Annotated in this window: 54 protein-coding genes (1 of these 54 running past the window's edge); 31 read left to right on the forward strand and 23 right to left on the reverse strand. The window is 74.3% G+C overall.

Annotation, left to right across the window (positions count from 1 at the left end; translation table 11 throughout):
- Positions 1-63: 63 nt before the first annotated feature.
- From ACIRQY_RS07295 to ACIRQY_RS07305, 3 genes are read left to right on the forward strand one after another with little or no spacing between them, the layout of a single operon-like run.
- A complete protein-coding gene (locus ACIRQY_RS07295) occupies positions 64-543 on the forward strand; it encodes a DUF2771 domain-containing protein (RefSeq protein ID WP_351780792.1) in 480 nt (159 codons plus the stop codon).
- Between the two features lie 7 nt (positions 544-550).
- Positions 551-1,309, forward strand: coding sequence for a futalosine hydrolase (locus tag ACIRQY_RS07300; protein WP_403922780.1), 759 nt, complete (start codon positions 551-553; stop codon positions 1,307-1,309).
- A complete protein-coding gene (locus tag ACIRQY_RS07305) occupies positions 1,306-2,160 on the forward strand; it encodes a 1,4-dihydroxy-6-naphthoate synthase (RefSeq protein ID WP_351780788.1) in 855 nt (284 codons plus the stop codon). Before ACIRQY_RS07300 ends, ACIRQY_RS07305 begins: the two co-directional genes overlap by 4 nt.
- A 90-nt stretch (positions 2,161-2,250) precedes the next feature.
- Here ACIRQY_RS07305 and ACIRQY_RS07310 read toward each other — a convergent pair whose 3' ends face one another.
- A complete protein-coding gene (locus ACIRQY_RS07310; RefSeq protein WP_351780786.1) occupies positions 2,251-2,634 on the reverse strand; it encodes a cold-shock protein in 384 nt (127 codons plus the stop codon).
- A 140-nt stretch (positions 2,635-2,774) separates the two neighbouring features.
- Here ACIRQY_RS07310 and ACIRQY_RS07315 point away from each other — a divergent pair, with 140 nt between their 5' ends.
- A complete protein-coding gene (locus tag ACIRQY_RS07315) occupies positions 2,775-3,053 on the forward strand; it encodes a hypothetical protein (RefSeq protein ID WP_351780785.1) in 279 nt (92 codons plus the stop codon).
- On the opposite strand, the gene ACIRQY_RS07320 is transcribed toward ACIRQY_RS07315, so the two are convergent.
- The gene (locus ACIRQY_RS07320) at positions 3,041-3,742 is read right to left on the reverse strand and encodes an HAD family hydrolase (protein WP_403922781.1); all 702 of its coding nucleotides are present in this window, start codon (positions 3,740-3,742) and stop codon (positions 3,041-3,043) included. The two genes, ACIRQY_RS07315 and ACIRQY_RS07320, sit on opposite strands and share 13 nt — an antisense overlap.
- Before the next feature lie 372 nt (positions 3,743-4,114).
- On the opposite strand from ACIRQY_RS07320, the gene ACIRQY_RS07325 reads away from it, so the two are divergent.
- Genes ACIRQY_RS07325 through ACIRQY_RS07335 form a run of 3 tightly spaced genes read left to right on the forward strand, consistent with a single transcriptional unit; the run spans position 4,115 to position 7,184 of the window.
- A complete protein-coding gene (locus tag ACIRQY_RS07325) occupies positions 4,115-5,119 on the forward strand; it encodes a FecCD family ABC transporter permease (protein ID WP_403922782.1) in 1,005 nt (334 codons plus the stop codon).
- Positions 5,116-6,204, forward strand: coding sequence for a FecCD family ABC transporter permease (locus ACIRQY_RS07330; RefSeq protein WP_403922783.1), 1,089 nt, complete (start codon positions 5,116-5,118; stop codon positions 6,202-6,204). The genes ACIRQY_RS07325 and ACIRQY_RS07330 overlap by 4 nt, the downstream gene beginning before the upstream one ends.
- Complete coding sequence (locus tag ACIRQY_RS07335; protein ID WP_403922784.1) at positions 6,201-7,184, forward strand: ABC transporter ATP-binding protein; 984 nt, start codon at positions 6,201-6,203, stop codon at positions 7,182-7,184. Before ACIRQY_RS07330 ends, ACIRQY_RS07335 begins: the two co-directional genes overlap by 4 nt.
- A gap of 319 nt (positions 7,185-7,503) precedes the next feature.
- Here the strand turns inward: ACIRQY_RS07335 and ACIRQY_RS07340 are convergent, their stop codons facing one another.
- Positions 7,504-8,787: a hypothetical protein gene (locus ACIRQY_RS07340; RefSeq protein ID WP_403922785.1), complete on the reverse strand. Its 1,284-nt coding sequence runs from the start codon at positions 8,785-8,787 to the stop codon at positions 7,504-7,506.
- 72 nt (positions 8,788-8,859) lie between these two features.
- Here ACIRQY_RS07340 and ACIRQY_RS07345 point away from each other — a divergent pair, with 72 nt between their 5' ends.
- Positions 8,860-11,409, forward strand: a complete 2,550-nt coding sequence (locus ACIRQY_RS07345) for a helicase-associated domain-containing protein (protein ID WP_403922786.1) — start codon at positions 8,860-8,862, stop codon at positions 11,407-11,409.
- 313 nt (positions 11,410-11,722) lie between these two features.
- Complete coding sequence (locus tag ACIRQY_RS07350) at positions 11,723-13,363, forward strand: DNA repair helicase XPB (RefSeq protein WP_366439867.1); 1,641 nt, start codon at positions 11,723-11,725, stop codon at positions 13,361-13,363.
- Positions 13,364-13,560: 197 nt separating this feature from the next.
- Here ACIRQY_RS07350 and ACIRQY_RS07355 read toward each other — a convergent pair whose 3' ends face one another.
- Positions 13,561-13,767, reverse strand: coding sequence for a hypothetical protein (locus tag ACIRQY_RS07355; RefSeq protein ID WP_351780763.1), 207 nt, complete (start codon positions 13,765-13,767; stop codon positions 13,561-13,563).
- Positions 13,768-14,133: 366 nt separating this feature from the next.
- Between ACIRQY_RS07355 and ACIRQY_RS07360 the strand changes: the two genes are divergently transcribed.
- The 3 genes from ACIRQY_RS07360 (at position 14,134) to ACIRQY_RS07370 (ending at position 17,232) form a co-directional block, all read left to right on the forward strand.
- A complete protein-coding gene (locus ACIRQY_RS07360) occupies positions 14,134-16,158 on the forward strand; it encodes a HelD family protein (protein WP_403922787.1) in 2,025 nt (674 codons plus the stop codon).
- Positions 16,155-16,571 carry a VOC family protein gene (locus ACIRQY_RS07365; protein WP_403922788.1) on the forward strand — a complete coding sequence of 139 codons (417 nt, stop codon included), beginning with the start codon at positions 16,155-16,157 and terminating at the stop codon, positions 16,569-16,571. Before ACIRQY_RS07360 ends, ACIRQY_RS07365 begins: the two co-directional genes overlap by 4 nt.
- An 88-nt stretch (positions 16,572-16,659) precedes the next feature.
- Positions 16,660-17,232: a dihydrofolate reductase family protein gene (locus tag ACIRQY_RS07370; RefSeq protein WP_403922789.1), complete on the forward strand. Its 573-nt coding sequence runs from the start codon at positions 16,660-16,662 to the stop codon at positions 17,230-17,232.
- A gap of 145 nt (positions 17,233-17,377) precedes the next feature.
- Here ACIRQY_RS07370 and ACIRQY_RS07375 read toward each other — a convergent pair whose 3' ends face one another.
- From ACIRQY_RS07375 to ACIRQY_RS07385, 3 genes are all read right to left on the reverse strand, one after another.
- Positions 17,378-18,292, reverse strand: coding sequence for an aminoglycoside phosphotransferase family protein (locus tag ACIRQY_RS07375; protein WP_403922790.1), 915 nt, complete (start codon positions 18,290-18,292; stop codon positions 17,378-17,380).
- Positions 18,293-18,751: 459 nt separating this feature from the next.
- A complete protein-coding gene (locus ACIRQY_RS07380; protein WP_351780754.1) occupies positions 18,752-19,450 on the reverse strand; it encodes a copper homeostasis protein CutC in 699 nt (232 codons plus the stop codon).
- A 51-nt stretch (positions 19,451-19,501) separates the two neighbouring features.
- The gene (locus ACIRQY_RS07385) at positions 19,502-20,509 is read right to left on the reverse strand and encodes a hypothetical protein (RefSeq protein ID WP_403922791.1); all 1,008 of its coding nucleotides are present in this window, start codon (positions 20,507-20,509) and stop codon (positions 19,502-19,504) included.
- Positions 20,510-20,694: 185 nt separating this feature from the next.
- Between ACIRQY_RS07385 and ACIRQY_RS07390 the strand changes: the two genes are divergently transcribed.
- The 3 genes from ACIRQY_RS07390 (at position 20,695) to ACIRQY_RS07400 (ending at position 23,680) form a co-directional block, all read left to right on the forward strand.
- Positions 20,695-20,976 carry a cation transporter gene (locus ACIRQY_RS07390; protein WP_351780750.1) on the forward strand — a complete coding sequence of 94 codons (282 nt, stop codon included), beginning with the start codon at positions 20,695-20,697 and terminating at the stop codon, positions 20,974-20,976.
- 82 nt (positions 20,977-21,058) lie between these two features.
- Entirely contained in the window at positions 21,059-23,323 is a 2,265-nt protein-coding gene (locus tag ACIRQY_RS07395; protein WP_351780748.1) for a heavy metal translocating P-type ATPase, read from the forward strand.
- 75 nt (positions 23,324-23,398) lie between these two features.
- Complete coding sequence (locus ACIRQY_RS07400; protein WP_351780746.1) at positions 23,399-23,680, forward strand: metal-sensitive transcriptional regulator; 282 nt, start codon at positions 23,399-23,401, stop codon at positions 23,678-23,680.
- A gap of 19 nt (positions 23,681-23,699) precedes the next feature.
- Here ACIRQY_RS07400 and ACIRQY_RS07405 read toward each other — a convergent pair whose 3' ends face one another.
- Positions 23,700-23,879, reverse strand: a complete 180-nt coding sequence (locus tag ACIRQY_RS07405) for a hypothetical protein (RefSeq protein ID WP_403922792.1) — start codon at positions 23,877-23,879, stop codon at positions 23,700-23,702.
- Between the two features lie 82 nt (positions 23,880-23,961).
- Here ACIRQY_RS07405 and ACIRQY_RS07410 point away from each other — a divergent pair, with 82 nt between their 5' ends.
- From ACIRQY_RS07410 to ACIRQY_RS07440, 7 genes are all read left to right on the forward strand, one after another.
- Positions 23,962-24,354 carry a BlaI/MecI/CopY family transcriptional regulator gene (locus ACIRQY_RS07410; protein ID WP_366439878.1) on the forward strand — a complete coding sequence of 131 codons (393 nt, stop codon included), beginning with the start codon at positions 23,962-23,964 and terminating at the stop codon, positions 24,352-24,354.
- Positions 24,351-25,259, forward strand: a complete 909-nt coding sequence (locus ACIRQY_RS07415; RefSeq protein ID WP_403922793.1) for a M56 family metallopeptidase — start codon at positions 24,351-24,353, stop codon at positions 25,257-25,259. Before ACIRQY_RS07410 ends, ACIRQY_RS07415 begins: the two co-directional genes overlap by 4 nt.
- 323 nt (positions 25,260-25,582) lie before the next feature.
- Positions 25,583-25,864, forward strand: coding sequence for a GNAT family N-acetyltransferase (locus ACIRQY_RS07420; RefSeq protein WP_351780739.1), 282 nt, complete (start codon positions 25,583-25,585; stop codon positions 25,862-25,864).
- Between the two features lie 209 nt (positions 25,865-26,073).
- Positions 26,074-26,967 carry a class I SAM-dependent methyltransferase gene (locus tag ACIRQY_RS07425; RefSeq protein ID WP_351780737.1) on the forward strand — a complete coding sequence of 298 codons (894 nt, stop codon included), beginning with the start codon at positions 26,074-26,076 and terminating at the stop codon, positions 26,965-26,967.
- A 155-nt stretch (positions 26,968-27,122) separates the two neighbouring features.
- The gene (locus ACIRQY_RS07430; RefSeq protein ID WP_351780735.1) at positions 27,123-27,563 is read left to right on the forward strand and encodes a transcriptional repressor; all 441 of its coding nucleotides are present in this window, start codon (positions 27,123-27,125) and stop codon (positions 27,561-27,563) included.
- Positions 27,564-27,661: 98 nt separating this feature from the next.
- Positions 27,662-28,807, forward strand: coding sequence for a LuxR C-terminal-related transcriptional regulator (locus tag ACIRQY_RS07435; protein WP_403922794.1), 1,146 nt, complete (start codon positions 27,662-27,664; stop codon positions 28,805-28,807).
- Positions 28,808-28,924: 117 nt separating this feature from the next.
- Positions 28,925-29,977 (forward strand): LuxR C-terminal-related transcriptional regulator, encoded by a 1,053-nt coding sequence (locus ACIRQY_RS07440; protein ID WP_403922795.1) that lies wholly within the window; start codon positions 28,925-28,927, stop codon positions 29,975-29,977.
- Positions 29,978-30,231: 254 nt separating this feature from the next.
- On the opposite strand, the gene ACIRQY_RS07445 is transcribed toward ACIRQY_RS07440, so the two are convergent.
- From ACIRQY_RS07445 to asnB, 6 genes are all read right to left on the reverse strand, one after another.
- The gene (locus ACIRQY_RS07445) at positions 30,232-30,432 is read right to left on the reverse strand and encodes a hypothetical protein (protein WP_351780729.1); all 201 of its coding nucleotides are present in this window, start codon (positions 30,430-30,432) and stop codon (positions 30,232-30,234) included.
- A 216-nt stretch (positions 30,433-30,648) separates the two neighbouring features.
- Positions 30,649-31,953, reverse strand: a complete 1,305-nt coding sequence (gene mshA, locus ACIRQY_RS07450; RefSeq protein WP_403922849.1) for a D-inositol-3-phosphate glycosyltransferase — start codon at positions 31,951-31,953, stop codon at positions 30,649-30,651.
- Between the two features lie 314 nt (positions 31,954-32,267).
- Positions 32,268-33,833: a class I tRNA ligase family protein gene (locus ACIRQY_RS07455; RefSeq protein ID WP_351780727.1), complete on the reverse strand. Its 1,566-nt coding sequence runs from the start codon at positions 33,831-33,833 to the stop codon at positions 32,268-32,270.
- A gap of 100 nt (positions 33,834-33,933) precedes the next feature.
- A complete protein-coding gene (locus ACIRQY_RS07460) occupies positions 33,934-34,680 on the reverse strand; it encodes an SDR family oxidoreductase (RefSeq protein WP_351780725.1) in 747 nt (248 codons plus the stop codon).
- Between the two features lie 91 nt (positions 34,681-34,771).
- Entirely contained in the window at positions 34,772-36,088 is a 1,317-nt protein-coding gene (locus ACIRQY_RS07465) for a hypothetical protein (protein WP_403922796.1), read from the reverse strand.
- Between the two features lie 130 nt (positions 36,089-36,218).
- Positions 36,219-38,027, reverse strand: a complete 1,809-nt coding sequence (gene asnB, locus ACIRQY_RS07470; RefSeq protein ID WP_351780721.1) for an asparagine synthase (glutamine-hydrolyzing) — start codon at positions 38,025-38,027, stop codon at positions 36,219-36,221.
- Between the two features lie 156 nt (positions 38,028-38,183).
- Here asnB and ACIRQY_RS07475 point away from each other — a divergent pair, with 156 nt between their 5' ends.
- Positions 38,184-38,948, forward strand: a complete 765-nt coding sequence (locus tag ACIRQY_RS07475; protein ID WP_351780720.1) for a PIG-L deacetylase family protein — start codon at positions 38,184-38,186, stop codon at positions 38,946-38,948.
- A 254-nt stretch (positions 38,949-39,202) separates the two neighbouring features.
- Positions 39,203-40,312 carry a WXG100 family type VII secretion target gene (locus ACIRQY_RS07480; RefSeq protein WP_403922797.1) on the forward strand — a complete coding sequence of 370 codons (1,110 nt, stop codon included), beginning with the start codon at positions 39,203-39,205 and terminating at the stop codon, positions 40,310-40,312.
- 238 nt (positions 40,313-40,550) lie between these two features.
- Here ACIRQY_RS07480 and ACIRQY_RS07485 read toward each other — a convergent pair whose 3' ends face one another.
- Positions 40,551-42,071, reverse strand: a complete 1,521-nt coding sequence (locus tag ACIRQY_RS07485; RefSeq protein WP_351781145.1) for a glycosyl hydrolase family 18 protein — start codon at positions 42,069-42,071, stop codon at positions 40,551-40,553.
- 406 nt (positions 42,072-42,477) lie between these two features.
- Here ACIRQY_RS07485 and ACIRQY_RS07490 point away from each other — a divergent pair, with 406 nt between their 5' ends.
- Complete coding sequence (locus tag ACIRQY_RS07490) at positions 42,478-44,802, forward strand: VCBS repeat-containing protein (RefSeq protein ID WP_403922798.1); 2,325 nt, start codon at positions 42,478-42,480, stop codon at positions 44,800-44,802.
- 452 nt (positions 44,803-45,254) lie between these two features.
- Entirely contained in the window at positions 45,255-45,749 is a 495-nt protein-coding gene (locus ACIRQY_RS07495) for an RICIN domain-containing protein (RefSeq protein WP_403922799.1), read from the forward strand.
- Between the two features lie 129 nt (positions 45,750-45,878).
- Here ACIRQY_RS07495 and ACIRQY_RS07500 read toward each other — a convergent pair whose 3' ends face one another.
- From ACIRQY_RS07500 to ACIRQY_RS07520, 5 genes are all read right to left on the reverse strand, one after another.
- A complete protein-coding gene (locus ACIRQY_RS07500; protein ID WP_403922800.1) occupies positions 45,879-46,802 on the reverse strand; it encodes a hypothetical protein in 924 nt (307 codons plus the stop codon).
- Between the two features lie 43 nt (positions 46,803-46,845).
- Entirely contained in the window at positions 46,846-47,478 is a 633-nt protein-coding gene (locus tag ACIRQY_RS07505; protein WP_403922801.1) for a LysE family transporter, read from the reverse strand.
- Positions 47,475-47,789 carry a DUF2087 domain-containing protein gene (locus ACIRQY_RS07510; protein ID WP_351780708.1) on the reverse strand — a complete coding sequence of 105 codons (315 nt, stop codon included), beginning with the start codon at positions 47,787-47,789 and terminating at the stop codon, positions 47,475-47,477. The genes ACIRQY_RS07505 and ACIRQY_RS07510 overlap by 4 nt, the downstream gene beginning before the upstream one ends.
- Positions 47,790-47,927: 138 nt before the next feature.
- Positions 47,928-48,218: a hypothetical protein gene (locus ACIRQY_RS07515; protein ID WP_403922802.1), complete on the reverse strand. Its 291-nt coding sequence runs from the start codon at positions 48,216-48,218 to the stop codon at positions 47,928-47,930.
- A 228-nt stretch (positions 48,219-48,446) separates the two neighbouring features.
- Positions 48,447-49,094, reverse strand: a complete 648-nt coding sequence (locus ACIRQY_RS07520; RefSeq protein ID WP_403922803.1) for a TetR/AcrR family transcriptional regulator — start codon at positions 49,092-49,094, stop codon at positions 48,447-48,449.
- Between the two features lie 143 nt (positions 49,095-49,237).
- Between ACIRQY_RS07520 and ACIRQY_RS07525 the strand changes: the two genes are divergently transcribed.
- Both ACIRQY_RS07525 and ACIRQY_RS07530 read left to right on the forward strand, forming a co-directional pair.
- On the forward strand, positions 49,238-50,416 hold the full coding sequence (locus ACIRQY_RS07525) for an ABC transporter permease (protein ID WP_403922804.1): 1,179 nt from the start codon (positions 49,238-49,240) through the stop codon (positions 50,414-50,416).
- A complete protein-coding gene (locus tag ACIRQY_RS07530) occupies positions 50,413-51,087 on the forward strand; it encodes an ABC transporter ATP-binding protein (protein ID WP_403922805.1) in 675 nt (224 codons plus the stop codon). Before ACIRQY_RS07525 ends, ACIRQY_RS07530 begins: the two co-directional genes overlap by 4 nt.
- A 164-nt stretch (positions 51,088-51,251) precedes the next feature.
- Here ACIRQY_RS07530 and ACIRQY_RS07535 read toward each other — a convergent pair whose 3' ends face one another.
- Positions 51,252-51,701 carry a winged helix-turn-helix transcriptional regulator gene (locus ACIRQY_RS07535; protein ID WP_403922806.1) on the reverse strand — a complete coding sequence of 150 codons (450 nt, stop codon included), beginning with the start codon at positions 51,699-51,701 and terminating at the stop codon, positions 51,252-51,254.
- A gap of 94 nt (positions 51,702-51,795) precedes the next feature.
- On the opposite strand from ACIRQY_RS07535, the gene ACIRQY_RS07540 reads away from it, so the two are divergent.
- Entirely contained in the window at positions 51,796-52,482 is a 687-nt protein-coding gene (locus tag ACIRQY_RS07540) for an NADPH-dependent F420 reductase (protein WP_403922807.1), read from the forward strand.
- A 96-nt stretch (positions 52,483-52,578) separates the two neighbouring features.
- On the opposite strand, the gene ACIRQY_RS07545 is transcribed toward ACIRQY_RS07540, so the two are convergent.
- A complete protein-coding gene (locus ACIRQY_RS07545; protein WP_403922852.1) occupies positions 52,579-52,917 on the reverse strand; it encodes a hypothetical protein in 339 nt (112 codons plus the stop codon).
- A 272-nt stretch (positions 52,918-53,189) separates the two neighbouring features.
- On the opposite strand from ACIRQY_RS07545, the gene sigJ reads away from it, so the two are divergent.
- Both sigJ and ACIRQY_RS07555 read left to right on the forward strand, forming a co-directional pair.
- Positions 53,190-54,125, forward strand: coding sequence for an RNA polymerase sigma factor SigJ (gene sigJ / locus ACIRQY_RS07550; RefSeq protein WP_403922808.1), 936 nt, complete (start codon positions 53,190-53,192; stop codon positions 54,123-54,125).
- A gap of 697 nt (positions 54,126-54,822) precedes the next feature.
- Positions 54,823-55,293: an NUDIX hydrolase gene (locus ACIRQY_RS07555; protein WP_403922809.1), complete on the forward strand. Its 471-nt coding sequence runs from the start codon at positions 54,823-54,825 to the stop codon at positions 55,291-55,293.
- Between the two features lie 142 nt (positions 55,294-55,435).
- Here the strand turns inward: ACIRQY_RS07555 and tgmC are convergent, their stop codons facing one another.
- Positions 55,436-56,099, reverse strand: partial view of an ATP-grasp peptide maturase system methyltransferase gene (tgmC, locus tag ACIRQY_RS07560; protein ID WP_403922810.1) — the 3' portion only. Its footprint extends 500 nt past the window's final position; 664 of the gene's 1,164 nt are visible here — the last part of the coding sequence; its start codon lies off the right edge, out of view — the gene reads right to left on this strand; it ends in the stop codon at positions 55,436-55,438.

A 56,099-nucleotide genomic window follows, 5' to 3' on the forward strand; every position in this document is an offset into this window, starting at 1 on the left:
CCCCGGGGCGGCACGCCGTACCCCCTCGTGGCGTGGACGCGACGGCCCGATAGCCTTCGGCTCATGACCGTTGCGTTCTTCTCCGGCTCGGGCCGCCGGGCCGCCGTCGCCCTCGGGGCCGTCTCCGCCGGGCTCCTCGTCCTCTCCGCCTGCGACAAGCCGACGCCCGTCGCGACCCTGACGGTCGGGACCGACTCGATCCACTCCGAGGCCGCCTGCTACAACGACGGCGAAGCCATCAAGGAGTCGCAGATCCAGCAGTGCCTCAACAAGAAGGCCGAGAAGTCCATCTCCGTGGCGATGGACGACAAGATCCGCTTCGGGGTCGACCCCGACATCGCGGAGAACGGCTGGACCATCTTCCTCGGCGGCCAGCAGGCCGAGCCCGAGCCGTACAAGAAGACGTACCGGACCATTCCGGCCAGCGCCTTCTTCTCGACCCAGTCCGGCGAGGCCACCAACTCCACCCAGGTGACCATCGTCGAGAACACCGGCAAGAAGCTGACCGGCATCTGGCACTTCCAGCTGAAGAAGGAATCCTGATCCTCCGGTGGCCCACCGGAGCCTGATCGTGACGGCCGTGGCGGCTGAGGCGGACTCCGTCTCCGCCGGCCTCGGCCCCCACCTCGGCGGCCCCGCGCTCCTCCCGCTGCCGGGGGGCCTCGTGCTGCGCCGTCACACGGCCGGCACCGACGCCGGCCCCGTACGGGTCGACGTCCTCGTCGGCGGGGTGGGACCCGCCTCGGTCGCCGCCGCCACCGGTACGGCCCTGACCTCCGCCGCGCTCACCGACCCCGACGCCCCCTACGGGCTCGTCGTGTCCGCCGGGATCGCGGGCGGCTTCCTCCCCCTCGCCCCGCTCGGCTCGGTCGTCGTCTCGGCGTCCGTCGTCGCCGCCGACCTCGGCGCGCGGACCCCCGACGGCTATCTGACCGTCGAGGAACTGGGCTTCGGCCGGTCCGTCCACCCGGTGCCGGACGCGCTGACCGGCCGGATCTCCGCCGTGCTGACGGCGGGCGGCCTCCCGCACGCCGTCGCCCCCGTCCTCACCGTCTCCACCGTCACCGGCACCGCCGGGCGCGCCGCCGAACTCGCCGGGCGCCACCCCGGGGCCGGGGCCGAGGCCATGGAGGGCTTCGGGGTCGCCGAGGCCGCCGCCGCGCACGGCCTGCCCGTCGTCGAGATCCGGGCCGTGTCGAACGCCGTCGGCCCCCGCGACCGTGCCGCCTGGCGCATCGGCGACGCCCTGGAATCCCTGCGGCACACCTTCGAGCTGCTCAGCAGCACCGTCCTCGTGGAGCCGTCGTGACCGAGCTGAAGATCGCCTACTCGCCCTGCCCGAACGACACCTTCGTCTTCGACGCCTGGGCCCACGGGCGCGTCCCGGGCGCGCCCCGGCTCGACGTGACGTTCGCGGACATCGACGTCACCAACGGCTGGGCGGAGGGCGGCACCGACGACCACGACGTGCTGAAGGTGTCGTACGCCGTGCTGCCCTGGATCCTCGACGAGTACGCGCTGCTGCCCTGCGGCGGGGCCCTCGGCCGGGGCTGCGGGCCGCTCGTCCTGACCAGGGAGGCGGCCACCGGCGCGGACCTGGCCGGGAGGACGGTCGCCGTGCCGAGCGAGCGCTCGACCGCGTACCTGCTGTTCCGGCTCTGGGCCGCCGACCAGGTGCCCGGCGGGGTCGGGAACGTCGTCGTGATGCCGTTCCACGAGATCATGCCCGCCGTCCGCGACGGGAAGGTCGACGCCGGGCTCGTCATCCACGAGGCCCGTTTCACCTACCAGGAGTACGGGCTGCACAGCCTCGCCGACATGGGCGAGCACTGGGAGGCCACCACCGGGCTCCCGATCCCCCTCGGCGCGATCGTGGCCCGCCGCTCGCTGGGCGCGGAGACCCTGCGGCGGCTCGCCGACGCGGCCCGCGCATCGGTGCGGATGGCCTGGGACGACCCGGCGGCCTCCCGCCCGTACGTCCTGGAACACGCCCAGGAGATGGACCCGGGCGTGGCCGACCAGCACATCGGTCTGTACGTCAACGAGTTCACCGCCGACCTCGGCGAGGACGGCTACGCGGCGGTCCGCGGGCTGCTCACCCGCGCCGCGGCCGAGGGACTCGTACCGCCCCTCGGCCCGGACGCGCTCGCCTTCCCCTGACGGGGACGGCCGCTCGCCTTCCGCCGGGCCGGGCGGCCCGGCGCGTGCCCCCGAGGGGGACGGCCGGGCGCGCCGCACGAGGGACGGCCGTCACACGTCCAGCTGGTCGGCGACCGCGCGCAGCAGACCCGCGATGTTCTTGCCCTGGGTCTTCTCCGGGTACCGGCCGCGCTCCAGCATCGGCGTGATGTTCTCCAGGAGCGTCGTCAGGTCCTGGACGATGGACGCCAGTTCGTCGGGCTTGCGGCGCTGGGCCGCCGCGACGGACGGGGTCGGGTCGAGGATCGTGACGGACAGGGCCTGATCGCCGCGCTGCCCGGCGACGACGCCGAACTCGACCCGCTGTCCGGGCTTCAGTGCGTCGACTCCGGCAGGGAGCACCGACGAGTGGACGAAGACGTCGCCGCCGTCGTCACGGGAGAGAAAGCCGAAGCCCTTCTCACTGTTGAACCATTTGACCTTGCCGGTAGGCACGTCTTTCCTCGTCCTCGTCCTTGTCGATGGGGATGGCTGGCAGCGGGCCGACCGGCCCGCCGGGATCAGGCTAGTGCTCCCGGGACCGGTGACAAGACGTCGCCGGTGTGTTCCTGTGGCCTGGGAACTACCCTGGCCGGATGCGTAGTGAAACCCCCGCCGCCCCGGCGGACGACAGCGCCCCCGGCGACGGCCTCGTCAAGGCCGGTGTGATCATCTTCGCGGTCGGCGCGGTGGCGACGCTGGTCACCGTGGCCCCGCTGTTCCTGGGCACCGACCCGTTCCCCACCGTGGCGTACACCGTGTCCATGCTGATGGGCGTCGGATTCATGGTCGCGGGCGCGGGCGTGCTGCGGGCCATCGCCGCCCAGCGGCGGCAGGCGCGCGACGGCGGGGCCGTACCGGTTCAGGCCAGGTAGCCCGCCCACCACTCCCGGAAATCCGTCAGGTCCGTCAGGACCACGTCCGCCCCGGCCGCCGTCAGCTCCCCGGCGGCGCAGGGGCCGGTGGCGACCGCCACCGAGAGGGCACCGGCCGCCGCCGCGCCCCGGACGTCGCCGACGTGGTCCCCGACGTACACCTGGGCGCCGTGCGCGCGCAGGGCCTCCGCCTTGCCCTCCGCCCACAGACCGCCGACGACCGCGTCCGGCTCGATGCCCAGGTGCGCCAGGTGCAGCTCGGCGTGCGGGCCGTTCTTCGCGGTGACGACGATCGTCCGGCCGCCCGCCTCGCGGACCGCCCGGATCGCGTCCCGGGCGCCCGGCATGGGGTGCGAGGGCTCGATCGCGTACGCCGGGTAGAGCGCGCGGTAGCGGGCGGTCATCCCCGTCACCTCCTCCTCGGGCACCCAGTGCGCCATCTCGTGCTCCAGCGGCGGGCCGAGCCGGTTGACGACCAGGTCGATGTCGGCCGTGACGCCGGTCTCGGCGCAGAAGGCCTCCCAGGTCGCCCTGATGCCGGGCCGGGTGTCGATCAGCGTCAGGTCGAGATCGAAGCCGACGGTGAGCGGCCCGCCGCCGGGCCCCGCCGCCGCTGCGGCTGCCGCCGCCGGGTTCGTGGCGGGGTGCGGGAGTGTGGCCGGGGACGGGGTGGCTGAGGTCGTCGTCATGCGCCCATTCTCCGGGGTCGCCCCTGGGACGGACCGGGGTGACCCCGGACCTCCCGTCCCGGCCCGGCCGGGAGCGCCGGACGGGGAGCGGCCGGTCCCGGGGCTCCCCCCGGCCTCCCTGGGCTCCCCCCGGCCTCCCGGGGCGAGCGGCTCCCGACCCGGGCCGGGGCCCTGTCCACCGCGCGCGGCCCCAGGGGCGGCCCCGGCCCGTAGGGGCCCGGCCACACGGGGCCCGCGCACCCGCACCTCCCCGATCCCCAGCAGCTCCCGCAGGGGCTCCCGTAAGGGTCCTCCGGCCCGGGTCCACGGCGGTGAGTGCTGCTTACACTGAGCCAAGCCTTACCAAACCCGTACTCCCCCCGATGGGTCCCGATGCCAGCCGCTCTCCGTACCAGACGGGTCCTCGCGACCTCGGCGGCTGTCGTCGCCCTCCTGCTCGCCGTCCTCCTCAGCCTCACCGTCGGCGCCCGCGCCATCGCCCCCTCGACGGTGTTCGACGCCCTGCTGCACGGCGGCACGAGCGCCGACGCCGAGGTCGTACGGGGCCTCCGCGTCCCCCGTACCCTCATCGGCCTCATGGTCGGCGCCGCGCTCGCCCTCGCGGGCACCGCGCTCCAGGGCATCACCCGCAACCCGATCGCCGACCCCGGCATCCTCGGCATCAGCCAGGGCTCCGCCGTCGCCGTCGTCGTCGCCATCGCCTTCTTCGGCGTGCACGGACTCAGCGGCTACGTGTGGTTCGCCTTCGCCGGTGCCGCCGTCGCCGCCGTCGCCGTGCACGCGGTCGCCTCCGGCGGACGCGGTGGCGCGACCCCCGTGAAACTGGCCCTCGGCGGCGCCGCGATCAACGCCCTGCTGCTCTCCGTCACCACCGGCGTCCTCACCACCCGCGCCTCCGCGCTCGACGAGTTCCGGTTCTGGCAGACCGGCTCCCTCGACGGGCGCGACGCGCAGATCGTCGCCCAGGTCTGGCCCTTCCTGCTGGTCGGCGCGCTCCTCGTGGTCTCCGTGGCGCGCGGCCTCGACGCGCTCGCGCTCGGCGAGGACGTCGCCAAGGGCCTCGGACAGCGCGTCGCCACGGTACGGATCGTGGGCGGGGCCGGAGCGACCGTCCTCACCGGCGCGGCCGTCGCCGCCGCCGGACCGGTCGCCTTCGTCGGCCTCGCCGTCCCGCACATCGCCCGCGCCGTCGTCGGCTCCGACCACCGCTGGGTGCTGCCGATGGCCGCGCTCATCGGCCCGGTCATGCTGCTCGTCGCGGACGTCGCCGGACGGATCGTGTTCCCGCCGGGCGAGGTCCCCGCCGGGGTGATGACCGCCCTGATCGGCGTGCCGTTCCTGGTGACCCTCGTCCGCCGCAAGGCGGTGGCCGCGTGAGCACCGGCACCGCGACCCGCCCCGCCCCGACCCGCCCGCGACCGCGCCCGCGACCCGCCGGGTACGGCCTGGTCCGCGCCGGGGGCGCCTCCTTCCTCGTGCACCGCCGTTCGGCCCTGGTCGCCGGGGCCCTGCTGCTGCTCCTGGCCGTGGCCTCGGTCGCGTACCTCTGTGTCGGCGAGAAGTTCGTCGCCCCCTCCGAGGTCCTGCGCATCCTGCTCGGGCACTCCTCGCCGTCCGCGTTCGTCGTGGCGGAGCTGCGCGAGCCCCGGCTCGTCGTCGCCCTCGCCGTCGGCGCCGCCTTCGGGATCGCGGGCGGGCTCATCCAGACCGTCGCCCGCAACCCGCTCGCCAGCCCCGACATCATCGGCATCAGCCAGGGCGCCGGGGCCGTCACCGTCGCCGCGATGACCTTCGGCCTCACCTCGTACACCGTGCTGCCGTACCTGTCGATCGTGGGCGGTGTCCTCGCCGCCGCCCTCGTCTACGCCTTCGCCTGGCGCGGCGGACTGCACGCCACCCGTTTCGTCCTCATCGGCATCGGCTTCGCCATCGCCCTGCGGTCCCTCACCACCCTCTTCATGACCAAGGGCGACTACCTGGTCGCCCAGCAGGCCCAGATCTGGATGACGGGCTCCCTCAACGGGCGCGGCTGGGACGAGTCAGCGCCGGTCCGCTGGACGCTGCTGCTCCTGCTGCCCGCCGTGCTGTGGGCGGCCCGCGCGCAGCGGACCGTCTCCCTCGACGACGACACGGCGACCGGGCTCGGCGTCCGGCTCGGGCGGGTCCGGCTCGGGCTCGTCGCCGTCGGCGTGGTCCTGGCGTCGGTGGCGACCGGCGTCGCCGGGCCCGTCGACTTCGTCGCGCTGCTCGCCCCGCAGATCGCCCGCCGCATGACGAGGACCGCGCAGATCCCGCTGTTCTGCTCGGCCCTCGCGGGCGCCCTGGTCGTGGTCCTCGCCGACCTGCTCGGCAGACGGCTCCTCTCCCCCGTCGAACTGCCGGTGGGAGTCCTGACGGCGGCGGTCGGCGCCCCGTATCTGATCTGGCTCATCGTCCGCAGCCGTACCGGAGGGAAGGCATGACCAGCAGGCTCACCGCGCGCGGGCTGACGCTCGCCTACGAGGACCGCACCGTCGTCCACGAACTGGACCTCGCCGTTCCCGACGGCCGGGTGACCGTGATCGTCGGCCCCAACGCCTGCGGCAAGTCCACCACCCTCCGCGCCCTCGGGCGGCTCCTCAAGCCGCGCGGCGGCGCCGTCCTGCTCGACGGCGAGGACCTCGCGAAGCTCCCGACGAAGAGCGTCGCCCGCTCGGTCGGACTGCTCCCGCAGACCCCGGTCGCACCGGAGGCCATCACCGTCGCCGACCTCGTCTCGCGCGGCCGGCAGCCGCACCAGGCGTGGTGGAGGCAGTGGTCGGAGGAGGACGAGCGGGCCGTCAGCGACGCCATGGAACGCACGGACGTCGCCGCGCTCGCCGACCGGTCCGTCGACGCGCTCTCCGGCGGCCAGCGCCAGCGGGTGTGGATCGCGATGGCCCTCGCGCAGGAGACGGAGCTGCTGCTCCTCGACGAGCCCACCACCTATCTGGACATCTCCCACCAGGTGGAGGTCCTCGACCTGGTCCGCCGCCTCAACCGGCTGCGCGGCCGGACCGTCGTCCTCGTCCTGCACGACCTGAACCAGGCGGCGCGGTACGCGGACCATCTGATCGCCATGAAGGAGGGCCGGGTCGTCGCGGAGGGCCCGCCGTCGGAGATCGTGACGGAGGAACTCGTCCGGGACGTCTTCGGCCTCGTCTCGGTCGTCGTCCCCGACCCGGTGACGGGCTCCCCCCTGGTCGTCCCGGGAGCGCCGTGGCACGGGGATCACGTGGATCGCTCGGACACGGGCGCGGACGCGGGTGCGGGTGCGGGTGCTCGTACGGATGTGGATACGGATACGGGGGCGGTGCCCGGGTCGCGGTCCGGTGCCGGGACCGGAGCCGGGAGCGGGACCGGGCCCACGCCGGTGTCCGATTCCGGGCGGCCCGAGCCCGAGCCCGAGGTCTCCAAGGGCTGACGCCCCGGGGCGTCAGCGCGCAGCGGCGGGGAGCGGCCCGGGGTCTGAGGGGCTCGCCGACGGGACCCTGAGCGCGTCGGGCCGGGTCGGGTCCGGCGCCGGGAACGAGACCGGACGCCCTCAGGAGCCCCGCCCCCGGCGGCCCGAGCCCGAGGTCTCCAAGGGCTGACGCCCCGGCGCATCACGGCGTGGCGCGGGTCCGCCGCGCTCAGCAGCGCGACCCGGGGCGGGTCTGCGGGGCCGGTCTACGGGGCTCAGCGACGGGCCCCGGGCCGGGCGGCGGCGGTCAGCGGCGGGCCCGCTGGCCGGGGCGGGCCGGTCAGCGGCGGCGCGACCGCCACAGCAGGAACAGCGCCGAGGCGACCGCCGCGCCCCGCAGGACCCAGGGCCAGGTCTCCGAGACCGCCGCGCCCATCGCCTCGCCGCCCGCCGTGACGGGGGCGCCCCAGCGGCCGTCGACCCTGCCCCACAGCCAGAGGACGCCGGAGGCGGCGGCGAGGCCCGGGATCACCAGGACGGCGGTCTTCGCCTCGCCGGGGGTGAGCCGCCGGGAGGCGTACGCGAGGAGCCAGCCCGCCGCCAGGGCCAGGAGCGAGCCGAAGAGGGCGCCGCCGAGCAGCAGCAGGGCGGCGAGCAGCACGAACGGGTTCGCGAGACGGAAGCGGGCGGCGGGCACCTCCGGCTCCGCCTCGGGCTCCGGTGCGGCGGGCGCTCCGGGCTTGCGGCGGCGCAGGACGCGTACGAGACGACGGCGTACGGGCGCGGCGGCCCGGGGACCGCCGTACCCCTCGCCCTCCTGGCCCTCTTCGTCGCCGCCCTCGCCGCCTTCCCCTTCCTCCTCCGCCTCGTCCTCGGGGAGGGGTTCCTTGAAGAGGTCGGGGCGTTCGACCCCGCCGAAGAAGCCGGGCAGTCCGGCGGCGGCGTCCACGGCCTCGGCGTCCCGCCACCAGTCGGCACCCGCGTCGGACCCGGCACCGCCGAAGCCGGTCGGGCCGGTCGAGCCGGGCCCGGTGGACGGGGCGGCGGACACGGGTGCGGCGGGTGGGCCGACACGCCCGGCGGGCCGTCGGCCGTCCGCCGAAGTCCCGGCACCGTCCGCGAGGGCCCCGGAGCCGTCACGGGGGCGGCGGCGACCCGGCAGCCACCCGGTGCCCCGCCCGGCCCGCGCCCCCGGGACCTGTCCCCGCCCCGGTGCCTCTCCCGTAGGGGTCCCCCGGGAAGGTCCCTCAGCGGCTCCCCGGTCGGCCCCCCGGCCCGGCCCCTTACGGATTCCCGTACGGGGTCCCCCGGGAGAATCCGCGTCCGGGCCCGCTCCCCCACGGGGTTCCCGCCGCTCTCCCTCACGGGGGCCCGGGACCCCGGGTCGGGGTCGGGGCCGGTCGCCCGCCCGGTCCACCACCTCGTCGGGGGTTCCGAGGGAGCCGAGGATGCCCCGGACCGCCGCCGGGCTCTCCTCGCCGCGCGTGGCGCGGCGGCGGTCGATCTCGTCGCGGAGGCCCGACACCAGCCGCATCCGCTCGCTCGCGGGAAGCTGCCGCTGCTGGGCCAGATCGCCGACCCGGCTCAGATAGTCGTAGACCAACTGGTCGCTCTCGATCCCCATGCTGCCCCTCCACGGCCGGTTCGCCCGGTACGGCCCGACGTTAGCGCCTGAACAGCGGCTAACGTGGTCCGGATGGGGATCGGTGAGCTCGACCGGGAGGCGCACGTGCCCGAGGTAACTGGCGCCGCCGCGCCGCGCACGCTCGCGGAGGCGCTGCGCGCACGCGGCGACGAGGGGCTCGCCGCGCTGCTGCGGGCCAGACCGGACCTGCTGAACCCGGTGCCGAACGACCTGACACAGCTGGCGACGCGCGCCGGGACGCGGGGCTCGGTGGTCCGCGCCCTCGAACGGCTCGACCGGTTCGCCCTCCAGGCGGCGGAGGCGCTGGCGGTGGCCCCGGACCCGGCACCGTACCCCCTGCTCCTGAGTCTGCTCACCGGTGACGAGGGCGATCCGGGGATCGAGGCGGCGCTGCCGGGCACGGTGGGGCTGCTGCGCGAACAGGCCCTCGTATGGGGGGACGACGACCGGCTGAGGCTGGTGCGGACGGCCCGTGAACTGCTGGCGCCCTCACCGCAGCACCCGTCGCCGACCGGTCTCGGGCCGACGGTGGCGGAGGCGACGTCGGGGATGTCGCCGGGCCGGGTGCAGGAGATCATCGCGGCGGCGGGACTGCCCCCGACGCACGACCCGGTGTCCGCGGTGGCGCTGCTCACCGGGCTGTTCACGGACCGCGCGCGGATGGGGGCGCTGCTCGACACGGCGCCGCCGGAGGCGCTGACGGTCCTCGACCGGCTGGTGTGGGGTCCGCCGTACGGGGAGGTGACGTCGAGTCCGGCGCCGCCGGTGCGCTGGCTGCGGGACCGGGGGCTGCTGCTTCCGGTGTCGGCGCGGACGATGGTGCTGCCGCGCGAGGTGGCGCTGCACCTGCGGGGCGGCCGGGCGCACCGGACGCCGGAGCCGTACGCGCCGGAGATCGGGGTGGAGCGCGACTACCGTCCCCAGGTTGTGGACAGTGCCGCGGCCGGGCAGGCGCAGCTGGCGGTGGCGACGGCCGAGGAACTGCTGAAGTCCTGGGACCGGGGCGGGCCGCAGGTGCTGCGGGCGGGCGGCATGGCGGTGCGGGACCTGCGGCGGGTGGCGGTGGCGCTCGACGTGCCGGAGGAGACGGCGGCGTTCTGGCTGGAGCTGTGTCTCGGTGCGGGGCTGCTCGCGTCGGACGGGGAGGCGGACGAGCGGTACGCGCCGACGCCCGCGTACGACGCGTGGCTGGATCTGCCGCCCGCCGAGCGGTGGGCGCGGCTCGTCGCGCCGTGGCTGACGGCGACCCGTACGGCGGGGCTGGTCGGCGGGCAGGACGCGAAGGGCCGGACGCTGTCGGTGCTGGGCCCGGACCTGGACCGGGCGCCCGCGCCGGAGGTACGGCACCGGGTGCTGGTCCTCCTGGCGACGCTGCCGCCGGGTGCGGCGGCCGATCAGGGGACGCTGCTGGCCCGGCTGCGCTGGGAGCGTCCGCTGCGGGGTGCGGCACCGGCCGGTGCGGACGAGGTCCAGCGGCCCGGCGGGGCGCCCACGGACCTGCGGTCGAGGCTCGCCCGCTGGACGCTCGCGGAGGCGGAGCTGCTGGGGCTCACGGGGCGGGGGGCGCTGTCGGGCCCGGCGCGGGCGCTGCTGAACCTGCCGCTGGCGGAGGCGGCTCCGGCGGACGGGGACGGCGGCGGGGTGGAGCTGTCGGTGGCGGCGGGCCGGGCGGCGACGCTCCTGGCGCCGCTGCTGCCGGAGACGGTGGACGAGGTGCTGTTGCAGGCGGATCTGACGGCGGTGGCGCCGGGCCCGCTGCGACGGCCGCTCGCGGACGCGCTGGCGGTGCTCGCGGACGTGGAGTCGAAGGGTGGCGCGACGGTCTACCGGTTCACTCCGGGGTCGGTGCGGCGGGCGCTCGACGCGGGCCGGTCGGCGTCGGACCTGCACGAGTTCCTGCGGGCGCACTCCCGTACGCCGGTGCCTCAGCCGCTGTCGTACCTGGTGGACGACGTGGCGCGGCGGCACGGGCACCTGCGGGTGGGGGCGGCTTCGGCGTACGTCCGCTGTGACGACGACGCGGTCCTCGGGGAGATCCTGGCGGACCGGCGGTCGGCGGCGCTGGGCCTGCGGAGGCTGGCGCCGACGGTGCTGGCGGCGCAGACGGACCCGGCGTCGCTGCTCGACGGGCTGCGGTCGATGGGGTACGCGCCCGCGGCGGAGTCGACGGCGGGCGATGTCCTGGTCACCCGGGCGGACACGTACCGCACGGGCCCGAGGAAGGCCCCGGTGCCGGTGCCGGACGGCCCGCCGTCCCCGGACGCGACGCTGCTCGGCGCGGCGGTCCGGGTGATCCGGGCGGGCGACCGGGCGGCGACGGCGGTACGGAAGGAACCGGCGGCGTCCCCGACGGCCCCGGGCGCGCTGCCCCGCACCTCGGCGGCGGAGACCCTGGCGACCGTCCAGGCGGCGGCGATGACGGGCTCGGCGGTGTGGATCGGCTACGTGAACGCGGAGGGCGCGGCGAGCCAGCGGGTCATCGCCCCGGTCCGCGTGGAGGGCGGCTTCGTGACGGGCTACGACCACACGGCCGACGAGGTCCGCACCTACCCCCTGCACCGCATCACGGGCGTGGCGGAACTGGCCGACGACCAGGTGTGAGGGCCCCGCCGCCGAGCGTGCCCGCGGCCCGTCGGACGACGGGCGGGCGCGCGCGCTGGTCGGGGCGGTGCGGAGGGCGGTGGGGCGGGCGGGTCCCGCCGGGGGCGTTCTCACGGGGACGGGGTCGGCCGGGGGCGTTCTCACGGGGACGGGGCCGGCCGAGGGCGTTCGGGCGGGGACCGGCTCTTCCGGGGGTGTTCGGGCGGGATCGGGACGACCCGGGGCCGGGGCCTGACCGGGGGTGCCGGGTATGCGGCACACTGGAGGATTGGCCGTTAACCGGAACGGCACGGTGCCGGAAGGACCTGATCACGTGAGTGGACCGCTCATCGTCCAGAGTGACAAGACGCTGCTCCTGGAGGTCGATCACGAGCTGGCCGATGCCTGTCGGCGGGCCATCGCGCCGTTCGCCGAGCTGGAGCGGGCGCCGGAGCACATCCACACCTACCGGGTGACGCCGCTCGGGCTGTGGAACGCGCGGGCCGCCGGGCACGACGCCGAGCAGGTCGTCGACGCGCTCGTCGCGTACTCGCGCTATCCGGTGCCGCACGCGCTGCTCGTGGACATCGCCGAGACCATGGACCGGTACGGGCGGCTCACCCTGTCCAAGCACCCCACCCACGGTCTCGTCCTGACCAGCACCGACCGGCCGGTCCTGGAGGAGGTGCTGCGCTCCCGGAAGGTGCAGCCGCTCGTCGGGGAGCGGATCGACGCCGACACCGTCGCCGTGCACCCTTCCGAGCGCGGGCAGATCAAGCAGACCCTGCTGAAGCTGGGCTGGCCCGCCGAGGACCTCGCCGGGTACGTCGACGGCGAGGCGCACCGGATCGACCTCGCGGAGGACGGCTGGAGCCTCCGCCCGTACCAGCAGCAGGCCGTCGAGGGGTTCTGGCACGGCGGTTCCGGGGTGGTCGTACTGCCCTGCGGCGCGGGGAAGACGCTGGTCGGGGCCGGTGCGATGGCCCGCGCGAAGGCGACGACCCTGATCCTCGTCACCAACACCGTCTCGGCCCGGCAGTGGAAACACGAGCTGGTGAAGCGGACCTCGCTCACCGAGGACGAGATCGGCGAGTACAGCGGGACCCGCAAGGAGATCCGGCCGGTCACCATCGCCACCTACCAGGTGCTCACCACCCGGCGGAAGGGCGTCTACCCGCACCTGGAGCTCTTCGACTCCCGGGACTGGGGGCTGATCGTGTACGACGAGGTGCACCTGCTGCCCGCGCCCGTCTTCAAGTTCACCGCCGACCTCCAGGCCCGGCGGCGGCTCGGCCTGACGGCGACCCTCGTACGGGAGGACGGGCGGGAGTCCGACGTCTTCTCGCTGATCGGGCCCAAGCGGTTCGACGCGCCGTGGAAGGAGATCGAGGCGCAGGGCTACATCGCGCCCGCCGACTGCGTCGAGGTCCGGGTCAACCTGACCGACTCGGAGCGGCTCGCGTACGCGACCGCCGAGGCCGAGGAGAAGTACCGCTTCTGCGCCACGACCGCGACGAAGCGGAAGGTGACGGAAGCGCTGGTGAAGAAGTTCGAGGGCCAGCAGACCCTCGTCATCGGGCAGTACATCGACCAGCTCGACGAACTGGGCGAGCACCTGGACGCCCCGGTCATCAAGGGCGAGACGCCGAACGCGCAGCGGGAGAAGCTGTTCGACGCCTTCCGCAACGGCGAGATCAGCGTCCTCGTCGTGTCGAAGGTCGCCAACTTCTCGATCGACCTGCCCGAGGCCACGGTCGCCATCCAGGTGTCGGGGACGTTCGGCTCCCGGCAGGAGGAGGCGCAGCGGCTGGGCCGGGTCCTGCGGCCGAAGGCGGACGGGCACAAGGCGCACTTCTACTCGGTGGTCGCCCGGGACACCATCGACCAGGACTTCGCCGCGCACCGGCAGCGGTTCCTGGCCGAGCAGGGGTACGCGTACCGGATCGTCGACGCGGACGAGCTGCTCGCCCCGTAGCCGCATGGGCCCCGTAGCCGCATGGGCCCCGTAGCTCCGTGACCGAGTGACCGAGTGACCGAGCGGCCCCATGGCCGTGTGGTTCCGTGGCTCCGTAGCCGCGTGGCTGTGCGGTCCTGTGGCCGGGCAGCCGTGCGGTTCCGTGACCGTATGGTCCCGTGGTCGCGCGGTTCCGGGCTCCCCGGGAGGGTTCCGGGTCAGTCCGGGGCCGGGCCGTGGCCCGGTCGGCCCGGGCCGGTGTGCGTGAGGTGCGGGTTCCTGACGGCCGCTCCCGGTGGGCCGTAGTCACCCAGGAGGGCTACGCCGGCGACGGCACCGCCGAAGGCGCGTATCGCGCGCAGGGCGGCGGCGGTGCGCCGGAGGCGGGGCACGGTGGTCACGAGGGTGAACGTCGTCGCGGTCATGTCTCCATGATGGAATTCGGACATTACGAACACATCGGTCTGGGGGGTGAACCGGGGCCCGACCGCCGTCCGACGTGAGACGGACCCCCTCCCCTACGGGGATGACCCGGGGACGGCCCGGGGACCCGTAGGGGTCGGGCCCAGCCCGTACGAGTCCCCAGGTCACGCCCGTACGGGCCCCGATTCGCCCCCGTACGGGTCCCCGGGCCGGCCCCGTAATCCGTTCGCCTTCGCGTCCCGCCGGAGCTACACTCGCCAGCTTCCCCGCCTCCCTCCGTGGAGCGCCGCCGCCCGGTCGGAAACCGGCGGCCACCTCGACGTGTCCGCGCATCCACGCATCCGCGTGTCCGACCCGGAGGCTCCACCGTGCCCGTATCCGACGATCCCCTCGCGCGCGAACGCGCCCACCTGGCGTCCTCGCGCGCCGCCCTGCGCGCGATGCGCGAGGACGTGGAGGCGCTCGACATCAAGGACGTCACCGCCAACTGGGTCAACTCCCTCGTCCTCGGGCGGCAGATCGAGGACCGCGTCAAGGCACTGGCCGACCTCTCGCACACCCCGCTGTTCTTCGGGCGCCTCGACTACCTGCACACCACGCAGGAGGGGCAGCGCTTCTACATCGGACGGCGGCACGTCCACGACGCCGACGGCGACCCGATGGTGATCGACTGGCGCGCGCCGGTCTCCCAGCCGTACTACCAGGCGTCCCGGAAGGACCCGAGGGACGTCGGGCTCCGCCGCCGCTTCGGCTACACGGGCGGCGAGCTGACCGCGTACGAGGACGAGCACCTGTCCGACCCGGCGGAGCGGGAGACCACCAGCAGACTGCTCCAGACGGAGATCGAACGGCCCCGCGTCGGCCCCATGCGGGACATCGTCGCCACCATCCAGCCCGAGCAGGACGGGATCGTCCGTTCCGGCCTTTCGGGGACGGTCTGTGTGCAGGGCGGCCCCGGCACCGGCAAGACCGCCGTGGGCCTGCACCGCGTCGCCTACCTGCTGTACGCCCACCGGGAGCGGCTGGCCCGCACCGGCGCCCTCGTCATCGGCCCGAACCGGTCCTTCCTCCAGTACATCGAGCAGGTGCTGCCCGCCCTGGGCGAGCTGGAGGTGAAGCAGGCGACCGTCGACGACCTCGTCGCCCACGTCGAGGTGCGGGGCGCCGACGAGGCGCCGACGGCCGTGGTCAAGGGCGACGCCCGGATGGCGGAACTGCTGCGGCGGGCCCTGCGCTCCCACGTGTCGCTGCCCACCGAGCCCCTGATGGTGATCCGGGGCTCGCGCCGCTGGCGGGTGCCCGCGTACGAACTGGAGCAGATCGTCGGGGAACTGACGGGGCGTGACATTCGCTACGGGGCCGCCCGCGGGGCACTTCCGCAGCGGGTCGCGCACGCCGTCCTGGTCCGGATGGAGCAGGCGGGCGAGGCCCCCGACGACCGGGTGCAGAACGCCGTCGCCCGCGACACCGCCGTCAAGGCCCTGGTGAACGCGTGCTGGCCGGCCGTGGACCCCGCGAAGCTGGTGCTGCGGCTCCTCGGCGACCCGGAGTTCCTCGCCGAGCACGCCGAGGGACTGTTCACCGGCGACGAGCAGAAGCTGCTCCTGTGGGCGAAGCCCGCCCGTGGCGTGCGGACGGCGAAGTGGTCGGCGGCCGACGCCGTCCTCATCGACGAGGCGCGGGACCTGGTGGAGCGCACCCACTCGCTCGGCCATGTCGTCCTCGACGAGGCGCAGGACCTGTCCCCGATGCAGTACCGGGCGGTGGGCCGCCGCTGCACGACCGGCTCGGCGACCGTCCTCGGCGACCTCGCGCAGGGCACCACCCCGTGGGCGACGGAGAGCTGGGCACAGGCCCTCGCGCACCTGGGCAAGCCGGACGCGCTGGTGGAGGAGCTGACCGCCGGTTTCCGCGTGCCGCGCGAGGTCATCGCGTACGCCTCCCGGCTGCTGCCCCACATGTCCCCCGGGCTCGCCCCGGTCGAGTCCGTACGGGAGAACCCCGGCTCCCTGGAGGTACGGCCCAGCGAGGCGCTCGACACGGACGTCGTCGCGGCCTGCCGGGAGGCGCTGGCGCACGAGGGGTCGATCGGCCTGATCGCGGCGGACGCACGGATCGCGCCGCTCGCGGCGGCCCTGGCGGACGCCGGGCTCGCGCACCTCTCCCCCGGCGAGGAGACGACCGCCGAGTCCCGGCTGACCCTGGTCCCCGCCTCGCTCGCGAAGGGCCTGGAGTACGACTACGTGGTCCTGGACGAGCCCGCCGCCGTCGTCGGCGGCGAGCCCGACGAGCGGACCGGCCTGCGACGGCTCTACGTGGCCCTGACCCGTGCGGTGTCCGGACTGACGATCGTTCACTCCGCCCCCGTTCCCCACCAGTTGGGAGATCTGTGAGCGCCCCCGTCGGGGCGCTGCACCACATCGAGGTGTGGGTGGCGGACCTGGAGCGCGCCGAGGAGAGCTTCGGCTGGCTGCTCGGCGCCCTCGGCTACCGGCCGTTCCAGCGCTGGGAGGGCGGCCGGAGCTGGGCGCTCGGCCCCACCTACCTGGTGGTCGAGCGGTCCCCGGCGCTCAGCGCGGACCGGCACGACCGGCTGCGGCCCGGCGTGAACCACCTGGCCTTCCACGCCGGGGACCGGGCCGCCGTCGACGCGCTCGTGACGGCGGCACCGGCACACGGCTGGAGCCTGATGTTCGCCGACCGGCACCCGTACGCGGGCGGCGAGGGCGTCTACGCCGCCTACCTGGAGAACGCCGACGGCTTCGAGGTCGAACTCGTCGCCCACGATCTTCGAAACGACCGATGAGTTTTCGAACAGGGCCCGGTCTGACAGGGTGAGGTGCTGCTCGGCAGCCATGCTGAGCAGCAGGAACGACCGAAACGGGAGAATCCAGATGCGCACCCTGATCAGCTCCGCCTTCGTCTCGCTCGACGGCGTCGTCGAGGCCCCGGGCGGCGAGGAGGGCTACCGGAACGCGGGCTGGACCTTCAAGGACGTCGAGTTCCTCCCCGAGGCGTTCGCGCTCAAGGGCGCGGAGCAGGAGCAGGCCACGGCGATGCTGCTCGGCCGCACCAGCTACGAGGCGTTCAGCGGCGTGTGGCCGGACATGGCGGACTTCGCGGACTACAAGGCGATGCCGAAGTACGTGGTGTCGACGACGCTCACCGAGGACGGTCTGGTCGACAACTGGGGCGACACCACGATCCTGCGGTCGCTCGACGAGGTCGCCGCGCTGAAGGAGACCGAGGGCGGTCCGATCATCATGCACGGCAGCGCGAGCCTGAACCGGGCGCTGTCCGACGCCGGGCTGATCGACCGCTACCACCTGCTGGTCTTCCCGCTGCTCCTCGGCGCGGGCAAGCGCCTGTTCAGCACCACCGACAAGGACGCCCAGAAGCTGAAGCTGGTCGAGCACGAGGCGTACGCCAACGGCATCCAGAAGAACGTCTTCGACGTCGTGCGGTAGGCCCCCGTCACCACGGGAGCGGTCGTGCGGCGAGCCCGGCGCCGCAGGTCGTGGTGGGGCGGTGAGCCCGTCGCCACGGGTCGCGGTCGTCACGGCGGTCCCGCCGCCATGGTCAGCGGTCGTACGGCGATCCCGGCGCCGTACGTCAGAGCGGTACGTCCGCCGCGTACTCCGTGAGCGCCTCGGTGCGGGTGCGGCGGGCCACGGACGCGAGGACCGGGTTCGTGTCGCGGTAGTGGTGCTCGGTGACCAGGCCCCAGGCCAGGGCCCAGCCCCGGCCGCGCGCCCAGGTGGCGTCGTCGGTGCGGGCCGCCTCCCGGAACAGGGGGCGGCTGTCGGCGGTGAGCAGCGACCAGGCGGGCAGCAGGTCGCAGGCCGGGTCGCCGGTGCCGAGGCCGCCGAAGTCGATGACGGCGCTGAGCCGTCCCGCGCGGCCCAGGAGGTTGCCGGGGAGCAGGTCGCCGTGGAGCCAGACCGGCGGGCGGTCCCAGCGGGGGAGCCGCAGGACGGCCGCCCAGGCGGCGGTGGCGAGGTCCGCGTCGACGGCGCCGTCGGCCGCCAGGCCCCGTACGGCGCCCGGGAGTTGTCCTTCCTCCCAGTCGGTCACGGGGCCGCCCCGGAAGGAGGCGGGTCCGCCGCGCGCGTCGACGGCGCGCAGGGCCGTGCCGAAGCGGCCCAGTTCCCCGGCCGCGTGGGCGAGGTCGGTGAGCGGCACGGTGTGGGCGTCGTCGCCGTCGAGCCAGCGGTAGACCGACCAGGGCATCGGGAAGTCCGGTCCCGGTCCGGCCCCGCCGACGGGGACGGGGACGTCGAGCGGCAGGTGCGGGGCGAGCAGGGGCAGCCAGCGCCGCTCCTTCGCCACGTGGTGGGCGGCGTACGGGACGCGGGGCAGGCGGACGACCAGGTCGTCGCCGAGCCGGAACATCAGGTTGTCCGTACCGGCGGACGGTACCGCCCGCACCGGCAGCCCGGCCCACTCGGGAAACCTTCCGGCGACGAGCCGGCGGACGGCCTCCGCGTCGGGCCGGGGCCGTACCGGGGTGCCGTCGTCGTCCGTCATGCGCCGAGGCTAACGACCGCGCGCCCACGAGGTCGAAGGATTTTCGGGCCCGTACGGGACGGGCCCGGTGCCGGAGCCCGCGCACCGAACGCCCCTGTGTACGGGCGTACTTGTACGGCCGAGCATCCGGGCGGGCGCACGTGCGCGGCCGGGCATCCGAGCGGGCCACCCTGCCCGCACCCGTAGGGGGCCTCTCGCAGGGGACCTCTCCCCAGGGAATCACCCGTAGGGCCACGAGCCCGCCCTCACCCGCAGGGGAAGTCCCGTACGGGGAAGGGGCCTTGCCCGTACCCGTACGGGAAGTTCCGTACGGGCACGAGACCCCGGGCCTGACCCGTACGGGAAGTCCCGCGAGGAAGGTCCGCACCGGCCTGACGGGCCCCGGGGCCCGTCCGCCCGGCATTCCGGTGCCGTCCCGCGTTCCGGCGGCGCCCGGCGTTCCGGTGCCGTCCGGCGCCGTTACGCGTCGACGGCCGCCCGCCAGGTGCGGACCGCGTCCGCCGAGAGCGGGGCCGCCCAGCCCTGGGGACGGGCCGCGCCGCCGATGTGGAAGGCGTTCAGGCCCGCCGCGCGGAGTCCGGGGAGGTGGTCGAGGCGCAGGCCGCCGCCGACGAGGATCTGGGGCTCGTAGCCGGGCTCGCCCGTGCGGGCGGCCTCGGCCTCCAGGGTGGCGAGACCGTCGTCGACGCCGCCCGCCGCGCCCGCCGTGAGGTAGGTGTCGAGGCCGGGCAGGTCGGCGAGGGCCTTGCGCAGCCCGTCGCGGTCGGCGGCGCGGTCGATCGCCCGGTGGAAGGTCCACCGGCAGCCGTCGAGGACGGCGATCAGACGCTCGACGGCCACCAGGTCGGGCTCGCCGTCCGGGGTGAGGAAGCCGAGGACGAACTCGTCCGCACCGGCCTCGCGCAGTTCGGCCGCACGGGCCACCAGGGCGTCGATGCCGCCGGGGCCGCCCGCCGAGAACCCGTCGGTGAGGCGGAGCATCACGCGCAGCGGGATGTCGACGGCGGCGCGGATCGCGGCGAAGCCGGTCCTGGACGGGGTGAGTCCGTCGGCCGCCATGTCGGTGACGAGTTCGAGCCGATCGGCCCCACCGGTCTGGGCGGCGACCGCGTCTTCCTCGTCGAGGGCGATCACCTCAAGGACTGCACGGTTGCTCATCGAGCCCATTCCTCCATGAATGACGGCTATAGGTCTAGTCCAATGACCAGCCTAGCCGTGCGCGTGCTCTCCCGCATCGTCCGTGGCCTCACCCGAGGTGGGCGCGGGGGCCTTCTCGGGGGTGCCCGTGGCTCCCGCGGTCACCGTGAAGGCGGCCGTGCGGACCTTGCCCTCGTGCTGGAAGTCGAGGAACAGACGGTACGTTCCCGCGCTGGGCGGCGTCGCGGTGAAGGAGACGTCCGGGCCCGGGCCGCCCTCGTTCGGGTGCACGTGGAGGTAGGCGAGGTCGCCGTCGCGCAGGGCGACGAGGTGCCCGTACGCGCCGAGGTAGGGCTCCAGATCGGTGACGGGCTTGCCGCCCTTGGTGACGGTGAGCCGCAGCTCACCCGCCTTGCCGGGGTCCAGGGTGCCGCCGAGGCGGACCTGGTAGCCGTCGACGGTGGCGGTCGGGGCGACGGCGGGCAGCGGCTTCGGCGCGTACCCGCCCGGCACGGACAGGTCGGCGCCGAGCGTGATGCCCTTGGCGCCGGGCACGGCGGGCTTGAAGTCGGCGAAGGCCTTGTAGCCGCCCGCGGCGGGCAGGTCGACGGGGGTCGTCCAGGTGCCGTCCGCCGCCTTCACGGGGTGCAGGTGACGGAAGGTCGTCAAGTCGCGGGAGGCGACGATGAAGTGGAGCTCCTTGCCGTGCTCGGTGGTGAAGGCGGTGACCTTCTTCCCGCCCGCGTCCTTGACGGAGAACTTCAGGACGCTCTTGCCCGCGGGGGTGACGGGGGTCTCCAGGGCGAGGGTGTAGCCGCTGTCGGAGACCTGGAGCCCGCCGGGGAGGTCCGCGGCGGCGGTCCCCTTCGTGCCGCCCTCCTCGTGTCCGGCGTGCCCACCGGCCTTCTCCGGCCCCGGAGCCTCCTCCCCCTTCTTGCCGGGCTGCGCGGCCGCGTGCTCGCCGTGCCCGGCCTTCACGGGCTCCGCCACGGGGCCGATGCCCTTGCCGACCCCGTACGCGGTCCCGAAGGTCGCGGCGAGCGTGGCGGCAAAGGCAGTGATCTTCACTCCGGTGTTCATGACTGCTCTCCCGGTACGTAGGGGTGGCGCGTGGACCTTTCCATGCACTTCACCATACCCCTAGGGGGTATCAAGTCAAGCTGAGGAGACACTTGCTTCTGATACCGCCGGGGGGTATACATGGACTCATAACCGAATACCCCCCGAGGGTATTCGGTCCACAAGAACCGACCGAGGAGGAAGCCATGGGCTCCTGCTGCACCCCCGACAACAGCTGCTCGACCACGGAGGCCACCGCTGTCGCGGTCGTCGACAGCACCACCACCGTCTACGCCGTCTCCGGCATGACCTGCGGACACTGCAAGACCGCGATCACCAAGTCCGTCAGCGCCCTGGACGGCGTCCTCGCCGTGGACGTCGACGTCGCCGGCGGCCAGGTGACCGTCATCACGGGCGGCGAGCCCGACGACGCGGCGATCACCGCGGCGGTCGACGACGCGGGCTACGAGCTCACCGGCCGCGCCTGACCGACAGCCCCCTCGGCCGCCGGGGCCCGCCCGACCGATTCGGGCCCCGGCCCCCGACCCCGTATTCACGAGGAGCAGACGCATGACAACGACGACACCGGGCACAGCCCAGGTCGAGCTCGCCATCGGCGGCATGACCTGCGCCTCGTGTGCGGCCCGCATCGAGAAGAAGCTCAACCGGATGGACGGGGTCGAGGCCACCGTCAACTACGCCACCGAGAAGGCGAAGGTCACCTTCGACGCCGACATCGACGTCGCCGCCCTGATCGCCACCGTCGAGGCCACCGGCTACACCGCCGCCGAGCCCGCGCCCCCGAAGTCCGAGACCCCGGGCGCCGAGGGCCCCACCGACGAGGAGAAGGCCGAGGAGGAGCTGCGGCCCCTCAAGCAGCGGCTGATCACCGCCGTCGCGCTCGCCGTGCCGGTCATCGCGATGGCGATGACCCCGGCGCTCCAGATCGAGTACTGGCAGTGGCTGAGCCTCACGCTCACCGCGCCGGTCGTCGTCTACGCCGCCTGGCCCTTCCACAAGGCCGCCTGGACCAACGCCAAGCACGGCGCGGCCACCATGGACACCCTGATCTCGGTCGGCACGATCGCCGCGTTCCTGTGGTCCCTGTGGGCGCTGTTCTTCGGCACCGCCGGCACGCCGGGCATGACCCACCCGTTCGAATTCACCATCGCCCGCTCCGACGGCGCCGGGAACATCTACCTGGAGGCCGCCGCCGGAGTCACCGCCTTCATCCTGGCGGGCCGCTACTTCGAGGCCCGCTCGAAGCGCAAGGCGGGCGCCGCGCTCAAGGCCCTGATGCAGCTGGGCGCCAAGGAGGTCACCGTGCTGCGCGGCGGCCAGGAGGTCACCGTGCCGACGGCCGACCTCCAGGTCGGCGACCGCTTCCTGGTCCGCCCCGGCGAGAAGATCGCCACCGACGGCACCGTCGTCGAGGGTTCGTCCGCCGTGGACGCCTCCATGCTCACCGGCGAGTCCGTCCCGGTCGAGGTCTCCGTCGGCGACTCCGTCACCGGCGCCACCCTGAACGCGGGCGGCCGGCTGGTCGTCGAGGCCACCCGGATCGGCTCGGACACCCAGCTCGCCCGGATGGCGAAGCTCGTCGAGGACGCGCAGAACGGCAAGGCCGCCGCCCAGCGCCTGGCCGACCGGATCTCCGCCGTCTTCGTCCCGATCGTGATCGCGCTGGCGCTCGGCACCCTCGGCTTCTGGCTCGGCACCGGACAGGGCCTCACGGCCGCCTTCACCGCCGCCGTCGCCGTCCTGATCATCGCCTGCCCCTGCGCCCTGGGCCTGGCCACCCCGACCGCCCTCATGGTCGGCACCGGCCGCGGCGCGCAGCTCGGCATCCTGATCAAGGGACCCGAGGTCCTGGAGACGACCCGCAAGGTCGACACGATCGTCCTCGACAAGACCGGCACCGTCACCACCGGCCGGATGACCCTGATCCGTACGCACGTCGCCGAAGGCGTCGACGAGCGGGACGTCCTGCGGCTCGCGGGCGCCCTGGAGCACTCCTCGGAGCACCCGATCGCCCAGGCCGTCGCCACCGGCGCCGCCGCCAAGGTGGGCACCCTGCCGACCCCCGAGGACTTCGTGAACGTCCCCGGTCTCGGCGTCCAGGGCGTCGTCGACGGCCACGCCGTCCTCGTCGGCCGCGAGAAGCTGCTCGAAGAGTGGGCGATGAGCCTCCCGGCGGACCTCAAGTCCGCGAAGGACGCCGCCGAGAAGGCGGGCAAGACCGCCATCGCGGTCGCCTGGGACGGCGAGGCGCGTGCGGTCCTGGAGGTCGCCGACGCGGTCAAGGAGACCAGCGCCGAGGCCATCCGGCGGCTGCGCGGTCTGGGGCTCACCCCGATCCTGCTCACCGGTGACAACAAGGCGGTCGCGGAGGCCGTCGCCGCCGAGGTCGGCATCGACGAGGTCATCGCGGAGGTCATGCCGCAGGACAAGGTCGACGTCGTCAAGAAGCTCCAGGCGGAGGGCCGTTCGGTCGCCATGGTCGGCGACGGCGTCAACGACGCCGCCGCGCTCGCCCAGGCCGACCTGGGTCTGGCGATGGGCACCGGGACGGACGCCGCCATCGAGGCCGGCGACCTGACCCTCGTACGGGGTGACCTGCGGGCCGCGGCCGACGCCATCCGACTCTCCCGCAAGACGCTCGGCACGATCCGCTCGAACCTCTTCTGGGCCTTCGCCTACAACGTGGCGGCCCTGCCGCTCGCCGCGGCCGGACTGCTCAACCCGATGATCGCGGGCGCGGCCATGGCCTTCTCCTCGGTCTTCGTGGTCGGCAACAGCCTGCGGCTCCGGGGCTTCCAGGCCGCCGACCGCTGATCCACCGCACCGCCCGCACCGCCCCGCACTTCCCCGCCCATCCCCCTCCCCCCTCCCCTCCCCGAGGAGCCCGTCGTGGCAGGTTACGGACAGCACAAGGAAGACATCATCAGACGCCTGCGCCGCATCGAGGGCCAGGTCAGGGGGGTGCAGCGGATGGTGGACGAGGACGTCTACTGCATCGACGTCCTCACCCAGGTCTCCGCGATCAACGCGGCACTCCAGTCCTGCGCGGTGGCCCTCCTGGACGAGCACCTGAGCTGCTGCGTGACGGAGGCCATCGCCGAGGGCGGGGACCAGGCCAAGGTGAAGGTGGGCGAGGCGTCGAAGGCCATCGCCCGGCTGATCCGGACGTAGGGCCCCTCGGAGGGGGAGATCAACCGCTCTTGCGCGAAGGGCAGTCGGCGGACAGCGTGGGACTCGGCCGGAGACAGCGGCCGAGCAGCTGCCGGAGGAGCACCAGCTCCACCGCACCGGGGAGACCGGGGCCGCAGACCTTCGCGCGGGGGCGGTTCTTCTCGGTCGGGGACGCGAGGGACGTGATGAGGGGCAGCATCCCGCCACCTACCCCTAGGGGGTATACCTGAGCGGGGGAGGCGGCCCGTACGATGAGCCGCCCGTAGGGGGAGGGGATGCATGTGCGCCGCCTTGGAGACCTGGAGACCGAGATCATGGACCGGCTGTGGGCCTGGCAACGGCCCGCCACGGTCCGCGAGATCGTCGACGACATCAACCGGGGACGGCGGGTCGCGTACACGACCGTGATGACCGTCGCCGACATCCTGCACCGCAAGGGCTGGCTGCGGCGCGAGAAGGCGGGCCGGGCCTGGCTGTACGAACCGGTCCGCAGCCGCGAGGAGTACACGGCGGGACTCATGCGGGACGCCCTCGGCGACAGCCAGGACCGCCCGGCCGCCCTCCTCCGCTTCGTCGAGGTCATCTCGGACGAGGACATGGCCGCCCTGGACGCCGCCCTGCGCGCCGCCCGGGGCGGTCACGAACCCCGGCCCGGGGACGGGGGCCGCCCGTGAACCACCACCTGCTCGTCCCGATCGGGCTCGCCCTGCTCTCCGGGTTCGCGGTCCCCTGGCTGGTGGTCCGGGCCCGCTGGGCCCAGCAGGCGCCCCGGCTCGCCCTCGCCGTGTGGGCCGCCAGCGGCGCCTTCTTCGCCGCCGCCGCCGCCCTCCTCCCCGCCCAGCTGGTGCTGCCCGCCGAGAGCAGCCACCGGCTGGGCGAAGCGCTGTTCGCCTTCCAGCCGCCCACCCTGGAGCAGGTGCTCCACCTCGAAGGACGCGAACGGTTCGCGTTCGCCCTCTCCCTCGCCGCGCTCTCGCTGCCCGTCGCCGCGTTCGCCCGCCGCCTGGCCAGGGCCCGCCGGATGCGGGTCCGGCACGCCGGGGTGCTGCGGCTGGTCGGCCGGTACGACCCCGCCCTGCGGGCCACCGTCCTCGACGACGAACGGCCCGCCGTCTACTGCCTGCCCGGCAGCTCCCGCCGGGTCGTCGTCTCCTCGGGAGCGGTGCACACCCTCACCCCGGCGCAGCTCGCGGCGGCGCTCGCGCACGAGCGGGCCCACATCACCGGTCGCCACCACCTCCTGGTGGCGGCGACCGAGGCGTTCGCGGTCGTCTTCCCGCATCTGCCGCTGGCCCGGCACGGCGCCACGGCCGTACCGCTGCTGCTCGAAATGGCGGCGGACGACCGGGCGTTGCGCCGCTGCACCCGGGACGCGCTGGCCACCGCGCTCTACGCGCTCGCCTCGGGCCGGGCGCCCCGGTCGGCCTTCGCCGCAGGCGGCCCCTCGGCCGCGCTGCGCATGCGCCGCATCCTCACCCCGCACAGCGCGGGACACCCGGTCCTGCTCGGTCTGCTGACCATCGCGTCGGCGGCGCTCGCGATGGCCCCCCTGGTCATCGCCTGCTGCTCGTTCCCCTGATAAGCCACCGTTATTTACTAAGCGAATTCGTAGATTTCGCATCGGTCACGGACAACTGAATTCCCCGCTATTGTGGGTATGTTGGGGCTCACGCTCGGCACATCGAAGGGTACGAACCAATGCAGCTGGCTGGCGTACGGACGGCCGCGGCCGGCGATGCGACGACGATATCCAGGCTGCTTGCCGACGCCATTCGGAGCAGCTACACCGAAATACTGGCCGAAATCCCGATGCGGCGGCTGATCTCCGCACAATGCGCACTCCCCCGCATACGAGCGGAAATTGAAATTCCGGGTGGCGCGCCGGGCTGGCTCGGCTGGCTGGTGGCGACCGACGCGGAGGGCGTGATCGTCGGGGCCGCCGCGGGCGGGGTCCCCGTACCGGGCGAGGGCGAGGTGTACGCGCTGGCCGTGACGGACGGTTCACGGCGCCGGGGCGTGGGGACCGCGCTCCTCACGGCGGCCACCGAGCGGATGCGCGACCACGGCGCACTCGACCAGCGGGTGGAGCTCCCCGCGGCGGTCGATCCGGCGCTCCCCTTCTACACCCGGCTCGGTTTCTCGGCCCTCTCCCCGACCCGCTGGAGCCGCCCGCTGGCCCCCTAGGGGCACACCAGGGACCCCGCTTCTCGAACTCCTCTTCGCGCGCTCACCCCTCAGGGGGACGTGGCAGATCCACGCCATCGCGTGTTCACGCAGCCCGATCCGGTGGATCGGCGTTCCCTCCCCAGGTCAGGATGGGTCCAGCGGCGCGATCCCGGCGGCACGGGAACCACGCCCGGACGGCATGGACCGAGCGAGCCCCTGGAGGAGCGATGCACACACCGAGCGGCACTTCCCTGCCCGTCGTGCCCGCGACGCTCGCGCCGGTCCTGCCGTCCCGATACGACCGGGAGCGTGAACCCGCCCCCGGAGCGGGCATCCGGGTCACCCCGGACACCCTCCCCGGGCTCGAGTCGGTCTCCCCCTCGGACGAGCACTCCGTCTGGCTGCACGACGCCCTGCTCGGCCCGCACAGCGCGGACATCGTCCGGTACCTCAGCCTCGCCCGCTCCACCGGCGGACCCGTTCTGGACCTCGGCTCCGGCGCCGGGCGGCTCGCCGTCCCGTTCGCCCGCCACGGCTTCGCCGTGGAAGCCGTGGACCGGGACGCCTCGGCCCTTGAGCGCCTCGAAAGCTGGGCACGCCGGATCGGTCCGCAGGTGGCCGGGCTCGTCGTCACCCACCGGGCGGACCTGGCCGGGCTGCGGCTGCGCGGCAGCTACCGGCTCGCGCTCCTCGCGGGCGCCATGGTCTCCGCGGTGCCCCCCGCCCGGCGGCCCGCCCTCCTGCGGGAGGTCGCCGCGCACCTGGACACCGGCGGGGCGCTGGCCCTGGACTACACGGCGCACCAGCTGCCGGGGCTGATCGCGGAACCGCGCAGGACCTGGGCCTTCCAGGTGCCGCGGTTCGACGGCATCGACGAGTGGGTGGTGGCCCGGCAGGTCTTCGACCTGCCGTCGATGAGCGAGCGGATCACGTACTACGCGGCACGGACCGGGAAGGTCTCGACCGAGCGGGTCGTGCTCACCACCGACAAGTGGATCGTGGACCCGGAGCGGCTCGCGGCGGAGCTGCACTCGGCGGGACTGCACATCGAGGGGCGGCGGCGGCACCGGATCGACGAGCGGACGGAGTCCGTCCTCCTGGTGTGCAGGACGGACGACTGAACGGCGGTACGGGGCGCCCGGCCCGTACCTCCGGGCGGGCGGCCGGCACCCGGCGCGGACGGCCGGGCGGCGGCCACGGGACACCTGACGACGTTGACGAGCAAGAGGTACGATGCCTACAAAAGTTTGAGCCGACCAGGTGGCGGGCGGAGAAGATGGCAGTCGTGGAAGAGCTGACGGGCCGCGAGGCGGTGATCCAGCGCCTGCGCGATGTCGGGCTGAGGGTCACGGGCCCGCGCCTGGAGGTGCTCACGGTGCTCGCCGCGGGCGGCCATCTCGACGTCGAGGCGATCACCACCACCGCCCGGGAGCGGCTCGGCACGCTGACCAGTCAGGCCGTGTACGAGATGCTGCGGCACTTCCAGGAGACGGGCCTGGTCAGCAAGTTCGACCGGCCCGGTCTGCCCGCGGTCTTCGAGGTGTCGGGGCCGCCCCACCAGCACGCCCTGTGCACGGTGTGCGGCCGGGTGGAGAACGTGTCGGCGACGGCGCCCGAACCGCCGCGCGGGGCCCTGCGGGAGTGGCGGGTCGAGGACGCGGAGATCGTGTTCAAGGGCCTGTGCCCGGAGTGCCGGGCGAGCGCCTCCGCCGTCTGAGCAGTGGTCAACTCCGTGCGTGTCGTACGAATGTGTGGCACTGTCTAGCGGGGCGATTCAACAGGGTCCGCCGGGATCCGAGGGGAGTCTGCTGCGCCGTGTCAAGAAACGCCGCCGTGTCCCGGGTGGGCAGCGAGCAGGCCCTCGCCGTGTACCAGGAGCTCCGTTGCCACCCCGAGACCACGTTCGACGAGGTCGCGGACCGGCTTGAGCTGTCCGCCGACGAGCGCGACCGCTGCCGGGGGGAACTCTCCTCCTTAGGCCTCACCGAGCCGCGCCCGCACGCCCCGCCGGGATCTTCCGCCGGGGCACCTCCGGGCGTGGAGGCGTCCGTGACCACCGGCTGTGACCAGCCCGTTCTCGGTGACGGAAGCCCCGGGGCGGACGCCGCCGGAGGGACGGGCGGGACCGGTGCGTACACCGTCGTGGAACCCGATGTCGCACTGCTGCGGCTGCTGCGCCGGGAGCGCGACCGGCTCCAGGACCGGCTGGCGGCGGCGAGCCGGGCGCACACCGCCCTCGAAACTCTTGCCGGACCGTTTCTGCGGGCCGGGGCCGCGCCCTGTTCCGAGGTCGAGGTCGAGATCGTCACCGATCCGCAGCGGGTGCTGCGGGAGCTGACGGAGCTGACCGCTTCCGTCCGCGACGCCGTCCATGTGATGCACACCGGATCGGTGCGCCGCGAGGACATGGCCGCCGAGCTGGAGCGGGACCGCTCGCGGGCGGCCCGGGGGGTGCGGGTGCGCGCCATGTACAGCCGCCGGGTCGGCACCGTACCGGAGATGACCCAGCACCTGGAGGAGCGCGCCGCCCTCGGGGTGGAGCTGCGGCTCTCGCCGGTCGTCCCGATGAACATGGTCCTCGCGGACGAGAACTTCGCGCTGCTGCCCACGGATCCGCACGATCCGCGGTCGCCCGCCATCCTGGCCCGGGGCCCGGGCCTGGTCCGCTCGTACCTCGCGCTCTACGAGTACTGCTGGCAGGCGGCCTCCCGCTACGGCGAGGAGCCGGGCGAGACCGGCGGCGACGGGCTGTCCGGCCAGCAGCGCGCGGCGCTCCAGATGCTGGCGTCCGGCATCAAGGACGAGCAGATCGCGCGCAGTCTCGGGGTGTCGCTGCGGACCGTCAGCCGGCTGCTCTCGGAGGTCATGCAGGAGCTGGGCGCGGCGAGCCGCTTCGAAGCCGGGGTGAAAGCGGCCCGGCTCGGCCTCCTGGACGGCGAAGGGTCCGAACAGGGGGCCTAGTAAGAGGAGTTCGTCTTGCTTCACGGTAGGTGCAGACAACGCACGACGGACTCCCGCCGAGCCGTATGACAGGGTGAGGGCGGGGGCGACTCGGAGGATGAGGGGGGTCACTTCGCCATGGTCACCGCGGGAGACCACAGGGGGGACGGCACGACCGACGTCCTGCTGACCGTGTATCAGGAACTGCGCCGCCGGGGCGTCTCGGACTTCGAGGAGGTCCGGGGGGAGCTGGGTCTTGCGGCGGAGGAGTACGAGCGATGTCGCCGCGAGCTGCTGGAACTGGGCCTCATCGTGCCCACGGGGCAGGCGCACGCCACCGTGACGGCGGTGGCGGACGGGAGTTGGCGTTCCGAGACGGACACGGTCGCGGCGATCGATCCGGAGATCGCGCTGCTGCGGCTCCTGGAGCGGGAGCGGGAGCGGCTGCGGGAGCACCTGGCGGAGGCGGACGAGGCGTACAGCACGCTGGAGATCCTGGCAGGGTCCTATCTGCGGGCGGAGGCGCTGACCCGGGCGGAGGCGCATGTGGAGGCGCTGACCGACTACCGCAGGATCCAGCAGGCCATCGAGGACATCACCGATGTGATGCAGGAGAGTTCGGCGGCGATGCACCCGGGGATGCCGGGGCGGCAGAACCCGGAGCGGATGCTGGACCGGGACCGGCGGCAGATCGCCAACGGGGTGCGGGTCCGCGCCGTCTACGGCCGGCAGGAGGCCACGGACCCGTACATGGAGAAGTTCCTGGGGCTGCGCGCGGAGGTCGGCGTGGAGATCAGGCTGGCGCCGGTGGTGCCGATGAACATGATCATCGCGGACCAGCAGTTCGCCCTGGTGCCGATCCGTCCTGACGATCCGGGCGAGGGCGCGATCCTGGCGCGGGGCAGTGCGCTGGTGCGGCCGTATCTGAGCCTGTACGAGCACTGCTGGCACACGGCGACGCCGTACGGGAACGAGACGACGGCGGAGGCGGGCGGCGACGGGCTCTCGGAGCAGCAGCGGGCGGCCCTGCACATGCTGGCGTCGGGGATGAAGGACGAGCGGATCGCGCGGACGCTGGGGGTGTCGCTGCGGACGGTCAGCCGGATGATCTCGGAGCTGATGCAGGAGCTGGGGGCGACGAGCCGTTTCGAGGCGGGGGCGCGCGCGGTGCGGCTCGGCTGGCTGGACTGAGTCCCGGGATCGGCCGTACCGGACCGGACCGGACCGGACTTCCGGAGTCGACCCGACCGGACTTCCGGATTCGACCGGACCGGACCTCCGGAGTCGACCGGACCGGACCTCCGGATTCGGCTGGACCGGTCTCTCCGGATCTCCGGAGCGGCGAATTCGCGTGCGGGAAATGCCGAGGCCCCACAATCGTGGCAGCGATTGCGGGGCCTTTGGGGGGGGCGTGAATTACCGGGTCAATGTCCGGTGGTGGTACGTCAGTTGGTCGGGGTCGGCTTCGGGGGGACGACCGGCCAGCCGTTGTCCTCGGCGACACCCGCGTAGGTCTGGGGGGCGACGGGGGCGTTGCCCGAGTCGAGGGCGAAGGCGGCGCCTCCGGCGACGGCGGTACAGGCGACCATGGCGACCAGCAGCTGACGGACGGCCTTGCGGATTCCGGTGTTCTGCGCAACGGACATGATTCCTCCAGGATTTGGAATGTCGAATTCTCTTCTGGGGGCCCGTGCCGCCGGGCGTTCCCTGAAGACATCTCTATTCTGTCCCGGCGTTCGAATCGAATCCAGGGATCCTCTCTGCGTGGACCCGCCATGGCGTGGATGCGTCAATCCGCCATCTCCACAACGGAATTGACCGATCCGGAGCGCGCCATATCTTTGGTTCGACCAAAAGAGATGCTAGACTTGTGCTACGGCCTTCTCGTTCCTCCAGGAGAGAGGGGCCGCCGGGGCAGGGGCGTGCCGCCGCCCCTGCCCCACCACCCCGGGAAGGACCGGCCGGCGCGTCTCCGCGAGCGCGGCCCGGTACACCTCCACGGTCCGTGCGGCCGACGCGCGCCAGCTCATCCCGCGCGCGTGGCCGACCGCCGCCGCCCCCATGGTCACGGCCACCTCCGGGTGCTCCGCGAGCCACCGCAGCCACCGGGCGTACTCCACCGGGTCGTGGCCGTGCACGAGCCGGCCCGTCACCCCGTCCCACACCGCCGTCGGCAGCCCGCCGACCGCCGCCGCGAGGACCGGGGTCCCGCAGGCCTGCGCCTCCAGGGCCACCAGCCCGAACGACTCGCTGCGCGAGGGCACCACCAGGACGTCCGCCGCCCGGTACCAGTCCGCCAGAACGTGCTGGGCCACCGGCGGACAGGGCCGCAGCACATCGGTCACGCCCAGCTCGCGGGCCAGCTGCCACGCGGTGCCCTCCCGGGTCGCGCCCGAGTGGCCGCCGATCACCGGCACGAGGAGCCTGCGGCGCAGGTGCGGTGCCCCGGCCAGCAGTTCGGCCACGGCCCGCACGAGCACGTCCGGGCCCTTCAGCGGCTGTATGCGGCCCGCGTAGAGCGGGACGAACGCGTCGGCGGGGAGGCCCAGCCGGGCGCGGGCCGCCGCCCTGCCGTCCGCCGGGTGGAAGGTCCGCAGGTCGACCCCGGGCCGGACGACCTCGGTACGGGGCTCCTCCGCCCCGTAGAGGTCGCGCAGCGCCCGCGCCTCGTCGGCGCTGTTGGCGATCAGCCGGTCGGCGGCGGCCACCACCTGGTGCTCGCCCAGGACCCGCAGCTCCGGCTCGGGGGTGTCACCGGCGGCCAGCGAGGCGTTCTTCACCCGGGCCAGGGTGTGGGCGGTGTGCACCAGCGGGACGCGCCAGCCGACCGAGGCGATCCGACCCGCCTGCCCGGAGAGCCAGTAGTGCGAGTGGACCAGGTCGTAGCGGCGTTCCTCCTTGAGGAGCGCGAGCGAGAACGGCACCACCAGGTCGGGCATGGCCTCCTTGGGCAGCGGCTCGCGGGGACCGGCGTTCAGATGCAGGACCCTTACGCCGGGGGCGAGTTCGACCTGCGGAGCACGGTCCTCGCCCCGGCAGCGGGTGAAGAGGTCGATCTCGGCGCCCTGTTCGGCCAGGGCCCGGGCCAGCTCGACCATGTAGACGTTCATCCCGCCCGCGTCCCCCGTTCCGGGCTGGTGGAGCGGGGAGGTGTGGACGCTGAGCATGGCGACGCGCAGGGACACGAGGGGCTCCTGGGGAGAGGGGCCGCGGGTGTCCCCGCGCGTCGCTCGCGCGCACGGACACACGCGGCGGGGAAGGGGAACGGTCTGATGTGATCTTCTTCGTTCTGGCTCTTCTTCAGTTCTGTTCTTTTTTCAGTTCTGGTCTTCTGCGTTCCGGTCTCGTTTTCCGGTCTCGTTCTCGAATTTCTCTGTTCGAATCCGGTCGGCCCCGCCCGGTACATACGCGGAGACCCTTCACCCGGATGTCCGCGTATGTACTTAGTGGCTTAGTAGTTGAGGGCCGTCGTGGGGGACGGTCAGAAGCCGAAGACCGGACCCGACGGGGGTTCGAGCCGGGCCCCCGGCAGGGGCGCGGTCAGGGCGTGCCAGTCGACCGGCCGCCCCGGTGCCACCTGGAGCGCCGCCGCCAGCCGGTCGGAACCCTCCGGCATCACCGGCCTCGCCCACGCCGACAGGGCCGAGGCCACCGCCAACTGGGCCGCCAGCGCGGGAAGATGACGGCAGGAGGTGCTGGGGCGGCAGCGCTCGTGCGCGTTGACGTACCCGAAGTCGGCCACCGACCGGACCATCTCGTCCAGGACCGCCACCGCCCGGCGCGGGTCGAACGCGTCGGGGCCGTACGCCTCGCGCAGATCGTCCACGCCCCGGTGCAGCCGCCGCTCCAGGACCTCCCAGCCGGTGCCGCCGGGCAGTGCCTGCGGCGCGAGTCCGGCGCACTCCTCCCGCACGGCGGCGAAGAGCCGGGCCAGCCAGCTGTTCCAGTTCTCGTCCAGCTCCTGCCTGGCCGCCGCCAGGCGCTCCCGCTGGAAGACCGTGCGGCGGCCCAGCGGACGGGCCTGCAGGACGTGCCTGCGCAGGGTGTCGGAGCCGTACTCGGTGAGCAGGTCCAGCGCCCAGACGTTGCCCTCCCGGACGCCTTCCTCGATGACGTACGACTCGTTCACGTTGAAGTCCTGCGGCAGCTTCACGTCCTGCGCGAGCAGCAGCACCGGCAGCAGCACGGCGTGGCAGAAGGCGTGCCCGAAGCCGCAGAAGTGGATGGCGCGGCGGGGCAGCGGACCGGTCACGTCGTAGCCGAAGAGGTGCATCGCCGCCGCCTCGAAGCAGCCGTCGATCCGGTGCTCGGGGAAGCCCTCGACCGGCACCGGCAGGCCCCAGTCGGCGGGGTGGCCGACCGCGATGTCCGGCAGCCCGTCCTCGACGAGCGACTCGCACAGCGCCGCGAGCCGGGGCGGCAGGCCCGCCGTCGCCCAGTAGTCCGCGAGGGTCTCCCGGAACGGCTCCAGGGGCACGTACAGCCTGCGGCAGCGGCGGGCCACCGCCGGGGTGTCGCAGAGCGCGCAGCGGGCCGCGATCAGGTCGCCGCCGTCGTTGGGGCGGGCGCACTCGTGGCACATGCCGCCGTCGCTGGCCGCGCCGCAGTGCGGACAGGTGCCGGTGGCGTGCGCCCCGTGCAGCCAGCGGTCGCACGGCTCGCAGTAGGGCAGCAGCCGGGTGCGCGGGGCGATCACGCCCTGCGCGTACAGCCGCCCGAAGAGGTCCTGCACCCAGCGGCCGTAGCCCTTGTCGCGGCGCGGGCGCACGATGTGGTCGAACTCCACGCCGGACCGCAGCCAGTCGGCGGTGATCGCGGCCCGGTAGCCCTCCGCGACCTCCTCCGGCTTGCGGTGGTGGCGCAGCGCCCGGACCTCGACGGAGCTGGCGTGGTCGGCGGTGCCGGTGGTGAACCGCACCGCCTCGCCCTCGGCGCGCAGATAGCGGGTGAGGACGTCGGCGGCGACGTACGGCCCCGCGAGGTGGCCGATGTGCAGCTCGCCGTGGGTGGCGGGAGGGGTCGCGGTGATCCAGACTGGGGTGCTCATGGGACCTCCTTGACGCTGTGGTGCGGTGGGCTTCAGCGGTCGCGGTCGGCGGAGCGCTGTCGGCGCAGGGCGGCCAGCGGGGTCGGGTCGGCGGTGCGGGTCAGCGGGGCTCGAAGTGGAAGGACCTGATGAAGCAGTCGCGCGGCTGCTCGACCGCGTAGACGATGCATTCGAAGAGGGCCTGCGTCGTCAGTTTCTCGTCGGGTGCTATGCCGTCCGGGTTCGATCCGTCCCATTCCGCGAAGCGCGGGTCGGAGATCGAGAAGTCGGGCGGGAAGAGGGAGAAGACGCGGACTCCGGACGGCCGCAGGCGGCGCGAGAGGATGTCGGCGAATCCGGCCTGGGCGCTCTTCGCCGCCCAGAAGGCCTCGTGCGCGGCGCCCGCGGTCGCCGCGGAGGCGCCCTCGGCGTCGCGGACGGCGACCATGTTGACGATGTCGGGCCGCAGCGAGCCGCGCAGCAGCGGCAGGAAGTGCTTCACCATGAGGACCGTGCCGCCGGCCGTCGACTCGATCGTCTCGACGATCTCGGCGTCGCTGGCCGCCTCCAGGTCCATGCCGTCGAGCCAGCGGGCCCCGTTGTTCACCAACAGGTCGACGCGGTCGGTGTGTTCGGAGACCCGGGAGGCGAACTCCCTGATCTCGGACGGCTTGCTGAGGTCACAGCCGAAGGCGTGGATGCGGTCGCGGGCGGAACCCATGACCTCCGCGCGGGTGCGTTCGGCGGCCTCGACGGTACGTGCCGAGACGTAGACCTCGGCGCCGAGATGGGCGAATCCGACGGCGAGCGCGCGACCGAAATAGCGGGACGCTCCGGTCACGACGACACGCAGATTCTCGAATTTCATGTGTGTCTGCTCTCCCCACGGATACCGATGGCCGGTCCCGTTCAGCGTGGCAGAGGGAAGCGGCCCCGCACCTGGTGAGAGGGGTGCGCGTTCACGCCGTTGCGTGGACACGCCAGGGCAGTTCGAGCCTGTCGAGCACGTCCGCGCGCTTGTGGTGCACCCCCACCCGGTCGGGTTCCGCCGTCACCGTGACCGGTCCGCCGGGGGTGCGCACGGGGCCGTGGACCGGCGGTACAACCGTGCCGTCGAGGGCCCCGGCGGCGGCGAGGGCGGCGGCGCCCGTGAGGGCGAGCCGGGGGTGCCAGCCGCCGACGGTCAGGGCCCGCACGGACAGCCCGCCGGGCCCCGCGCCGAAGGCGGCGATCTTGGGGAGCGCGGAGTGCGGCGGGTGCCCGAGGAGCCGGGCGGCCTCGGCGCGCAGCGCGAGCAGCCGGTCCCGCAGGGCGTCGTCGCCCCGGTGCGCGGCCAGGTGCCGGACGTCGACGAAGACGTACGGATTGCCGTACGACACGAGGGAGACGGGCGTCCCGTCGAGCACGTCGACGGGACGCCCGCTGGGCAGCCCGCCGGGCGCGCCGGGTGGCCGCAGGAAGTGCAGGGTGTACGGGGGCGGGGCGGTGGGGGCGGGGGCGGGGGCGGGGGTGTGCGGCGGTACGGGCGGGGGCTCGGGGGCGTACGGGAGCGCGGGCGGGGGGCCGGAGCCGTACGGCGGTACGGGCGGGGGTCCGGGGGTGGCGTACGCCGGTACGGGGCCGGGTTCCGGTGTGCAGAGGACCGTGTCGCCGGTGGTGACCGCGCGGACGGTGACGGGTCCCGGGCGGCCCTCGGCGACCACGCAGGCGAGGAGGGAGTGCCCGCAGCCGGTGCGGAAGTCGAACCGGCCGTCCGGGAGCGCCTGGACGAACCGGTAGTCGAGGTCGCGCCCCGGGCGGGCGGCGGGCCCGTACAGGGCGATCTTGTTGAGCCGTGCGTACGGCGTCCCGGCGAGCGCCCGGCGCAGCCGGGCCAGTTCGCCCCCGAGTGCGAGGGCCCCGGCGGGCAGTTGGTCGAGCCGTACGACGAGCGTGGGCCCGGGGGCGTCCCGCGCCCGGACGACGGTGGCCCGGACGGGGGTGGGGTGGACGGGGGCCCGGTGGGGGCCGGGCGGGGCCCGGTGGGGCCGGGAGGGGGGCGTTCCGAGGGGCCGGGCGGGGGGCGTTCCGAGAGGCTGGGCGGGGGGCGCGCCGGACGCCTCGCCGGGCGCCGCACCGAGTGTCGCGTCCGGCGCCGGGAGGTGCCGGGGCGGGGGACCCGGTGGCGGGGCGGCGCCCGTCCCCGGGGGCCGGGCCGCCCCGGCGGGCGCCCTGTTCCGGCCCTGGGCCTTCGGTGCGGCGGGCCGGGTCGTGGTCGCGGGCCCGGTCGTGGTCACCGGCCCGGAATCGGGCCCGGACCCGGCGTCGGGCCCGGACCCGCGTCCGGACTCAGGCCCGGACTCGGGCCCGCTCGTGACTCCGCTCGCGGGTCCGGGCCGGTGGTCAGGCCGGTGGTCAGGCCGGTGGTCAGGCCGCACAGCCGACCGGGATGCGCATGCCCTGGACCACCTCCGTCCACAGCTCGTGGACGGCGAGGGCCCACAGGGCCTGCGCGTCGTGGCGCGAGGGGCGTTCGAGCTGACGGGCGAGGAGCTTCTGGACCCGGTCCGCGCGGACCTTCCCGCCGAGGACGAGCCGGGCCGGGGAGAGGAGTTCGCGGACGGTCTCCAGGAGCGGGCTGCCGGGCGTGAGCATCGCCGCGACCGGCAGCGTGAAGGGCTGCTTGGGGCGCCGCAGCACCGTGGCGGGCAGCAGTTCGGCCCCCGCCTCGTACAGCGCGCGCTTGCCCGTCCGCGCCTCCGCCGGAAGTCCGCGGGCGTGCGCCACGACGGACGGCTGGCAGAACGGCAGGCGGGCCTCCACGGCCCAGGCCATGGAGAGGTGGTCGACCCGCCGCAGGTGGTACGCGGGGAGCCGCCAGCGGGTCTCGAAGGCCGTCATGGCGGTGAGCCGGTCCTCGCCGACGGCCTCGGCGGAGCGCAGTTCCTGCTCGATGCGGTCGGCCGCGGAGCCCTGATCGGCGATGTGGGCACGGTAGTTGGCGGTGTAGAGGTGCTCGCGGAGCAGTCGGGGGGCGGCGGACAGGGCGTCGGTGTAGAGCGCGGCCCAGTCGGACCCGGCGGGCGCGGCGAGCGCCTCCCGCATCCGGTCGTAGCCGCCGAAGAGTTCGTCGGCGCCGTCGCCGGTGAGGGCGACGGTGAAGCCGCTCTGGCGGACGGCGCGGAACAGCGCGTACGTGGAGAGGGTGATGGGGTCGGCGTTGGGCTGCCCCAGGTGGCGGACGGTCCGGGTGAGGAGGGAGCCGAGTTCGTCGGGGTCGACCACGACCTCGTGGTGGACGGTCCGGGTGCGGCGGGCGACGGAACGGGCGTACGCGGCCTCGGAGTCGGGCCACCGGCCCCGGTAGGTGAGGTGGAAGGTGTGCAGCGGCGGCGCGTCGGCCTCCCGGGCCTGCTCGGCGGCGAGCGCGGTGACGAGGCCGGAGTCGAGCCCGCCGCTGGTGATCGCGCAGACGGGCACCTCGGCCTGGGCGAGCCTGCGCACCTCGTGCCGCAGCACGTCCTGGGTGTCGCCGACGGGCACGGCGCCCCGGTGGGGGCCCCGGCGGCGGACGACGGGCGCCGTACCGGGCCGGACGAGGGCGGTGGCGCCGGGCGGCAGGACGCTGACGCCGTCGAGCGCGGTGTGGGCGGAGAAGGAGGTACGGGTGGCGAGGACGGTGTCGAGGGAGTCCTCGCGGGGGGCGATGCGCACCCCTTCGAAGGCGAGGAGGGCGGGGATCTCGGAGGCGAAGCGGGTGGATCCGTCGTAGGGGTCGTGGTGGAGGTGGAGCGGCTTCATGCCCATGTCGTCCACGGCCAGGACGAGTTGGGTGCTGGCGGGACGCAGGTCGAGGACGGCGACGGCGAACATGCCGTCGATGTGTTCGGCGAAGGCGGGGCCGTACTCGGCGTAGAGCGCGGGGAGCACGGTGCCGTCGCAGCGGTCGGGGAAGCGGTGGCCGCGCGCGGCGAGGGTCCGGCGCAGCTCGACGTGGTTGTAGATCTCGCCGTTGAGCACGGCGAGGATGCCGGGGAGGTGGGGCAGCCGGTAGGGCTGCTGTCCGCCGCAGGGGTCGGTGACGGCGAGCCGGTCGCAGCCGAGGGACCAGCCGGGCCCGCTGAGCACCTGGTGTTCGTCGGGCCCGCCGTGGCGTTGGCGCGCGGAGACCGCCGCGAGCTGGGCCGGCTCGGGGCGGTCCGCCCCTGCGGCGAAGGAGCCGAGAACTCTGCACACGCCGATCGCCTCCTGATCCGAAGTCACTGCCTGTCATGACGCGTTGCACCCAATGATTTGAATCTACCAAGCTTTTGAATGGCGCGTAAGTGCCATGTCCAGTTCACGCCACGACGTGACCTTGCGACGCCCCCTCCGCCCCCACAGGCTGGCCCCATGAGGGACATGGAGGACCACGCGACGAGCGCCCTGGCGGACACGGCCCCCGACCGCGGCGCACCGGAATCTCTGCTGGTCGTGGCCGCGCACCCGGACGACATCGAGTTCTGTGTCAGCGGCACGGTCATGCAGTGGATCGAGCGCGGCACCCGTGTCACGTACTGCATCGTCACGGACGGCGGCGCCGGTGGTTACGACGAGCGGCTGCCCCGCCAGGCGATGGCGGACCTGCGCCGCGCCGAGCAGGTCCACTCCGCCAAGCTCAGCGGAGTCGCCGACGTCCGCTTCCTCGGCTACCCCGACAGCTTCGTCGAGGCGTCCGTCACACTCCGCCGCGACCTGTGCCGGATCATCCGCGAGGTACGGCCGCAGCGGGCCATCATCCCCTCCCCCGAGATCAACTGGTCCCGGGTCGCCGACCTCCACCCCGACCACCGTGCCGTCGGCGACGCCTGTCTCCGCGCGATCTACCCCGAGGCCCGCAACCCCTTCGCCCACTCCGAACTCCTCAAGCACGAGGGCCTCAAGCCCTGGACGGTCCACGAGTTGTGGCTGATGACGGGGCCCACCCCCAACCAGTACGTGGACGTCACCCCCGTCTTCGAGCGCAAGGTCGAGGCACTGCGCATCCACACCTCCCAGACCGCCCACTTCGACGACCTGGCGGGGCTGCTCCGCACCTGGCTCGGCGAGCACGCGACGGCGGGCGGACTGCCGCCGGGCCGGATGGCCGAGGCCTTCCAGATCGTGCACATCGACTGACGGCACGCCGTGCGCGCGGGCCGACCACCACCGCGCGCCTCGGGCCGCGTGCCCGTGCGCCTCCGTCGTGTGTCCGTACACCTCGACTGCGTGTCCGTACGCCTCGGCCGTGTGGCCGCGCGCCTCGGGCCGTGGCCCGCGCGCTTCACACGACTCCGGTACGCCCCCGGCGGGCCGCCGCGCGCCTTGTGGGGCGAGGGGGCCCATGAGAACGTGTGCGACCAAAACGGCTTCCGCTGGGGGGAGTTCACTCGGTGACGATCGAGCGCACGCACGGGGAACGGGCCCTGATGGACGAGCACGGCCTGCCCTGGCCGACGGCTGACGAGGACGCCGCCGGCCGGGCCGGAACCGGTCTGCGCACCTGCGCGGACCACCTCGCGGACGACGGCGCGGACACCGCCAAGGTCCTGCAACGGCTGCTGTCCGGCGGGCGCGGGGAGGCGGCGGACGCGCTCGCCGCGCACGGGGCCCGCGTCCGGGGCCATTTCGCCCGGACGAACGAGGCCGCCGTCGTGATCGCCTCGGAGCTGCTGAACTGCGGTGACGTGATCGCCGTGCACAAGGACGCGGCCCGCGACACCGTCGCCCGCCTCGCCGCCGCCCTCCCGCCGCCCTCCCCCGTGCCCGGAAGCATCCGGCCGCCGCTGGACGCGGCGCGGCGGAACGCCGTGGAGGGCGCCCGCGCCGGACTCCGGTCGATCGAGGCGGAGGCGTTCGACGGCTGTGCCGCCCGGGCCACCGCCGCCCGCGCCGACCCGGCGGTCGCGGGCCTCCCGGACGTCCCGGCCGACCTGGCGGGCAGGCGCCGCGCGACCGGGGGCGGCACGGGCCCCGGCATCACGGGCGGCACGGGGATCGTGGGCGGAGGCGGGGCGGGCGGCGGAGCCGTCGGGGGCGGGGGCGGAGTTGTCGGAGGCGGCGGCGGAGCCGTCGGAAGTGGCAGTGGGGCCGTCGGGGGCGGGGGCGCGGTGGTCGGTGCCGGGCGGTTGCCGTCCGACCGGCTGCTCGGCGAACTGCCGGGACACGGGCCTCCGGTGGGCACCCCGTGGAGTCTCCGCGTCGACTTCCAGGAGCACGCGCGGGCGGCCACCCGGCTCTCCGAGATCGCCGACAGGATCTCCGGCCGGACCACGAACGCGCTGTCCCGCGCCCTGCACGACCTGGAGGAACTCCGGCGGAGCGGCTCGCTCGGAGCCTCGGCCGCCGCCGGGTTCGCCCCGCTCCTCGACGACCTCGACCGTGCCGTCCGCGCCCTGGGCCGACATCTCTCCGGCCCCCTGCGCGACGCGGTCCGCGCGGCGGGGCAGGACCAGGAGCGGACGGAGGACGCCCACCGGCAGCGCTTCGACCGGCCGCGGTAGCCGCCCGTACGGCCACAGCCGGGTGGTCGGCCCGTATCCGTAGGGGCAACGAGCCCGGCGGCCCGCCCCCCGTAAGGGTCCCGGCGGCCACGCCCCTCCCCGTAAGGATCCCGGCCGCCGCCCCTCCCCGCGGAGGGCCCGCCCCTACGGGTACGTCCCGGGTACGTCCCCTACGGGCGGACCCGCCCCCGGGAAGTCCCGGGGGCGGGTCCGTTCGGTGCGGCGGCCGGGGGCCGGGTCAGCAGGCGCCGAGGTCCTGCCAGACGCCCCACTGGCCGGTGGTGCCGGGCTCCTCGCCCGTCGTCCACCACTTGGCCTTCCAGGTGTGGCCCTTGTGCGAGACGGTCTGGCCGCCGGTGTAGACGGAGGAGGTCACCCACGGCCCGGCGGTGCACTGGGTGGCGCCGCCGTTGACGGTCAGGGTGAGGACCGCCGCGTGACCGGCCGAGGCGCTCGCCCCGTTGACGACGATCTGGTAGGTGCCGGAGACCGTGGTCGCGGCGGTGTTCACGGTGAGGGTCGAGGAACCTCCGGCCGTCACCGAGGCGGGGCTGAGGGCGGCGGTGACCCCGGCGGGCAGACCGCTGACGGAGAGGTTCACCGTCTGGGCCGTACCGGCGGTGACGGCCGTGCCGATGGTGGCCGTGGTGGAGCCGCCCGCCGTGACGGTCGCGGCGGCCGGGTTCGCGGTCACCGAGAAGTCGTCGGTGGGGGCGGTGGTGCCGCTGGTGAACGGCGCGAAGATGTGGGAGAAGTCCCAGGTGTTCTGCTGGATGCCGGAGCAGTTGTCGGCGGCGGCGCCACCCGGGCAGCTGCCGTTGTCACGCTGGAGCGCCCAGAACGACAGGGTGTTGATGCCCTTGGCGACGGCCCAGTCGTAGACCGTACGGGCGTTGGCGAGGGTGAAGGTCTCGGCCGGGCCGAAGTCGTCGACGCCGATCATCTCGGTGATGCCGACCATGCCCCAGAGCTGGGCGGGGGTCTTGGCGGGGTAGAGCTTGGCGAGCTGGTCGTACAGGCCCTGGCCCGCGGTCTTGGTGTCGGCGGCCATGTCGTGGGCCGCGTTGTCGTAGTAGTCGAAGGTCATCATGTTGACGACGTCGACCTTGGCGCCGTTGGTGACGGCGTTCTTGAGCAGGGCGACCCCGTTGGCGGCGAGGCCCCGGGTGGTCGTCGGCAGGGTGTACGAGATCTCGATCTTGCGCCCGTTGGCGGCGGCCCAGTCCTGGAGGACCTTGATGGCCTTGTTGCGGCGGTCGATCCCGGCGGTGTTGTCGAGGGAGTCGACCTCGATGTCCATGTCGAGCCGGGTGATGTCGTAGGTCGTGATGACCTTCTGGTAGACGGCCGCGATCTGGTTGACGTCGGTGCAGCTGTCGGCGATCTCGGTGCCGGTGGTGTCGGCCGTGTACCCGCCGAAGGAGGGGATGACGTCGCCGCCGCGCGACTGGATGGTCCTGATGTCGGCGCCGAAGGAGGACTGGGCGACGGGAGTGCCGGTGTCGCCGTTCCAGTACGCGGTGCACGAGCCCTTGGCGGCGGTCTGGAGGAACGCCATGGTCAGGTGCTTGGCGCCCGACTGGGCGCTGAGGGCGGCGGGGCTCTCCCCGGTCCAGGCCTCGAAGTAGGGGGCGAAGACATGGGCGGGGAGCGGGGTGGCCGCCTGGGCGGGGGCGGTGGTGGTCGCGGCCAGGCCCAGGGCGGCGACGGCGGTCGCGGCGGCGGTGAGGGCGGAGCGGAGCGACCTCATGCGTCTCATCATGGCCATCCAATGACTGTGGGGGGGGCGGGGGAGGGGTGCGGCAACGCCGTTGTCGCGCACGGCCGTTGGGATACGGAAACCCCGGCCGCCGGGTCGCGTCAACGACTTGGGCGGCACTTGAACAAACCTTGGACTAGACCAATTTGGGCCATGGGTGCGTGGTGCATCCACCGGGGGCGGGCCCTGCCTCGCGCGTTGCGCCGGGCGCGCGGGACTGGTCCAGTGAGCCACCCGTGCGGCCCGGCGGGGACGGGGCCCGAGGCGGAAGGGGACCGGTCGGCGCGGGGAACCGGTTCCTCCGCCCGGACGGCGGGTCCGCCGTACAACCCTTCGCCCTCTTCGTGAGTCATCCGGTCGTGGCGTGTCGGCGCCATGACCCCGACTCGGCTGGAGGTACGGCGCGTTGTCCCACGGAAGAAGACATCGACGGCTCGGGACGGCGGTCCTGGTCGCGCTCGCGGTGACGGCGGGCCTCTCGGGAGGAACCGCGACGGCGACCGCCGCGACGACCGAGAGCGCCACCGCCGCGACGACCGGGACCGCGACCGCCGCGACGGCGGAGGGCACCACCGCCCCGGCGCGGGCCCTCGCGCCCGCGGCGGCGGACCCGGCGGACGCGTTCGGCCCCGGTGACAGCCTCGTGAGCCTGGGCCGTACGGGATTCCTGTCCTGGGACGCGGAGGACGCGAACGTGGCGCGCTGGACGCGCTTCGCCGACGGCAGCGTGTACACCTTCCCCCCGAACCACTTCGTCTTCGGCTCGCGGGACTCCGATCTGGTCGTGGAACAGCGGCGCGACCTCGTCACGCTCAGGGACATGACGACCGGCGAGAGCGTCCAGCAGGTGTCCACCACGAGCGCGGGTCCGGACGGGCAGTTCGCCGGGGCCGTGCGGGAACACGTCTTCGTCTCCGCCGACGACTCCGAAGGCACCCGCAAGGTCCTGTACGTGTACTCCCCCGGCGAGGCGGGAGCGGCGCCGTCCCGGCGGGCCGTGACCGGTCTGCCGACGGACGCCACGAGCCTGTTCGCCGTCGGGGCCGCGGGCGACGACGTCCTGGTCACCTACCGGACGGGGCCGGGCGCGGTCAGGACCCACTGGGCGGTCGTGGACCTCGGGACGGCGGGCGTCACCGCGCACCGGGAGACGACCTCCGCCACGTACGGGAGCAGCTCGCCCGTGCTCTCCGCCACCCATGTCGCCTGGACGCGGCACAACGAGCGGGAGACGGTCGTCGAGGTCCTGGAGCGGGCCACGGGAAGGCTCCAGCGGATCGTCCTCCCTAACGCGGGCAACCTCACGCTCGGCCTGGTCGGGAAGTGGGTGACGTACGCCAGGAGGGACGGGCTCCTCGACACCTCGGTCAGCGCGCAGCACGCGGTGACGGCCCGCGACCTGTACGGCACGGCCACCCGGAAGCTGCTCGACCACGCCGTAGAGGGCCTCGACGCCCCCGGGGACGCGGTCGGGGTCCGGGGCGGCACGGTGGCGGGCGGCGAGGGCGTGTACCGGATCGAGCCCGGCGCGGGCGGTGTGCCGGTCGCCACCCGGGTCGCCGCCACGGGCGCGCCGACCAAGGTCACCCTGCTGGGCCACAACGTCCCCGCCACGCTGGACCTCGACCGGTCCGGCGGCCGGTTCACCCTGAACTGGCGGCTCAGCCGCACCAACGTGTCGATGACGGCGAAGCTCCGCAACACCCGCACCGGCGAGTACGTCACCGAGAACGCGCTGCCCGTGACCGGCGTGTACGACCCGCACACCATGACCTACGCGTGGCGGGGCGAGCTCCTGTGGGAGGGCCGCGCCGACCAGTGGACCGGCGCGTCGCCGGGCCCGTACACCTGGGAGATCACCGCGAAGCCGCTGAACGGCATCGGCCCCGACCTGCGGGCCTCGGGGTCGTTCACGGTCACGCGGAAGCCCGGCGCGCACGACTACGACAGCGACGGCTCACCGGACGTGCTGGCCCGTGACACGACGGGCCGCCTGTGGATCCACGACTCCTTCACGATGTGGCCCTGGTCCCAGCAGCTGAACCAGAACCCGAAGCGGCTCGTCGGCTCCGGCTGGGGGGCCTACGACCGGATCGAGGCGGCCGGGAACCTCGGCGGTTCGACCGCCCCGGACCTGGTCGCCCGGGACCGGGCGGGCGTCCTGTGGCTGTACCGGGGGACGGGCGACGGGCGGACGCCGTTCGCCACGCGGGCCAGGATCGGCGGCGGCTGGAGCGGGTACGACAAGCTGACCGGCGGCTCGGACGTCACCGGGGACGGCAGGCCCGACCTGCTCGCCGCGGACCGGTCCGGAGTCCTCTGGCTCCACCCCGGCACGGGCGACGTGAACGCGCCCTTCGCGGCCCGCAAGCGGATCGGCGGCGGCTGGGGGGCCTACGCCGACATCACCGCCGTGGGGAACCTCGCGGGCGGCGCCGCCGGTGACCTGGTGGCCCGCGACCGGGCGGGCGTCCTCTGGCTCCACCTCGGCAAGGGCGACGGCACGCTCGCGCCGCGCACCCGGATCGGCAGCGGCTGGGGCGCGTTCAGGCACCTGGTCGGCGCCGGGGACGGCGACCTCGACGGCCGCCCGGACCTGTTCGCCGCGGCATCGGGCCCCTCCGCGTCCCTGTACCGGGGAACCGGCGACTGGAGGCGCCCGTTCCACGCCCCTTGGCTGGTGGGCACGCTGATCACGCCGCCGGAGGTGGTGAACGACCTGTACGTCTGACGGGGTGCCGGGCCCACGGGCCCGAGCCGGGTGCCCGGCGGGGAGCCACGCCGCGAGCCCACCGGCCGCGAACCACCACGGCGGGAGCCCGGCCGCGAGCCCACCGCCGCGGGAGCCCGGCCACGGGCGCCCGCGGCCCGGTGGGCTCGCCGTGCGTCCGGCCCCGGACGGGGAAGAGGCCGCGGCCCGCGACCCGGCCGTGCCCGGGCGTCGCCGGAGGGACCGGGGGCGCGCCGGGCGGGGTGAGCGCTCCTTCACGGCCGGTCTTCGCGCGTTTCGGGCCAATGGCGGGCCGTCACCCACCCCGGGGATTGGTCAGGTACATGATAAGTGGATCGATGGCCGGCGGGGCGCGGCCGACGACCGGCGGTCCGTGGTCCCGTCCGCCGGTCCGGCACCGCCCGCGCCCCCGCTCCGGCCGTCCCCGGTCCACCACTGCTCGAGGGAGAGACATGAACCTACGCGTCGGCAAGGGAAGCATGGCGCTGGCCGCCGGAGTGGTCCTGCTCGTCGGTGGCGCCACCGCCCCGTCCGCCGACGCCTCGGCGGCGTCGGGCCCGTTCACCTGGGTCAACGGGAACTCGGGCAAGTGCCTGGAGATCCGGGGCGACTCCACGGCCAACGGGGCCCTCGCCAACCAGTGGGACTGCAACGGCTCGAACACCCAGCGCTGGTACAGCTCCGACCTCAACGGCTGGGGCACGCTGGTCAACGCGAACTCGGGCAAGTGCCTGGAGATCCGCGGGGACTCCACCGCCAACGGGGCCCTCGCCAACCAATGGGACTGCAACGGTTCCACCACCCAGCTCTGGTACTGGACTTCGTCGAACACCCTGGTCAACGGGAACTCGGGCAAGTGTCTGGAGATCCTCGGGGACTCCACCGCGAACGGCGCCACCGCCAACCAGTGGGCATGCAACAGCTCCAGCACCCAGATCTGGCGCTGAGCGCGACGGGACCGGGGGCGCCGGGGGCGGGGGCGCCGGGGGCGGGGGCGCCGGGGGCGGGGGCGCCGGGGTCCTTCGGCCCTGAGGCCCCGGTACGGCCGGGCGGTAGGCGCCCCCGGAGGCCGGGCCTCAGGCCGGTCGGGGCGCGCTTCCCGCGACGCGTTCGCTCAGGCGCAGGACCGCGATGTCGATCTGGCCGTGGCCGTCCTCCCAGCCCGCGACCGGGGAGCAGCCCAGGTCGTCCATCACGCCCGGCACGAGGCCCTCTTCGAGGACCATGACCATGCCGGTGTCGCCGTCGGAGCGGAAGTGGCCGAGGTGGGTGCGGAGTCCGTCGTGCGCGACGGCGGCGAGCGCCTCCGCGCCCTCCTCGTCCGGCTCCACCCCGAAGTCGATCAGGTCCTCGGGGCGGTCGCCGGTGAAGAGGGCCGCCTTCAGGGCGCCCAGGAGGCTGCCGTCGGAGACGAGCACCGCGTGGTACACGGTCCACGCGCCCGCGTGGTCGGGGTCGGCGAGGTCCACGGCGTGCGCGGCGAGCAGCGGGGCAAGATCGGCGCCCCGGACCATCCCGTGCCCGATCTCGACGGCGGCGAGGTCGGTGGCGAGTCCCGGCGGCAGCAGCGGTTCCGTGACGGAGAGCCAGGGGAACTCGAAGAGCGAGCGGCTCGCGTCGAAGGCCGGGACCTTGTCGCCCTCGTCGAACAAGGGGCAGTCCCACAACACCGGTTCGGCGCCGCTCAGGGCCTCCGGGCGCACCCAGCCGAGGTCCTGCCGGAAGTCGGTCTCGTACATGAGGTTGCCGCCGATCCCGGCGGCGTAGACCGCGCCGGTGTCGTACTCCTCCAGGGGGCGGCCCACCAGGGCGGCGAAGCCCTCGGCGAGCAGCCGGTCCCAGCCCGGGTCGTTGCCCGGCTCACCGCCGGGACCGGACCCGGGACCGGCGCCGGGGCCGACGACGCCCAGTTCACGGCCGAGGCCGATGCCCGGGTCACCGGCCGGGTCACCGGCCGAAAGAGCCTGCGCGGAAGCGAAGTTGATCTGTTCGTTCGACATGGCGGCACTGTAGTGACCGCCTCCGACAACGGGCCCGGGACTGTCAGTCCCCGCCCGTCACCAGGCGCACCGCGAGACCCGTGACGAGGGCGCTCGACACGAGGGCCGTCGCCAGTCGGCCCCGGGGGCCGGTCAGGGCGCGGCCGAGGACGGTGCCGCCGAGCGCGAGGAGGAGCTGCCAGCTCGCCGAGGCGGCGAGCGCCGCGAGGACGAAGGCCGTCCTGTCGGCCGGCCCGGTGGGCGTGTCGGGGCCGGTGGCGAGGACGAGGGCCGCGAAGTAGACCACCGTCATGGGGTTGAGGAGCGTGATCCCCAGGAAGGCGAGGTAGGCGCGGGCGGCGGTCGGGGCCGTGCCGTCGTCGCGGGAGGCCGCGCCGCCCGTGCGGTACGCGTTCCACGCCGTCCGCGCGGACCGCAGCGCGAGGGCGGTGAGCAGCAGCGCGGAGGCCCAGCGGAGCGGGTCCATGACGGGGACGAGCAGCGGGACGAGGGCGGCGCCCCCCGCGACGGCGAGGAGCGCGTAGGCCCCGTCCGCCGTGGCGACGCCGAGGGCGGCCCCGGCGCCGGTGCGCCAGCCGGTCCTGGCCGTGACGGCCACCAGGTGCGCGCCGACGGCGCCGACCGGGATCGCGATGCCGTATCCGGCGAGCAGGCCCGCCGTGACCGGCCCGGTCACGCGACGGCGGGGACCGTGCCTGCGGGGGAGTCGGAGCGCTGCTGTCGGCGGTAGGCGGAGCCGTCCTTCGTACGGGAGAGGAAGCCGCCCTCGACGAGGTACCGGCGGAGGGCCGGGTAGTCGGCGTGCACGCCCATGAGGGCTTCGTTGACCTCGGGTTCGCGGTAGTCGCGGCCGGTCTCGAAGAGGGTCTCGGCGAGGTGCGCGAGGAGCGCCTCGCGGCGGGCCGGGCGGCGCGGGACCGCCTTGAGGCGCCCGTCGGCGGCGAACAGGTCCGCGACGGGGCGGGCGGGTGAGGAGGTGCTGGTCATGGTCGAGAAGCGTGCCGGTCACGGGCCCGCCCCGCAAAGGGTTTTCAGTCCGGCGCGGGCCGCGAAGGGTTCCTTTCGGTGCGGGCCACGAGGGTTCGGTTCGGCGCGGGCCACGAAGGGGTTCAGCACGAAGGATTTTCAGTTCGGTGCGGGCCGCACCATGACGTGGGTCGCCTCCTGGACGGTCGGCAGGACCGTACGGACGCCTTCGCGTTCGAAGACGGGCCTGCCTTTCTCCATGAAGGCGAGGAATTCGTCCTCGGACTCCCAGAAGTCGACGATCCGCCATCCGCCGTCGCCGTCGGGTCCCGCGGCGTGCGCGAGGAGCCCGGCGGGCGGGAACCAGTCGGTCTCTCCGAGGCTCCGGGTCGTCTTCTCGTACTGCTCCCGGGTGCCGCCGGGGATCTCGATTGTGACGATGACGGCCATGCCCTGCTCCTGGGGGTGGGGGGACGCGGGTACGGGAATCGCGTCCAGCTCAGCAGGCGCCGGGGCGGGCCGCACGGCGGCGGACCCCGAACGGGCGAGGCCGGTGGGCCCGAACGGGCGGGGGCAGCGGACCACGGACGGGCGAAGGCGGCGGACCCCGAACGGGCGGAGGCTGCGGGCTCCGAACGAGCGAGGGCGGCGGGCCCCGCACGGGCGGGGACGGCGGCCCTACTCCCCCGCGCGCCCCTCCGCCGGAGACGCGGGCGGGCCCGTGGGCGGCGCGACCGGGCCCGTCGTGAGGCCGCCGAGGGCCGCGACGGCGAGGCGGACGGCGCGGTCGGTGACGGCGGTCCAGTCCGCGCCGTTCTCCAGGGCGGTGGTGGCGGCGTTGACGAAGCCCTGGAGGAAGCGGGCGGTGAGGAGCGGGTCGTCGTCGCCGAGGTCGCGGAGGGCGTCGACGAGGGGGGCGAGGAGGGCCCGGTGGGCGGTGTCGGCGCCCGCGCGCAGGGCGGCGGCGTCCTGCTCGTCGGCGACGGCGCGGGCGATGCGGTGTTCGCCGTCGCGGACCATCAGGAGCTGAGCGGTGACGTACGCGGCGACGCGTTCCCCGGGGCTGTCCCCGGCGGCGGCGAGGGCCGTGCGGATGCGGTCCGTCCAGCGGGGCGCGGCCTCCTGGACGACGGCGGTCAGCAGGTGGTGCCGGTCGGGGAAGTACTTGTAGACGCTGTTGCGGGCGAGCCCGGTGCGGCGGGCGACCTCGGCGAAGGTCACCCGGGAGGCGTCGCCCTCCTCAAGGATCTCGCGGGCCGCTCCGAGCAGTGCGGCGCGCTGCTGGGAGCGGTGGTCGGCGACCGTGGCGGCGTGGATCTTGGGCACGGGCCAAGTCTAGGGGCGCGCTGTGGGACCCCCCTTGGAGACGCAGCGTCGCCATCTTCTATCTTAGAGACGCTGCGTCCCCATCATGGGGACGGCCCCTTGGAAGATCAGCCCCCTGAAAGATCACTGGAGGAGGGAACACCGTGTTCCTCGCCCTGCTGGAACTGAGAGCGGCCCGGGGCCGCTTCCTGCTGATGGGCAGCGTCGTCGTCCTGGTCGCCGCCCTCGTCGGCATCGTCTCCGGCTTCACCACCGGCCTCGGCGACGACACCGTCTCCGCCCTGCGCCGCCTGCCCGCCACCCATGTCGCCTTCGCCTCCGGCTCGGACTCCGACCAGTTCGCCCGGGGCCTGGTGGACGCCCGTACCGCCGGGGACTGGGGCCGGGAGGACGGCGCCGAGGCCACCCCGCTGGGCGTGACCATCACGCGCGGCACCACCGGCCGGGGCACCGAGGTCGACCTCGCCGCGTTCGGGGTCGTGCCCGGCGCCTTCACCGACCCCGGCGCCGACGACGGCGGACGGCTCGACCCCGCGCGCCCGGACGGCGTCGTCGTCTCCCGTCAGCTCCTCGACGAGGGCGTCCGGATCGGCGACACCCTCGTCGTGGACCGGCTCGGCATCCGGCTGCACGTCGTCGGCGCCACCGGCCGCTCCTCGTACGGGCACGTGCCCGTCGCCTACATGACGGCCGACACCTGGCGGCGCGTCCGCTTCACCGCCCCCGGAGCGGCGTCGGCCACCCCGGGAGCCGGAGCCCCGTCGGCCGCCCCGGAAGCCGCGTCGGCCGCCCCCGCCGGGCTCCCTGCCCAGTACAGCGCCGTGGCCCTACGGCTCCCCGAGGGCACCGACGCCGACGCGCTCGCCGACGCCGACCGGCGCCACGGCACCACGACCGTCCCCCTGGAGACCGCCTTCGCCGCCGCCCCCGGCTATGACGGCGAGCGGCTGACGATGACGTCGATCCAGACGTTCCTGTTCCTGATCGCGCCGCTCGTCGTCGGCGCCTTCTTCGCCGTGTGGACCGTCCAACGCACCCCGGAACTGGCCCTGTTGCGCGCGATGGGCGCCTCCCGGCGCAGACTCCTCGGTCACACCCTCGCGCAGGCGGCGGTGGTCGTCTCCACCGGCACCGTCGTCGGCGCGGCCCTCTCGGCCGGGGTCGGTCTGCTCGTCGGCGAGCAGGTGCCGTTCAGCCTGCCCGCCGGAACGCTCGCGGCCACCATGCTGGCGGTCGCCGTGGTCGGCCTCGCCGGTTCCGCCCTCACCCTGCGACGGGTCGCCACCGTCGACCCGATGACCCTGCTGGGAGCCGGACGATGAGCCTCCACCTCCATGACGTGACCGTCACCCTGGGCCGGGGCGAGTCCCGTACGACCGCCCTGCGCGGTCTCGACGCGCGCTTCTCGCCGGGCGCGCTCACCGCGCTCGTCGGCCCCTCGGGCTCGGGCAAGTCGACGCTGCTCGCGGTCGCCGGGGCGCTGCTCCGGCCGGACGCGGGGCAGGTCCTCCTCAACGGCACCGATCTCGCCGCGCTCACCGACCGGGAGCGGGCCCGCGCCCGCCGGGAGCGCGTCGGATACGTCTTCCAGAGCGGCAACCTGCTCACCGGGCTGACCGCCGAGGAACAGCTCCTCGCCGCCCTCTCGCTGACCGGTCGCAGCCCGCGCGCCCTGCGCCCGAGGGCCCGCGCGCTCCTCGAAGAGGTCGGGCTCGGACATCGCGGGTCCCACCGCCCGGACCAGCTCTCCGGCGGCGAACGCCAGCGGGTCGCCCTGGCCCGCGCCCTCCTCCTGGAGCCCGAACTGCTCCTGGTGGACGAGCCGACGGCGGCCGTCGACCGGACCCGCGCGGACGAACTCACCGCCCTGATCGCCCGCACCACGCACGAGCACGGCTGTGTGACGGTGGTGGCGACCCACGACCCGGTGGTCACGGCGGCGGCGGACACGACGGTGACCATGGGAGCCGAGACCCGGCAGACCACGGCCTGAACGCGGGGGACGGAGGTACGGGGGCGGAGGTACGGGGGCGGAGGTACGGGGACAAGGGCGCGGCACGAGCCGGGCCTCGGCCCCCGTACCCCTCCCTCCCTCCCTCCCTCCCTCCCAGGCAGGGATACGCCCCCGGGACCCCGACCCGGCGGCGACCGACCCGGCTACCGGCCCGCCCCCGGCCCCGGCCCGCTCCCCCGCTCACCCTCCCGCCCGGGCCCCCGCCCGGCCGCGCAAGCCGCCTCCCGCGCGGTCATGACCTCGTCGCCGTGCTCGAAGGCCCAGGCGCCCACGGCTCCGATCGGGCCCAGCAACGTACGGCCCAGAGCGGTGAGTTCGTACGCGACCCGGGGTGGTGGACCGGGATGGGGCCGACGCTCGACCAGACCGCTGTCCCCGAGCCTGCGCAGGGTCTCGGTGAGGACCTTGGAGCTGATGCCGCCGATCCGCTCCCGCAGCTCGACCGGACGGCGGGGCCCGTCGCGGAGCGCCCACAGCACCACCGCGTTCCAGGTGTTCGCGAGCAGGTCGAAGGCGAGCCGGGCCCGGCAGTCGGCGAGGAAGGGGGAGGCGTCGGGATCGGGTTCGGGTTCGAGGGAGGCGTCGGGGGTCACGTACCGAATGGTGCCCGAGCCACTCCCTAGCGTCGGTACGGACAGCCGAACCAGGCAGCCCCACAAGGAAGTTCAGGGGCGGAGGGAGAACGCGATGAGGATCGGCGTACTGGGCACGGGGAACATGGCGGACGCGCTCACCGCGCACTGGGTGCGGGCCGGGCACGAGGTGACGGTCGGGGGACGCGACCCGCGCGCGGCGGAACGGCTCGCGGCGCGCCTGGGCGGGGGCGCGCGGCCCGCCGGGCTCCGGGCGGCGGCCGGGTCCGGCGAGGTGGTCCTCGCGGCGCTGCCGTACGGGGCCGGGGCCGAGGTGGTGCGGGAGCTGCGCGGCCCCCTGGACGGGCGGGTGCTGCTCGACTGCTCCAACCCGGTCGGGCCCGGCTTCCGGCTGCTGACCGAGGGCGGCCCGTCGGCGGCGCGGCGGCTGGCGGAGGCCGCGCCGGGGGCCAGGGTGGTCAAGGCGTTCAACCTGTGCCACGAGGACGTGTGGCGGATGCGGCCCCCGGTCTTCGAGGGGTCCCCGCTGGCGGTGCCGGTCTGCGGGGACGACCCGGCGGCCCTCGCCCGCGTCCACGAGCTGGTCGTGGACACGGGCTGCGCGCCGGTGTCCGGCGGCGGCCTGGACCGCGCGGGCCTGCTGGAGGCGACCGCCACGCTGTTCATCGGGCTGTGGGTCGGGGAGGGCGCGGACGTCCGGTCGATCGCGCCCCCGCTGGCGTACGCGTCGGGACCGGTCGGCGACCGGGCGCCGGGGGCGGGCGGGACCGGACGCCCGTAGCCGGGGAGGACCGTGGAGGTGGCCGTCCAGGCGTACGGCCAAGGCCCGTAAGGGAGAAGGTGTCCGTTCGTCGGCCGCTCCCCCGGACCCGCGCCCTCACGGCCGTGCGCGACGGCCCGGCACCCCCACCAGATCGAGCACGCTGAGCGTGAACATCAGGACGCCCAGGGGGACATGGACCGAGGGGACGTGGGCGATGCCCAGGACCACCTGGAGGGAGGCGAGCAGCAGGAGGACGGTCGCGTGGGCGATCGGACGGGGTGAACCGCCGCCCGGCCGCCAGGCGAGGACGGCGGCCAGCAGGTACAGCATCGACGCCCCGTACATGACCCGGGCACCCACCCCGTGGAGCGTCTCCCCGTACGAGGCGGACAGCAGCAGGCCCGCCGTCACCGCCTGGAACAACAGGGCGACGGTCTGGAGCACCACCGCCACCCGGACGAAGGCGGGCCACCCGCCCGTACGGCCCGTGACCCCGCCCGTACGGCCCGTGACCCCGCCCGTACGGCTCGCGTCCCCGCCTCCCGCCCCCGTGATCGTCCCGCTCGTCGTCCCGTTCGTCATCGGTACGGACATCGTTCGCCCCCTCGTCCCGCCGTGCGGCGGTCGCTCGGTACTGTCTCGCCTGTCTGACGAAACAGGCCCGCGAAGTGTGAGGCGAGGTGCGCCGCGCGCGCCTCGGGCGGGACGAGCGGGGGGCGGACGTCATGCGCATCCAGGACTCCGGGGCGGTCGCCGGGGAGCGGTCCCGGCTGACCGGCATCGCCTATCGGCTGCTCGGTTCGCTGACCGAGGCGGAGGACGCGGTGCAGGAGACGTACGCCCGCTGGTACGCCCTGACTCCGGCGCGGCGGGCGGCCGTGGAGTCGCCCGGGGCATGGCTGACGACCGTGGCGGGGCGGATCTGCCTGGACCTGCTCGGCTCGGCGCGCGTGCGGCGGGAGCGGTACGTGGGCGCGTGGATACCGGAGCCGCTGCCGGACCGTACGGAGTGGGGCGGGAGCGGCGGGGCCGATCCGGCGGACCGGGTGGCCCTGGACGAGTCGGTGGGCATGGCGTTCCTGGTGGTCCTGGAGTCGATGACCCCGGCGGAGCGGGTGGCGTTCGTCCTGCACGACGTCTTCCGCTATCCGTTCCCGGAGATCGCCGGGATCGTGGGCCGTACGCCCGCGGCCTGCCGCCAGCTCGCCGCGTCGGCCCGGCGGCGGGTCCGCGGGGAGCGGACGGCGTCCCGGCCGGATGCCGAACAGGCCGCCGCGGTAAGGCGTTTCAAGGAGGCGTGGGAGGCGAAGGACATCGGGGCGGTGGTCGGCCTGCTGGACCCGGACGCGGTGATGACGGCCGACGGCGGCGGTCTCGTGGGGACGGCGCTCCGCCCGCTGGTCGGCGCCCGCCGCATCGCGGAGTACCTCGTCTTCATCGCGGGCAAGGCCCCCGGCCTGACCCTCCTGGAACGCACGGTGAACGGCCGCCCGGGCCTGGTCGCCCAGCACGGCACCGACGTGGTGACGGTGGCGGCCTTCGCCCTGGACGGCGACGGCCGGGTGACCCGCATCTGGGCGGTCCGCAACCCGGAGAAACTGACGGCGTGGACCACACCGGCCGGTGGGCCGGGGGCACCGTACGAGCCCGGGGTCCGGTGAAGGACAACGGGCCCCGGAGGCAGACCGAGCCGTCCTGAGCCCCTCCGCCGGGGAAGGCCCGCACCGGTCGGGCGGAGCCACAAGGCCTCCCTGCGGAGTCCCTGCGGCGCCACGGCTTCCGGCCTGCCCGAGGGATCCGGGACACCCCTGTGCGTCAAGGGCCGACGATCACGCCCTTGAGGAACGTCGACCGGCACTTCGAGCACTTCAGGCGGTTGGTGCTGCTCGGCTGCAGTGTCTGCGTACCGCAGACCGGGCACTTGTGTCCCTTGGCCATCTAGCCACTCCTGGAGTCGGATCCGCGCGCTTCTTGCGCAAGACGTGAAGGTACGCGGGCTCCATGCCGGGAGACCTGTTTTCGACCCAATCATTAAAGAACTGCCGACACACTGGAGAGTCCTGGTATCACTGCAGGTCAAAGCCACAGAAAGGGATCCACGGACCGGCGCTCCAGACGCCCGACCTCCTCCTGAGGAAACGTAAAAGCACGTGCTGAACTGCCCTTATGCAATATCGCACCGACGCGGCAATACCTGACTCGATCCCGATCACCACACAGGTGGTGATACGGCAAGCGCCCCCCCTCACACAACTGTTGATCGTTACGGTTCACCGAATCTCAGAAGGGGGTTCGACACCTACGCGGACAGCCTCGGCACCATGTGGGAGACCGCCCGCCCCGTGGAAGGCTGAGCCCATGGCACGTACCGAGTACTACGACGACCCGGACGCCCCGCAGCCCAACAGCATGGTGGTGGCCGCCTCCGCCGTGGTGACCGACGAACGGGGGCGCGTTCTTCTCCAGCTCCGCCGGGACAACGGCCTGTGGGCGCTGCCGGGCGGCGGGATGGACCTGGGCGAGTCGCTGTCGGGGGCGGCCGTCCGCGAGGTCCGGGAGGAGACCGGGCTGGCCGTGGAGATCACGGGCCTCGTCGGCACCTACACCGACCCGCGCCACATCATCGCGTACAGCGACGGGGAGGTGCGGAGACAGTTCAACGTCTGCTTCAGGGCGCGGGTGGTCGGCGGGTCGCCGGCCGTCTCGGACGAGAGCACGGACGTCCGCTTCGTGGCCCCCGAAGACCTGGACTCACTGCCCATGCACCACACCCAGCGGCTACGGCTGACGCACTTCCTGGAGAACCGGCCGACGCCCTACCTGGGGTGACAGCCGGTCGGCCGGGGCCCGGAAGGCTCCCGGTGCCTGCCGCCCCGGGGCCCGGGCCCCACGTATCCCGCCGCCCGGCCCATCGGGAGAACGGTCCGCCGTCCATGGCCGGGAGGCCGGTGGGTCAGCGTGGGTCAGGAGGTCAGGAGATCCGGTGTTCCCAGCGCAGGGCGGGGGCTCGGTCGATCCAGTACTGATGGGACGCGGGTGTCACGCGGAGCCGCACGGCGGTGATGTCCGGACTGCCCGCCTCCCGCCAGGCCGTGAGCGCGCCCTCGACGTCGTCCCACAGGGCCACGGGGCCGCCCTGGCGGACGGTCCAGCCCTCCCCGTCGGCGGCGAACTCGGCGAACGACTCGCGCTCGGGATCGAAGAGGTAGAGGAGTCGCGCGCCCTCGCTCGTGGTGGCCCGGACGAGTTGAGCGCCGGGCGCCGCGAGCTGCGTGAGGAAGGCGGGCATCCACTCGTCCAGCATGAGCGGCGACATCCTCGTCCGCCGCTCACTGTCCGCGTACGCCGTCCGCGCGGAGAGGTCGCCGGACACGGGGACCACTGCCTGGGCCCTCGCCTGCATGAAGGAGGAGCGCCCGATGATCGCGCCCTCGGCGGTGCCGTCGTCGCCGACGGTGACCTTCGCCAGGCCGGTTCCCCAGGGCCAGGAGCCGACCGTGCCGAGGATGATGCCTCCCGGCTTCGTCTGCCTGATCCAGGCGTACGGAATGCGGCGGACCGCACAGGTGGCGATGACCCGGTCGTACGGTGCCCGGTACGGGTGGCCGAGAAGGCCGTCGCCCCTCACGGTCCAC

Source organism: Streptomyces sp. NPDC101490 (genome assembly GCF_044767145.1).
Classification (GTDB): Bacteria; Actinomycetota; Actinomycetes; order Streptomycetales; family Streptomycetaceae; genus Streptomyces.

Bases quoted from the DNA above. Each gene is read 5' to 3' on its own strand.
- ACIRQY_RS07295 (WP_351780792.1), top strand. From the start codon at position 64: ATGACCGTTGCGTTCTTCTCCGGCTCGGGCCGCCGGGCCGCCGTCGCC.
- ACIRQY_RS07315 (WP_351780785.1), top strand. From the start codon at position 2,775: ATGCGTAGTGAAACCCCCGCCGCCCCGGCGGACGACAGCGCCCCCGGC.
- ACIRQY_RS07320 (WP_403922781.1), bottom strand. From the start codon at position 3,742: ATGACGACGACCTCAGCCACCCCGTCCCCGGCCACACTCCCGCACCCC.
- ACIRQY_RS07325 (WP_403922782.1), top strand. From the start codon at position 4,115: ATGCCAGCCGCTCTCCGTACCAGACGGGTCCTCGCGACCTCGGCGGCT.
- ACIRQY_RS07335 (WP_403922784.1), top strand. From the start codon at position 6,201: ATGACCAGCAGGCTCACCGCGCGCGGGCTGACGCTCGCCTACGAGGAC.
- ACIRQY_RS07340 (WP_403922785.1), bottom strand. From the start codon at position 8,787: ATGGGGATCGAGAGCGACCAGTTGGTCTACGACTATCTGAGCCGGGTC.
- ACIRQY_RS07345 (WP_403922786.1), top strand. From the start codon at position 8,860: ATGGGGATCGGTGAGCTCGACCGGGAGGCGCACGTGCCCGAGGTAACT.
- ACIRQY_RS07355 (WP_351780763.1), bottom strand. From the start codon at position 13,767: ATGACCGCGACGACGTTCACCCTCGTGACCACCGTGCCCCGCCTCCGG.
- ACIRQY_RS07370 (WP_403922789.1), top strand. From the start codon at position 16,660: ATGCGCACCCTGATCAGCTCCGCCTTCGTCTCGCTCGACGGCGTCGTC.
- ACIRQY_RS07375 (WP_403922790.1), bottom strand. From the start codon at position 18,292: ATGACGGACGACGACGGCACCCCGGTACGGCCCCGGCCCGACGCGGAG.
- ACIRQY_RS07380 (WP_351780754.1), bottom strand. From the start codon at position 19,450: ATGAGCAACCGTGCAGTCCTTGAGGTGATCGCCCTCGACGAGGAAGAC.
- ACIRQY_RS07385 (WP_403922791.1), bottom strand. From the start codon at position 20,509: ATGAACACCGGAGTGAAGATCACTGCCTTTGCCGCCACGCTCGCCGCG.
- ACIRQY_RS07390 (WP_351780750.1), top strand. From the start codon at position 20,695: ATGGGCTCCTGCTGCACCCCCGACAACAGCTGCTCGACCACGGAGGCC.
- ACIRQY_RS07395 (WP_351780748.1), top strand. From the start codon at position 21,059: ATGACAACGACGACACCGGGCACAGCCCAGGTCGAGCTCGCCATCGGC.
- ACIRQY_RS07405 (WP_403922792.1), bottom strand. From the start codon at position 23,879: ATGCTGCCCCTCATCACGTCCCTCGCGTCCCCGACCGAGAAGAACCGC.
- ACIRQY_RS07425 (WP_351780737.1), top strand. From the start codon at position 26,074: ATGCACACACCGAGCGGCACTTCCCTGCCCGTCGTGCCCGCGACGCTC.
- ACIRQY_RS07430 (WP_351780735.1), top strand. From the start codon at position 27,123: ATGGCAGTCGTGGAAGAGCTGACGGGCCGCGAGGCGGTGATCCAGCGC.
- ACIRQY_RS07440 (WP_403922795.1), top strand. From the start codon at position 28,925: ATGGTCACCGCGGGAGACCACAGGGGGGACGGCACGACCGACGTCCTG.
- ACIRQY_RS07445 (WP_351780729.1), bottom strand. From the start codon at position 30,432: ATGTCCGTTGCGCAGAACACCGGAATCCGCAAGGCCGTCCGTCAGCTG.
- mshA (WP_403922849.1), bottom strand. From the start codon at position 31,953: ATGCTCAGCGTCCACACCTCCCCGCTCCACCAGCCCGGAACGGGGGAC.
- ACIRQY_RS07455 (WP_351780727.1), bottom strand. From the start codon at position 33,833: ATGAGCACCCCAGTCTGGATCACCGCGACCCCTCCCGCCACCCACGGC.
- ACIRQY_RS07460 (WP_351780725.1), bottom strand. From the start codon at position 34,680: ATGAAATTCGAGAATCTGCGTGTCGTCGTGACCGGAGCGTCCCGCTAT.
- ACIRQY_RS07475 (WP_351780720.1), top strand. From the start codon at position 38,184: ATGAGGGACATGGAGGACCACGCGACGAGCGCCCTGGCGGACACGGCC.
- ACIRQY_RS07485 (WP_351781145.1), bottom strand. From the start codon at position 42,071: ATGAGACGCATGAGGTCGCTCCGCTCCGCCCTCACCGCCGCCGCGACC.
- ACIRQY_RS07495 (WP_403922799.1), top strand. From the start codon at position 45,255: ATGAACCTACGCGTCGGCAAGGGAAGCATGGCGCTGGCCGCCGGAGTG.
- ACIRQY_RS07500 (WP_403922800.1), bottom strand. From the start codon at position 46,802: ATGTCGAACGAACAGATCAACTTCGCTTCCGCGCAGGCTCTTTCGGCC.
- ACIRQY_RS07510 (WP_351780708.1), bottom strand. From the start codon at position 47,789: ATGACCAGCACCTCCTCACCCGCCCGCCCCGTCGCGGACCTGTTCGCC.
- ACIRQY_RS07515 (WP_403922802.1), bottom strand. From the start codon at position 48,218: ATGGCCGTCATCGTCACAATCGAGATCCCCGGCGGCACCCGGGAGCAG.
- ACIRQY_RS07530 (WP_403922805.1), top strand. From the start codon at position 50,413: ATGAGCCTCCACCTCCATGACGTGACCGTCACCCTGGGCCGGGGCGAG.
- ACIRQY_RS07540 (WP_403922807.1), top strand. From the start codon at position 51,796: ATGAGGATCGGCGTACTGGGCACGGGGAACATGGCGGACGCGCTCACC.
- sigJ (WP_403922808.1), top strand. From the start codon at position 53,190: ATGCGCATCCAGGACTCCGGGGCGGTCGCCGGGGAGCGGTCCCGGCTG.
- ACIRQY_RS07555 (WP_403922809.1), top strand. From the start codon at position 54,823: ATGGCACGTACCGAGTACTACGACGACCCGGACGCCCCGCAGCCCAAC.